This is a genomic window from Algoriphagus litoralis (assembly GCF_003259255.1).
In the GTDB taxonomy this organism is placed as follows: Bacteria; Bacteroidota; Bacteroidia; order Cytophagales; family Cyclobacteriaceae; genus Algoriphagus; species Algoriphagus litoralis.
On record NZ_QGOL01000015.1, the window covers coordinates 1 to 57,671 of the forward strand.

Sequence of the window (57,671 nt, forward strand, 5' to 3'; positions counted from 1 at the left end):
CCAAAAATCGGGGGCTAGTCTAGTATAGGGTATTTTTGGTGACAAACTCATTGGATATTCCTTCAATCCATATTCTTTTTGGCCACCGTCCAACCCTCATTTAAGGATAGTCCTGGTGTTTTTCCTTTAAATAGTTTTCCAGCCTCTTGGTCTCCTTGAAGCTGCCACTTGTACCACGCAGTAGCTACTCGGGCAAATTCCCCGCCATATGGCTGTCCATAGGTTCCTCCATGTCCGACATCCAGATTGCCTACGAAAATGGGCACATGATTTATCCGCTCATAATCATCCATTCCATTGCTATAGGCGATATCGGATTTGCCTCCGAGTAAGTACAATGTTGGAACTTTTATGTTATTTAACTGGGCCTTGGTTACTTGGGGCATTCCGGGCATCCCTCCGCCTGGATTTCCCAACACTCCGCTGTTGAAAACGCCAACAGTGGTGATGCGCGGATCACCAGCGACCTCCAGTGTTTGAAGTCCACCACAGGACATGCCACTGACGGCTATGTTTTTGATATCAATCTTTTGGAAATAGGGACTTTTTGGATCGGAATTTTGTGCGATGGCCCAGTCCATAGCATCCAGGAGTTTCTGGGATTTGGACCGAACATCAGTTTGCTTGGGCATTGTGCCGATGGCGATAACCAAAAAGCCATGAGAGGCAATTTCATTTAGAAAGTTGACATGCTCCCACGGTGAATCAAAACAGGCACCGTTTCCCCAGGCTATGATGGGCAACTTGCTGTTGGTGCCAAATTTTGACAAATCCTGAGGTTGAAAAAGGGTATGTCCAGGTAAGGATGCAGCACTGGTCATAGTAGCCGGATGAGCTCCTGTGCCTCCATTTTCGATGATTTGAGATTGAAAGACAAGGTTTTTCGTAAAAAATGGCAAAGCCTTCGTCTGAATTCGCTCCGCAATCCGATTGAGGTGGTCGCCTTCATAACTTTCATAAAAGTGATTGATTTGGTAAGAATCCAAAACCTCATGCAGATTTTTGGTAGCAGCACTGATTCCCTGATCCTGTAATCCAGCATCTATGCCGATGGCTTTGAGTTTTTTCAGATTCAAGATGTACTGGTCTACGAAATTGAGAGTACGGTTCGCAATGATTTTATTGATGACGTCCTGCTGAGGTTCGCCGTTCTTTGCCGGTAGATCCAGGTAAAGGGGAGGGTTTTTGGGGTTGGGAGCAAAAGCTGCCGAGGTAGCCAAGGCCGCAATTTCAAAAAAAGAGATTCCCTGAAGCTGATCTGGAGTTAAGGTTTCAAGTTTTTTCATCAATTCAGGATTGGTAGATGCTCCACCGTCCATGCAGCACGGACTGAGTGCATAGATGGAGGAATAGACCTCAGGATATTTCATCCCCAAGCGCAAGGTACCATAGCCACCCATGGAGTGTCCAGCCAGTCCACGACTTTCCTTTTTTGGCAAAGTTCTATACTTGGCGTCGATGTGGCTGACGAGTTCTTTGGCTACAAAGGTTTCCCAATCCCCGATGGTGGCAGAGCTTGCATACATGCTTCCCTTGAAGCGGTTGTAGGCATTGGGCATGACCACGATCATCTCTTGGGACAGGCCTTCAGCTAAAGATTGCTCGATTACATCCTGCAGGTTGATCCAGTGCTTTTCCCAACCAAACCACTGGGAATCGGTATCAGTGAATCCATGAAGCATGTAAAGTACGGGGTAGCGCTTTTCTGGACTGGACGCATAGGAGGGAGGGAGATATACCGTCACATCCCGATCAGCTGGATCTCCGATGAGATTCCCTTCGAGTGCTTTGCTATGCAGTTTGATTCGTTCTTTGGTGCCTTTTTGAGCGAAGGTGGAAAATGCTCCCAAGCAAATCAGCAGCATAATGAGGAAATTTCTTTTCATAGGTTTGTGGGTTTAGGTTGGTAGGCTTACGATTACTTGGACCTAGGTAATGGATTAATTTTCGAATTCGAGATAGAAATCGAAGAAGGGAAGCATTTGGTTGGGAATTCGGCCTTCTTCTGTATAAATGTTATCCACGTGAGTGCCGATATATTCTTCAGCAAAATGTGTAATACCTACATTTTCCAATCGCTGACTGAACATCTGGCACATGATGGTGAACCGGTCTCCAGCATTTCGCCCCCAATCCATTTTGATAGCTTTGAGCTTTTTTAGGTTTTCCAGATTTTCATCGATCATGTGAAGCGGGAGGTTTTCGTACCATTTTTCCAATACCGCGGGATCAGTGATCAAGTTGTTCCCCTCGAATCGGAAAGGGAGATCGCAATAGAAGGGCGCTTTGTTAGGGTTTGGAGACCAGGATCTTCCGAAGGCTACAATGACTTTTCCGAAATAGGTCTTATTCAATTCTTCTAAAGTAGTGATGCGGGAAAGTTCCCTATAAGTATCACTGTTGGGGCCATACTCTCGCACGATGGTGAGAGCACCGGGACTCAATGCATACACAGTGCTGAAAATGTCAGGATGGTGCATGGAGATTTTCAGAGCGCCATAGCCTCCCATACTATGTCCAGTGATGCCTCTGCTTTCCTTGTTCGCGATGGTCCGGTAGGTTTCATCGATATGCTTGACCAAGTCATATGCGGTAAAGTCCTCCCAATTGCCAAACAGGCCTGAATTGCTGTAAAAACTCCCGTCGTAGCTTGTTTTCTGATCAGGGATGACCAGAATAAAGGGTCTGATTTTGCGTGTTTGAATGCCAAAATCCAAGAGCCCGGCCATCCGATCCAGCATTCGATTGTCCCCCATAAACCCATGTAAGAAGTAAATCACCGGATACCGTTTGCTGCTGTTTTGGTAGCCTGGAGGCAGGTAAACCGAGATTGCACGGGTGGGATTTTCTCCCATCGAATTTTCGAGACTTTTGGAATACAGCGAGGTGGTGACTACCTCTCCATTTTCATTTTGGGCAAAAGCTGGCTTGTGGAATATTCCAAAACTACCTATCAAAATAAGTAGCGAAATAACTGGAAGTAGGCGTTTAGGTTTGGAAATCATTGGGTTTATCAAATGAAAATGTGCGGCACTTATTATTGTCTCAATTTGTGAAAATAGGATAATACAGGAATAAATCCAATCGCTTGCGCTCTGCTGCTGGGATTAAAGAATTTGTCTTCAGAGAGAGGAATGGATGAATTCTAGGGGGTGAATGTTTGATTTATCTATGAATCAGCCTTGGGGAACCTGATGGAAAACAGTTCCATTGCTGCCCGAATTTCAATTCGTCACCTACAACACAAACTTCATTTGCCATTCCCCCCCACCCAAAGTATCTTTGTACTTGAATCAAAAATGCTTTAACCGTGCCAAACAAAACCGTCAAAGTAGGTCTGGTCCAGCTCAGTTGCTCTGGGAACGTGACCGAAAATATGGAGAAAACCATCGCAGGTGTCCGCACCGCAGCCCAGAAAGGTGCTCAGGTAGTGGTCCTCCAGGAACTTTTTAGATCACTCTACTTCTGCGATGTGGAGGATTACGAAAACTTCAAACTCGCCGAAGCCATCCCTGGCCCTTCCACCGACTCACTCGGTGCTTTGGCAAAGGAACTTGGGGTGGTTATCGTGGCCTCTCTTTTTGAAAAGCGGGCAGAAGGGCTCTACCACAACACCACCGCAGTCTTGGATGCAGATGGTACTTACCTTGGTAAATACCGAAAAATGCATATTCCGGATGATCCGGGCTATTTTGAAAAGTTTTACTTTACCCCTGGAGACTTGGGATACAAGGTTTTCCCAACCAAATTTGGCAAGATTGGCGTCTTGATCTGTTGGGATCAGTGGTATCCGGAAGCTGCTCGAATCACTGCACTGAAAGGAGCAGATTTCTTGGTCTATCCGACAGCAATCGGCTGGGCCTTGCATCAGGATGAGCAAACCAATGACGACCAATACAATGCTTGGCAGACGATTCAACGCTCTCACTCAGTAGCCAACGGCATTCCGGTAGTTTCTGTGAACCGAACAGGAATTGAAGGTCCGATGCAGTTTTGGGGTGGATCTTTTGTGTCCAACGCTTTTGGTCGAGTAACCTACAAAGCTCCCCATTTGGAGGAAGAGGTTCACGTAGAGGAATTGGACCTGACGGGTTCGGATCGATACAGAACACACTGGCCTTTCTTGAGAGACAGACGCATCGACTCCTATGACCCGATCACCAAGCGATACCTAGACGAAGAATAAGCCATGCGTGATGTTTTTGAACTCGCCCGGTCTGGTGCGGCCACTCCGGCGGAACTGGGCTATTACTTTCCTGCAGAATTTGCACCCCAGGAATCCATGTGGCTAAGTTGGCCACACAAGGAAGAGAGCTGGCCCGGAAAAATTGAGACCATCTTTGCGCCCTATTCACAGTTTGTCACAGAGGTAGCCAAAGGCCAAAAAGTCAACATCAACGTGGCTGATGAAGCGTTAAAAGCATTTGCTTTGGCACATCTCGAAAAAGCAGGTGCAGATCTGAGCAAAATCACCTTCCACTTTTTTCCGACCAATGATGCCTGGTGCCGTGATCATGGTCCTGCATTTCTCATCAATCCCAAGGCAGAATACAAAAAAGCATTAGTGAAGTGGCAATACAATGCTTGGGGAGAAAAATATCCTCCTCACGATCTCGATAATCTGATTCCTCTGCACATAGCTGCGCATCTGGGTATCCCATGCTTCAAGCCGGGGATTGTGATGGAAGGCGGTTCGGTGGAATTCAACGGGAGAGGAACCTTGCTTACTTCCACTGCCTGTCTGCTAAATGAAAACCGAAATCCCCACCTGAACCAAGCACAGATCGAACAATACCTCTGTGACTATTATGGAGTAAAGCACATTCTCTGGGTGGAAGACGGAATCATCGGTGATGATACAGACGGCCATATTGATGATATCACCCGCTTTGTCAATGCTGATACCGTGGTGACTGTGGTGGAAGAAAATACCTCCGATGAAAATCACGCCATCTTGGAAGAAAACCTGAAGCTTCTCAAAAAGATGCGGCTGGAAAATGACAAACAGCTCAATATTATCGAGTTACCGATGCCATCACCGGTGGTCTATGAAGATCAACGGCTTCCCGCCTCCTATGCCAATTTCTACATTGGAAATGAGGTAGTAGTGGTACCAACCTTCCGGGACAAAAATGATCAGCGTGCTTTGGATATTTTGACTGGATGTTTTCCTGGAAGAAAAGTGATTGGAATCGACAGCACAGATATTATCTGGGGATTGGGTTCATTTCATTGCTTGAGTCAGCAGGAACCCGCAGTTTAGTAGGTAGTGCTCAGTCTCAGTAGGCAGAAAATCAAGTAAGAAATCTGAAAAAAGGTAATCCAGAATGATTGCCTTTTTTCATTTTTAAGGATCACAGGAAAATTAGCAACTTGGTGTATTTGTGACCAAAAATTTTATCGATTGGACTCGCTGATCCAGTGAAACTGTCGCTCAGCGAGCGGGAAATGCCGGTTCAGTTTTTTCAGGACAACATAGAGCGAATCTTCTGACTTTTTTCCCTGTAAGATCAGTTTTCCTTCTTCTGATAAGTCCATCTGGAAGTTTGCAATGGGAGATTCTCTAGTGGAAAGTTTCCAAGTCAAGGTTTTTCCCAAACTATCCGGTTCATAATTAAAATAAGCCCTACCATAGCGCATCCACATGGTTGAGTCATTTGCTGAGACGCTTCCGGCTCCATTGTAGTCAAAAATCACATCGCGCCAGCGGAGTGAGTCCACGAGACTTTCGGGAATGGTATCTCCATTTTTTACATACAGTTCGACATGATACATTCCAGGCTGTATAGGATCTAAGACCCGTAAATTAGTCTGGTGGTACTCTTTGTAGTAATTGTAATAGTTCATACCTGCAAAGCCAAAGCTGAACAGGATGAATGCTGATTTTACCAGAATCCGAGATATCTTTTCCCGCTTATTGATAAAAGTCTTTTCAAAAAGTGAGGAGGGGAGGGCGGTTTTGTTCTGGACGAAAAAAGCAAAAAGTCGTTCTCTTTCCTGCCAAGCCAAGAAAATACTGGCTGCCAATAAATTCATAGAAAAAATTTTTACGGGGATGTCATAGCTCAGATTAAGCATTACTACGTTTCCAAAAACGCCAATAGCGAGTAATGCTCCAAGAAGAGCAGTTTTTCGCCAGATTAGCAGCAAAGCCACCAATACTTCTGCTATTCCTGAGAAAATCTGGTAAGGTCCGCTGTATCCGATAAACATCCACGAAAAGCGCATCGGCAAATAGTCGCCTAATGGAGTGGCCAGTTGACTCATATTTGGGAAATGCATCTGCATCGCAAATACCTTCAAGATGCCATAGCTAAATGCAATACCAGCCAGAGAATACCGAATCAGGATGCAAAGCCAGTAATGAAGTCGTGGATATGCCACTTTTTTTCTGTCAAAGACAGACCAAATTATAGCACCTACAATCCCCAAAATCAAGATAGTGAACTGAAAGGCCCATCCGAAACTCGTATCTCCACTTCCTCCTCCCATCTCATTCAGCCGTGGACGGATAAAAAACAGATGATCATTTAAAAAATACGCAAGGGCATTCACCGGGATTTTGAGCAACATGCCGAGCGATTGAAAACCTGGTATGCCTGCGAGGATATCGAGGGGATTGAAAAAAATAAGGTAATAAATGAAGGCAAAACGAAATGAGAAAAGTCCAAAAAATGACCAGTTTGGTTGAGTTATTGGTTTCATAGAGGGCTGATTATTTAATCCTAAAATATCAAAAAATAGTGATCAATAGGAAAGGCTCCAAAATGTCAGCTTCGTATCCATTGCAGGAAGATTTCATTTTCACCCCTATCCCAAGGAAAATCTGCGGGATAGATGGCCCTCGCTCTAAAATATTCCTTAATTTCAAAGCAAATACCCAATCCTATGGAAGAACCAATTTTGGAGAAAAAGAAGAATAAGGATAAAACCGAACGGGAGCGACAGACTTTTTATCGGGTTACCTTCAAAAACAATTGTAATCTACTCCAAATCGCTGATAATAAAGCTAATATCATCATCAGTATTAATGCGTTGGTGATCTCATCGACCATAGCAATTTTGGGCTATGGATCAATGTCTCATTTGATTGAAATCAACTCTCCGCTCACTATTATCCCGATCATCCTGTTTTTAGCAGTCATCCTTACCTCGACCATGCTGGCCGTACAAGCAGCTAAACCTTCTATCATTGGCAAAGCAAAAAATGGACAAAGACCTCAAAAATCCAGCTTGATGTTCTTTGGCGAAAGCTCCAGATATACTATGGAGGACTATCTGGAAGAAACTCGTAAAATGCTAGTAGCAAAGGAATCGATCCAGGACCACATGTCTGTATCGTTGTATTACCAGGGCAAAGTCTTGGACAGGAAGTACAAATTGATCCGAAAAGCATATGAAGTTTTTGTGTTGGGTTTAGGAATAGGAATCGTATTGTTCATCGGAGTTTTACTTTTTTAGCTAAAACTATGAAAAATACCGCCTTTCTGGTTGAGCGGTAGGTTGATTGTAATCCCATAGGTGCATATTTATAGTCCGCCTACTGTAACCCACAATACACCCGTAGCATCATGTTAGCTTTAGTATTAAATCTTTTTTTCGTATTCCAATCCCAGCAGACTTTTCCCGATAGCATACAAAATTTAATCTCCAAATCAGACAATGATTCGCTCAAAGCTGTCCTTTTTTATGATTTGGGGAAGCACTACTATGGGATAGACCAAGATACTGCTATCTATTTTGCCCAAAATTCGATTCTCCTCGCGGAAAAGCTTGGATTAAAAAAATTGAAGGGGAATTCCTTAAATATCCAAGGTGTCGCTTATTTGATTAGATCCGACTATGAAGATGCCTTGGCTGCTCATCTGGAAGCGCTCAAGATTCGTGAAGATCTCCAAGATTCTACCGGAATGTTAGAATCCAATCTCAACATCGGGAATGTATACTACCGCAATGGAGAAATGGGAAAGGCTGCTGAAATGTATGAAAAAGCCCTTGTCTATGGAATAGCAACTAATAATCTCCGTGGGCAATCCCTGATTTTCAACAACCTCGGAAATTATCACAGTGACCGATATGCCCAAAATCAAAGTCAGCAGGATTATGACTTGGCCATGAGTTATTTGCAGCAATCGCTCAAATTGAAGGAAGAATTGCAGGATTTTAGAGGATCAGTAAAAACGCTTACCCAGCTGGCATCACTAAGCCAAAAGAGTGACAGAGCCAAAGCCGGTGGATACTTGGTTAGGGCCCTTTCTATTGCAGATTCAAATCAAGACATCGAAAATAAACTAGCTGTATTGAATGAGCTCTCCAACTACTATTTGGAGGTTGATGATTACGATCAGGTGGAAAAATACGGTCTACAGGCATATCGAATTGCCAAAGAAGCGGATTCCCCTTTTTATATTTCCATAGCAGCAGAATATCTGATCGAAGCGGCTCAAGGTAAAAATGATTTCAAAAAGGCGTTCGAATATTTGACCGCAAAAACAGAAGCCGATAAAGTCCTATTCAATGAAAATCGTCAAAAAGTACGTGAGGAACTCCTCATTCAATACGAATCTGAAAAGAAGGAGCTGGAAAACCAGCAGTTGATTCAAGCAAAACAATTGTCAGATCTTTCGCTTCGAAGAAGAAACGAACTACTCCTAGGATCGGGTATCCTACTTGTCTTTTTTGGTATTCTGGTCTGGGTTCAAAAAAGAAACCACCGCAAGCTAAAGCGGGCTCATGAGCAGCTTGAATCGGCTCATCTTCTTGCGCAAAATCAGACCTTGCAAATAAAAGCTCAGGCTGAAAGCCTCAATGAAACTAATCAAGCGCTGAGCAAAGCGAACCGATTTCGGGATAAGATTTTCTCAGTGATTTCACATGACCTGAGAGCTCCATTTTCCTCACTTCATAGCATCATCAATCTCTGGGATAAGAAAATGCTCAACGAAGAAGAACTTCAGGAAGTCATGCCCTTGATTGCAAGGGATACCCATTCACTTTCGCAGATGCTCCACAATTTGCTGATGTGGTCCAGGGAACAGATGGGAATGGAAGAACTTCAGCTCAGTGAATTTGAACTGGGGCAACTCGTCAATGAAACTGCTAGCTTGTTGAAGCCCCAGATAGCACATAAAAATCTGGAATTTATCCATGATGAAAGTAAAAAAATAACTGTCCTCTCTGATCGTGAGCGATTGAAGTTTATTGTGAGGAATATTTTGATGAATGCGATCAAATACACGCCAGAAGGTGGTAGTGTGGTGGTAGACTATCCTCAGGAAAATGAAATCAGAATTGCTGACAAAGGTTGTGGAATGACTTCAGAAATGATTTCAAAGCTGTTTTCGGATCGGGTTAATTCCAGGAAAGGAACAGAAGGTGAACCTGGAACTGGAATCGGTCTGATGCTCAGCCAGGAATTTGCCGAGAGTCTTGGGGCCAAAATCCTAGTAGAAAGTGAAGTGGGAGCGGGGACCACATTTCGAGTGGTATTGAAGGAAAAGAATTAATTTCCTCCATTCAAAATGGCGTTTCCACCAGCTGGCTTTACATCATAGATTACGTAGGCTCCTTTGTTATCGCTTTGGATTTCTAAGGATTGGCTTTCTTTTCCTTGTATGACTTGAGCGGAAGTCCAATCAGCGGGAATGTAGGTTTTCAACGTCAAAGGAACTGAATAGACCAGTGGATCAAGGTTTAAGTTCAAGCCAATGGTTATGCTGTCTTTTTTCACCTTTGAGGAGACTTCAGTGGCTTTTCGCTCTCGCAGGTATTTGGTGACATCCCGGAAGGTAGCGATCCACAAATCCTGCTCCTTAGCTTTCATATAAGAGAAATATTCCACGAGTTCAGGTCGTGTTTTTGGTTCCCAGCCCAAGTTTTCGATTCCATGAAATACCAGCACCAACCAATTATTATCATGTGTCATAACGGTGTCAACCCAAGCTTTCATCTGGTTGATATCAATTCGGGTCACTGGACCGCGCTGCCACTGAATATATTCTTTAGCTGACTCACCTGGGGTCATTTTACTGCCTCGGTTGATTTCTTCTAACCATTCCTCAGGCATTCGGTTGCGAAGTGATGGGTAGACTTTGTGCGCATATTCCATCACCCGTTCATTTTCGGTGCCATACGGGCCTTCGGCGCTGAATATGGATTCCGGACCTATGAACTTGAGCAAATCAGCCTTGCTTTGTTTTAATTCATAAAGCAAGTTGACCTCATCCAAAACTGCAAGTCTCGGATGTGTGACAGTATGGGATGCGATTTCATGGCCTTGAGCAGCATAGGATTTGTATTGGTCCCAAGTGGTGGTATCTTCTATATTGTTATGAAAAACCACATCGTCTGTATCCTTCATTGTCCCATTTCTGATTTTCTCGTATCCTTCATCGATTAGCGCGTAGGCTTCGGTCACTTTTCCCTGTTCAAAAAGCGATCCCGCGCGCGCATGATACTCCTCTGCTTCGCTTGTTCCTGTGAATGCAATTAAGGATGCCCGCTCAAAAAAGTTGGTGGAATCTGTTTTGATTTGAGCGGTCTCTTGAATGATTTCCCGAGGATCTCTTCCGATAAATTTCCCTTTGCCGGAACCTTCTACTTTGCCCGTGATTATATAGAAAGTTGCCGGCAACCCGAGGCTATCCATGATAGGTTTGGCAATGGTGAATTGGTTGACGATTCCGTCATCGTAGGTGACTGAGATAGCGCCCTTTTTATTTCCCTGAAACTTCGTGATCTCCGTTTGACCAAGGATTGGATCTGTTTGGGTGCAGGATACCTGGGTAAGTGAAATGAGAAGTAGGGCAATGATCGTTTTCATTTTGGGTAGGATGATATCGATCTAAGGTGTTGAAAAAGTGGCGAAATACTCAAACCGCTGGTCAAGTTTTAGATTTTGGTCCGCTTTAAAAAAACAAAAGCCCGGCGAATGGCCGAGCTTTTGTTTTACTTCATTCATCTTTTTTCAATACGTGTATTTCACATAAACCCGCTTGGTAAGCGTTTGGTCGTCAGTCTCGATTAACATATCCGAAGACTCGGCCATCGCTACTTTGGCATTCATGCCGTACATTGGTTGAGGTCTATAGTTTGGTTCCAAAGTTACGCTGAACACTCGGAGGCCACGAAGCGCAAGTGTGTTTCCGATCAACATTGCACGAGACTCTGCATCTTTCAAGGCATCAGTTAACAGCGCATCTTCCAGAGACTTTCGGGTAGCTTCAGAAATTCCGAAGTGTAAATTGTAACTCATATCTCCAGCTTCACCGATTGCATCTACAATTTTCTGCAGATCCTCATTTGTAGCGGATGTGACTATCCTTAGGTTTTGACGAGCCACATAGCCATTGTCACTGGACACACCATTTTGGTAGATTCTGTTGACATCCACTGAGTAATTATCAGCCACCAGTTTATAGTCTTTGATTCTGGCTTTTTTCAATGCATCCGCAAGAGTTTGGGTTTTCTTGTTGAGGACATTGACTGCATCATTGACTTTCATTGCCTTTTCTTCCAGATTTATGGAAAATATTGCCTCGTCTGCAGCGATTTTTCGCTCGGCATAGCCTTCTACTTCGATGATAGGAACTTGTTGGATTTGCTGCGCAAAAACAGGTGCTGCAAGCAAAATGGCGAAAATTGGAATAAGGATTCGTTTCATCTTTTTGTGAGTTGAGTTTCAAATTTTCAAATTCATATCGAGAAAAGCGCATTTTTCTAGTCGTTTTCGACAGGAATTCAGTCATACTAGTCAAAAGACGATCCAAAATTCAAATGGCGACAACCGGGGATCTATTTTGAATCCGAATTAGGAAAAATTAAGAATCTCAGTTGATCCAATCCAGGATATTGAAGTTTACCCAATGTATTTCTTGCCGAGTTCCTCTACCAGATTAAGGTACATTTCAGTTGCCTCTGCTTTGCTTTTACCTTTGAATGCCAGCCAGCTATTGTATTTGGCGGCAGCTTTAAAATCAAAACCGCCAGGTCTTTCGGTTTCATTGTCTCCTTGGGTGGCCTGTTTGTACAGTCCATAGAGTTTCAGCAACTCTTCATTGCTTGGTTTACTTGTGAATTTCTGTGTTAAGGCGAAAGCTTCTTCAAGCGTAGTTGGCTTCATTATTCGATAGTTTGGTTTTTCTATTGGCTTTCCTGCCAAAGGGCAGTCAGGTGAAATGCTTCAATCAATCATTCTTCAGGTTAGCAAGATGGATTCAATTTTGCTTTGGAAAGAAAACTGATTGACTTGATTGGAGTTTCCAAAAATGGTGCTAAAATTCCAAATCAAAATGTAGTTAAATAAAAAAAGCCATCTTAAGGATGGCTTTTTTTTAGAATCGATGGTTTTTCGATTTATCTTTTGTTCATGCTCACGTAGTCACGCTCGTTGGCGCCAACATAGACCTGTCTAGGTCTTCCGATTGGTTCGCCATTTTCTCGCATTTCTTTCCATTGAGCGATCCAGCCTGGAAGTCTTCCCAATGCAAACATCACCGTAAACATGTCAGTAGGAATACCTAAAGCTCTGTAGATGATTCCGGAGTAAAAATCCACATTTGGATATAATTTTCTATCGATAAAATACTGGTCATGAAGCGCTGCATATTCCAGTTCTTTCGCAATTTCCAAAATCGGGTCTTTTACACCCAGTTTTTCTAAAACGTCGTCAGCTGCTTTTTTAATGATTTTTGCTCTAGGATCGAAGTTTTTGTACACTCTGTGACCAAAACCCATTAAGCGGAAAGGATCATTTTTATCCTTTGCTTTATCGAGGTATTTCTTCGCATCTCCGCCGTCAGCTTTGATCGCTTCGAGCATTTCAATCACGGATTGGTTGGCACCGCCATGCAGTGGTCCCCATAGCGCATTGATACCTGCAGAAATTGACGCATAGATTGAGGCTTGGGAAGACCCAACGATTCTCACAGTGGATGTAGAGCAGTTTTGCTCATGGTCCGCATGAAGAATAAGGAGCTTGTCCAATGCGGATGAAACGATAGGATCTACTTCATATTTTTCTGCAGGAAGCGCAAACATCATCTTCAAGAAGTTGGAACAATAATCCAGTGTATTGTCTGGATAATTGACCGGATGTCCCATTTCGTTTTTATAGGCCCAAGCTGCAAACGTTGGCATCTTAGCCAAAAGTCTGATAATGCTCAAGTCCACCTCTTCTTTACTCCTGTTTGGATGCAGGGAGTCGGGATAGAAAGCGGTCAATGAACAGATCAAGGAAGAAAGTACTCCCATCGGATGCGCATTGGACGGAAAGCCTTCCAGTATTTTTTTGATGTCCTCGTGAACAAGCGTATGGTGGGTGATGTCTACATTGAATGCTTCATACTGAGTTTGTGTAGGAAGTTCACCGTAGATCAAAAGGTAGGCTACTTCCAGAAAAGTGGATTTTTCGGCAAGGTCTTCGATTCTGTAGCCCCGGTATCTTAAGATTCCTTCTTCACCATCCAAAAAAGTTATCGCACTTTTGGTAGCACCGGTGTTTTTGTAACCTGGATCAAGGGTGATTAATCCGGTTGTGTCGCGGAGCTTTCCAATTTCGATGGCATTTTCATTTTCAGAACCTGTAACCACAGGGAATTCAAATTCTTGACCTTTGTAGGACAATTTGGCGGAGTCAGACATATAGCGTTTTTTGGATTGCTTTTAGTATAATACATCAAAAGATGCCCTTAAGTTAATAAAATGGAATCTTTTTTAGGGATAATATTGTATGGGATGGCCAAATATTATTTCGAAAGCGATTTCGAAGATTTAGGCGATTAAGTTGACCCCGAAATCAATTAATAATCCTTTTGAAATTGAAAATTAGATTTTATAAAACCTGCATTTAGAAGGCCTGGAATTTAAAAAAAAAGCCCTTAAGGGCTTTTTTTAATCACAGAAATGTTCGAATACCTCCACCAAGTGGTCACCAATCATTTTAGCATTTCTGCCTTCGATATGGTGTCTTTCGATGAAGTGTACCAATTCGCCATCTTTAAACAAGGCCATGGCAGGAGAGGATGGAGGATAAGGTAATACCAGTTCTCTTAGTTTTGCAACCGCCTCACGGTCGTTGCCTGCGAAAACAGTGGCCAAAGTGCTGGGTTTTTTTTCAGCTTGCTCCACAGCATACCTTACACCAGGTCTTGCTGCACCCGCTGCACATCCACATACCGAATTCACGACGACAAGTGTGGTGCCTTTGTGGTTTGGACCCAAGTGTTCAGCTACTTGCTCTGCAGTTCTGAATTCTTGGAATCCTACATTTGAAAGTTCTGCCCTCATGGGAGCAATTAGCTCTTCAGGATACATAGTATTGTGTTTTTTTATTTGTTCGTTATTATAAGAAGCCCAATTCAAGCTTTGCAGCCTCAGACATCATATCTTGAGAATAGGGTGGGTCAAAGGTAACTTCTACTTCGACATTATTTACGCCTTGAATCTGCTGAATTTTATCTTTAACCTCAGAAGGAATAAACTCAGCTGAGGGGCAGTTTGGCGAGGTCAGCGTCATTTGGACATAGACATTATTCACAGGATATACGGTGATCTCATAGATCAACCCCAAATCATATACATCTACAGGAATCTCTGGATCATAGACTTGTTTGATTGCCATGACTACCTTATCTCTAAGGTTGGTGCTCTGTCCGCTATCGGTATTGGTTTGTGCTTCCATTTTATGCGTTTTGCTTGGTTTGGAATGCATATGCATATAATTTCATCTGCTTGATCATAGCCGACAGCCCGTTTGAGCGCTGGCTTCCGATGATACTTCCCATTCCGATTCGATCGATAAAATTCAAGTCTGCACTTAGAATCTCTTCTGGCCTGCGATTGTTTAAAACTCGAATCAAAAGTGAGATCAAACCCTTGGTAATATCGGTGTTGGAATCAGCTTGGTAGTGGATTTTGCCATTAACTTCATCAGCGATCAACCAAACTTTAGATTGACATCCTTTGATGATATTTTCTTCTTTTCGCTCATTCTCAGGAAATTCTTCCAGACTTCCCCCAAGCTCCATGATGTAAAAAATGGTAGATTCCTTATCATCTCCAAGAATTTCAAATTCGGATACGATTTCTTCTTGTATGTCTTTAATGCTACTCATTTATTCTTAAATCTTGCAATTTGGGCGACGCCTTCAGCGAGTTTGTCTAGCTCTGATTTGGTATTGTAAACTGCAAAAGAGGCTCTTACAGTTCCTTCTATTCCAAATCTTTTCATCAGAGGCTGGGTGCAATGGTGCCCAGTACGTACTGCGATCCCTTTTGCATCCAGCATTTGCCCTACATCAAAAGGATGCATTCCATTGATATTGAAGGATAAGACAGAAACTTTGTCTGAAGCAGTTCCAACTGGAATAAAGCCTTTGATGTCTTTCATCCTCTCGTTGGCATAAGCCAAAAGGGAATCCTCATGCGCTTTGATCGCTGGTTTTCCAAGTTCTTTTATGAAATCCAAAGCAGATTTGAACGCAATCACATCAGCAATATTCGGAGTTCCAGCCTCAAATTTGAAGGGAATATCATTGTAAGTGGTCTTTTCGAAAGTCACTTCTTTGATCATTTCACCACCACCGAGGAAGGGTGGCATGGACTCAAGAACTTCTCTTTTTCCATATAAAACTCCAAGGCCAGTCGGTCCATACAGCTTATGCGCTGAAAAAGCCATAAAGTCGCAATCCAACTCTTGAACATTGATTTCCAAATGAGAAGTGGACTGTGCGCCATCTAGTAGTACTTTAGCTCCGACAGCATGTGCAGCATCAATCACTTTTTTGACAGGATTGATGGTTCCCAAAGCGTTGGAAGCATGCACGATGCTGACCAATTTTGTTTTTGGGGAAAGTAATTTTTCAAACTCTTCGAAAAGAATTTCACCTGCCTCATTAATTGGAATGATTTTCAGGATCGCACCTTTTTCTTCACATAGCATCTGCCAGGGCACAATATTGGAATGATGCTCCATGGTGGAGATGATGATTTGGTCATTTTTTCCGATGAACTTCCTTCCAAAAGTTTGAGCTACCAGATTGATGCTTTCGGTTGTTCCTTTGGTGAAAATGATCTCTGCTGATTCCCTGGCATGGATAAATTCCCGTACCGAATCACGCGTATTTTCATAATATCGTGTTGCCCGATCTGCCAAAGCATGAGCACCGCGATGGATATTGGAATTGTCATTGCCATAGTAATTGGTCAATGCATCCAGTACCGCTTGAGGCTTTTGAGTTGTAGCTGCGTTATCAAAATAGATCAGAGGCTTCCCATGCACCTCTTGATGAAGTACCGGAAATAAGCCTCGGATCTGATCGATGTTTAAGCTCATGGCTTTAGAATTTGCTTCCTAATCGCTCCTGAACGAGCGTGTCGCAATAGTTGCGGAAGCTTTCTTCTTGTATTTTTTCCAATACTTCTCCTGCAAATGCATACAGCAAAAGTCCTTTTGCCTGCATTTTGTCAATCCCTCTAGCCTGAAGGTAGAAAAGTGCCTCCTCGTCGAGTTGGCCAACCGTACATCCATGGGAGCATTTGACATCATCTGCCCAAATCTCCAATTGTGGTTTGGTATTGATAATGGCATCTTCCGACAAGAGAATGTTATTATTCTGCTGGAAAGCATTGGTTTTCTGAGCATCCTGACGGACAAAGATTTTGCCGTTGAATACGCCTCTGCTTTGATCCGCTAAGATTCCTTTGTACAATTCATGCGATTCTGCATGTGGAATGGTGTGGTCAACATTGGTATGGTTGTCCACATGAGTTTTTCCATTTAAGAGAAAAATCCCAAACATATTCCCTTCAGAGTTACTGCCAAGAAGGTTAAGACTAAGATTATTTCTTACTAAATCGCCTGAAAGTGAAATATTCACTGAAGTGAACCTTGCGTCTTTTTGGATATCTGATTCTATACTGCTTACTTCAATGGCATTCTTACCTTCGTTTTGAAGTCTGTAATAGCTCAGCTGCGTATTAATACCACCTTTAAGTTCAACTACTTTGTTTACAAAATAGGCGGTGTCTCCGAGGCTAATGCTGTGGTCGATAAATGTCACTTCTGCAAAGTCACCTGCTTCGATCCAAACTCGAGGCTGAATCACTTGGCCTTCATTTGCTTGATTAAACGAAAGCAAAAGGATTGGCTTTGCTATTTGTGCTTTTTTTGGAACTGAGATGAAGATGCCATCCTCAAAAGATGCTTGATTCAAAGCTGCAAAAGCATCCTTTTCAGGCTTTGCAATGCTACCAAGAGCCAAATCAGTTTTCTCTGAGATTAAGGAAACTTCAACTCCTTCAATTTTGGAGGAAAGGTTTGGCTGGAATTTTCCATTGGAAAAAACCAAGACATCCCCTTCAAAACCTTCGAAAATTGAGGATTTTACCAATTCTCCAGCAACATCAAAAGTTTGAGCAGCTGTGAATTTGCTGATATTTTGCTCCAGCTTCTTTCCGATGTTGGTAAATTTATATTCTTCAGCTTTCGAAGCAGGAATTCCTTGGACCAAGTAGCTTTCTTTTGCCAATGCTCTGGCAGCTTCGAAGGTTTTGGGAGCTGATTCTAAAAGACTGCTAAATGTATCTTGTTTTGTCAAGGTACTCATGTGTGTTGGTTTTGAATTCAGACTGTAGCTGCAGAATCGACCTCTTCTTTGATCCAATCGTAGCCTTTTTCCTCGAGTTCCATGGCCAATTCTTTGGTCCCTGATTTTACGATGCGACCTTTGTAGAGCACATGCACGTAATCTGGCACGATGTAATCGAGAAGACGCTGATAATGCGTCACGACGATCGTTGCATTTTTGTCTGATTTAAGCTGATTCACGCCATTGGAGACAATTCTCAAGGCATCGATGTCAAGGCCAGAATCGGTTTCATCCAAGATAGAAAGACTAGGATCCAACATGGCCATTTGGAATATTTCATTTCGCTTCTTTTCTCCTCCGGAGAAACCTTCATTCAAAGATCTGCTAAGCAGTTTTTGGTCGATTTCTACGAGCTTCATTTTCTCTTTCATCAGAGTTAAAAACTTCACAGCGTCCAAAGCTTCCAATCCTCTGTACTCACGAACTTGATTAACAGCAGTTCTTAAGAAGTTGGTAGATGAGACGCCTGGGATTTCAACAGGATATTGGAAAGCCAAGAATACACCTTCTCTTGCGCGATCCTCAGGAGCAAGATCCAATAGATTTTTTCCTTTGAATATCACTTCACCCTCTGTCACTTCATATTCCTCACGTCCTGCCAATACAGAAGCCAAGGTTGACTTTCCTGAACCGTTTGGACCCATGATCGCATGAACTTCACCTGCTTTTACTTCCAGGTTGATTCCTCTCAGGATTTCTGTTCCTTCGATGGATGCGTGTAGATTTTTTATTGATAACATAATTTGATATTTGACATTTGAAATTTGAGATCGATCGGCGTTCTATTCAGTTTTGAATTTATTGCCACGAAACTCACTCTCTTTTAAATATTTAATAAATCCCGAAATTGATTTAGAAATTTCGACACTATTAGCTACCATTTCTAAAAGCTTTTCTTCATTAATGTATTGTCTATCAAAGGCTCTATAAAGCTGTGACCTTGTTTCTCCCGCGGAGCCTTTTGTAATGCTCAGGAAATTGATAAACTCTTTATTTTCTTCTCTTTCGAAACCTTCGGCAATATTATCAGGAACGGAACCTGAGGAAGCATTTATTTGATTTCTAAGGCTAAAATCTTTTTCAAAACCATTTATCAATGTCTATTCCCAGATTTCTTTAGAAAAGATTCTCGCCTTTTTCCAAATTTCTAAATCTTCAAATCGATTGATGGTTCCCATAATTTCAAATTTCGAACCCCAAATCTCATATTCATTTAGCCTACGGAACCTTCTAGGGTCAAAGCCAACAATTTCTGCGCTTCGACTGCAAATTCCATCGGCAGTTGATTGAGTACTTCTTTTGCATAGCCGTTTACGATCAAAGCAACGGCGTCTTCAGTTGCGATTCCTCGCTGGTTGCAATAGAAAATCTGGTCCTCGCCGATTTTGGAGGTCGTTGCCTCATGCTCCACTTTGGCGCTTGCATTATTGATGTCGATATATGGGAAGGTATGAGCCCCGCATCGGTCACCCATTAATAGAGAGTCGCACTGGGAGAAGTTTCGTGCATTGTCAGCACGCTTCATGACTTGAACTTGACCTCTGTAAGAGTTTTGGGATTTCCCAGCAGAGATACCTTTAGAGACGATTCTTGATTTGGTGTTTTTACCAATGTGAATCATTTTGGTTCCTGTATCTGCCTGCTGATAATTGTTAGTTACCGCGACTGAATAGAATTCTCCAATGGAGTGATCTCCTTTTAGTATGCAGGAAGGATATTTCCAAGTGACTGCTGAACCGGTTTCCACCTGTGTCCAAGATATTTTGGAAAAGTCTCCTGCGCAAATTCCTCGCTTCGTCACGAAATTATAAATCCCGCCTTTTCCGTTTTTGTCACCTGGAAACCAGTTTTGAACTGTTGAATACTTCACTTCAGCCTGTGCACCTGCATAGATTTCTACTACAGCAGCGTGAAGTTGATTTTCATCTCGCTGCGGAGCGGTACAACCTTCCAAATACGAAACGTAAGATTCGTCATCTGCTACGATGAGCGTTCGCTCAAACTGACCTGTGTTGGCGGCGTTGATTCTGAAATAGGTAGATAGTTCCATTGGACAGCGAACGCCTTTTGGAATGTAGCAGAAAGACCCGTCAGAGAAAACCGCCGAGTTTAAGGCTGCATAGTAATTATCAGTCATGGGTACAACTGAGCCTAGGTATTTTTTTACCAATTCCGGATGCTCCTTTACAGCCTCGCTGAATGAACAGAAAATGATTCCTAGTTTAGAAAGTGTTCCTCTAAAAGTGGTAGCCACAGAAACTGAATCCAAAACGGCATCCACTGCGATACCTTCCAATCTTTTTTGTTCGTTGAGTGAAATACCCAATCGTTCATATATAGCGATCAATTCTGGATCAACTTCATCCAGATTTTTTGCGCTTTTTTTCTGTTTAGGTGCGGAATAGTAGCGAAGGGCCTGCAGATCGATCTTCGGATAATGAACATTTGCCCATTCCGGTTCTTTCATGCTTTGCCATGTTTTGAACGCTTTTAATCTCCATTCCAAAAGCCACTGCGGCTCTTCTTTTTTAGCAGATATCCACTGAATAATTCCCTCGTTTAGCCCAAGGGGGGCCTCATCAGCCTCATAATTGACTGACCAGCCGTGTTCATATTCTTTGGAGGTTAACTCTTCTAAAATCGTGTTGTCTTTGCTCATGGTCTGAGTTATTTAGACTAATTACATTTTAACTGCGAAGGTATAACATAATATCAAAATACAATGTTCGCTTCCATTCGAAATATCTATGAGCGATATAATTATTTCTCAAAAAATGGCCAAAACAAGCTCATTTCGTAGTATTTGGAAAATAAAAAATAAAATCCGACCCAAGGCCGGATTTGATCTATCTGGACAGAAATACTGGATTTTATTTATTTAGATTTAATCCAAATAGAGTTATTTCTCTTTATCGAAAAACTGGATTGGTCTATTGATGCTTTCTTCCAATACAATCAATGTCTCGGTTCTATCAATTCCTTCTACTTTTTGGATGCTATCCAAAACCAATCTTAGGTGATTGGTATCTCTGCAGATGATTTTTGCAAAAATGGAATAATTACCTGTAGTATAGTATCCGCTCACTACTTCAGGAATTTCTTTCAACTTTTCGATGACATTGTCATACAAGGAGCTTTTTTCAAGGTAAATGCCCAAAAACGCCGAGATGTCATAGCCAAGCTTTGAAAAGTCAATGTTCAGTGTTGCACTTTTTACTATCCCCATGTCCTCCAGTTTCTTCATTCGCACATGGACAGTTCCGGAAGAAACGAACACCTTTTTGGCAATTTCGGTGTAGGGGGTTTTTGCATCCTCGTTTAAAAGGGAGATTATTTTCAGGTCTATGTTGTCGATATCTAAAATTTTGTCCATTTTTTAGAAGAGGATTTAGATGATTTTTAATAAATGACGCTGTAAATTAGAGATTGTTCAAAATAATGCAAAATTATTTTTTCAATTTGTAATTAAAGATGAAATCAATTTACTTTGGGCTATTCATTTTAATTCGATTAAAAATTCGGCATTAGTAAAAAATAGAATAGATTAAATCTAGAAATAGAAGAAAAACCGAATTTTTGTCTTTATTCGCGAAAACTTTTAATCTCTAAAGTTATATTTGGGTTTATATTCTGAAAAGAGTCTTGTCTTTGGCAAGACTTTTTTGTTTCCCCTCATTTCATTTAAAATACAAAAAATTGCATTTGAAATTTTTAAAAATGCGTTTTTGCATTTACTTTTGTTTTTATGCAAAACGGGAAACTTTTCAAACAAATTATTGCAATAGCTTTTTGGGGGCTTGCCATGACTTTTCCAAATGGAATTGGTGACGCTCTAGCTCAGCAAAAGCCAGAACCTTCCGAAAATCTCTCCAATCTGGTTCAATTTGAACGGTTAACCCTTCAAAAGTTGACTTCAATTTCAGAATTGGGGGATTTTTCTAAACCAGAAGAGCTGGAGCTAGCGCCGCTTTCAGAGATCGAAGAAAAGAATGCGAAGAACCTCAATTCGCATTGGGCCTGGCCGGAATACACGCTGGAAATGATTGACAGCTATTCACCTTTCATTTTTAGATCAAAGAAAAGCCAATCGCTTGATGAAGTGAAAATCCTACTTGATGTCAATTCCAAAGGTAAAGTTTCCGGTTTTGAGGTATTGGGTACTGTAGACAAAGGTCTAAGAGAACGATTGGACCACATGATTCGCAAACTTCCTGAATGTAAGCCAGTCCCCGGCTTTTCCAATTACAGTCCCGAGCGATTTGAATTAACACTAAAAAAATAAGCAGACCGGTTTCGCCGGTCTTTTTTTTGAGCGGTTGGTCCAGCTTTGTTGGGCTTTCTTATTTTAGGCATATAATCCACCGCCTTATATGAAAAAAACCGCCCTAATTTCCTTTGCTTGTCTTATTTCAGGCCTTGTTTCGGCTCAGGTCAGAAGTTTTGAGAATGAAAAGCCGTTTCCTGAGAGGAATCAAAAGCTGAAATTTCATACCGTTTCGGGAGAGCGTCATGGCCCTTCCTTTTTTAAGAAGTTTGAATTCCCAGAAGTAGAATATACCCCTGGAGATAAACTCACTTTTGACAAATACCATACCGTAGATGTCATGTATGCTTGGTATGAAAAATGGGCTTCCCAGCATCCTGATATTGTCGACTTATATATAATAGGAGAATCATTTGAAGGTAGGCCAATATACCAGATGACTTTGACCAATAAAAAAACGGGAAAAGACACCGATAAACCGGCGGCTTATTTTGAGGGAGGACGTCATTCCGGTGAGATCACCGCCAGTGAGTCAATACTTTGGCTCACACAGCACTTGATAGAAAACTACGGGAAAGATCCTGAAATCACTGCACTTATAGATACCAAAGCAATCTACCTACGTCCGCAGAATAACCCGGACGGATCAAATCTATACCTCTTCACTGAGCAGCGAAATCGAAGTACCGTCCGCCCTTATGATAATGATCGAGATGGCTTGCTCGATGAGGATCCGGAAGAGGATCTGGATGGAGATGGAATCATTTATCAATTGAGAAAAAAGGCTGAAACTCCTGAAGAAAAGGAGAAGGCTAACTTTATGATTGACCCGAAAGATCCCAAGGGCCGGTTGATGAAGCGTACTTTTCCTGGCAAAGGGGAGTATCTGGTTTATACTGAAGGAATCGACAATGATGGAGATGGAAGCTACAATGAAGATGGAATAGGAGGATTGGACCTTCATCGAAACTATCCCGAAAACTGGCGACCTAACTCAGGAGGCGACCTTACAGGCAGGGGATATACTCAAGGTGGAGCGGGTGAATTTCCTCTCAGCGAAGTAGAAACCCGGTCAACAGCGCTTTGGATGCTGAGCCATCCGAATATTTCAGTGGTGAATTCTATGGATACTCGAGTGCCCATGCATCTGAGACCACCCTCTACCTCCAAATCCGAAGAACGCATGTACCCGCAAGATTTGGAAATCTATAAAGAGATGGATAAGCTGGGACTTTCATTTACTGCTTATCCATGGGCTGGTGATGTTTATGAGACGTACTCCACTCGTTACAAAGTCAACTCCATGACAGGCGATCCGCTCAAGCCGGAGCCTTTGTTCGGACACGGACCCGACTTTGGATATTTCTATTATGGAAGCATTTGGTATGGAGACGAACTCTGGAACAATGGGGCCATGAAGGATTACGATGGGGACGGCATTTACGATGACTACGATGGTCTGATGTGGGATGATGAAGCCAATGGCAGCAAAGGCTTCAAAGTTTGGACATCGATGACTCATCCTCAATTAGGTGAAGTAGAAATAGGAGGATTTCATCCAAAATTCTTTGGCCAAAATGGACCGCCTTGGCAGCTTGAAGATTGGGCTAAAAAGCAGGCACTTTTCAATCTGGCCATGGCAAAAAGACTCCCTCAGCTGACCATTTCAGAAATGAAAGTAAACAAGTTGGGAGCTGGAGAATATGAGATCACGCTGGAATGGACCAATTCTGGACAATTACCTGTAGCATTGGAACAAGCCAAACTGGTGAAGATTGTCCAAGAAGATCGGGTTTCGCTGGATTTTGACAAGGAGCTGACCAAAGGCTATGAAAATGCTAAAGTGAAAATCACTTCACCAACCTTATATGATAAGACCATCTATTCAGGCTATACCGGAGTAGGTGAAAGGAAAACGGCCACCTTCAAAGTAAAAGTAGAAGGAACTGAAGCTGTCAAAGGCAAAATAAAGCTTTCCTCTACGCGTGGAGGCCTTCTCGAAAGAGAATTTACACTAAACCAATAATCGATTATTATGAATAAGTTGCACAGCTTTTGGCTGTTTATACTACTGATTTCCGCTTCGCAACTTGCTGTTGCGCAGCAAAAAAGATCCCTCACCCATGCCGACTATGATGGTTGGGAGAGTCTCTCGTCCGAGAAAATCACTAAAAATGGCCAATTTGTTGGCTACCAGATCAGTCCTCAGGATGGAGATGCAAGGGTGGAGATTTTCCCGTTTAAATCCCCAAATAGCAAAACGATAATTCCACGCGGAATGGGATTCAGCTTTTCAGCGGATGATGCATTCGCTGTGGGAAAAATTGCTCCTCAAAAGGATTCTGTAAGAGTTCTCAAGCTGAAAAAGAAAAAGGCAGATGACATGCCCAAGGATAGTTTGTTTATCCTTCAACTTTCTTCAGGAAAAATAGAGAAAATCGCTCGAGTGAAGTCATTTGCCATTCCAAGTGAAAAAGGAAGCTGGATTGCGGTTCACTTCGAAAAGGAAATCCTGAAAAAAGCTGATCCTGCGGATTCCACAAAATCTGACTCTACAAAAAAGGCCGAAAAACCCAAGAAAACTGAAGGCACCAAACTATTGGTCAGATCTTTGGATGGAGCAAAATCTTGGGAGTTTGAGCGGGTGAAGAATTATAGCTTTGCTAAAAATGGAGATTTCTTGCAATATTCATTGGCTGAGGAGGATACCTTGGATAATGCTGCCGTCTATTTGTTAAACCTGACAAATGGAGAAAGCAACCTGGTGCATGAATCCATGACTACTTATTCCAATCTGTCCTTTTCCCCCCAATCCAACTATTTGTCCTTTATAGCAACGGATGATTCGCTAAAGTCTAAAAAACCACTTCACACCTTGTATATCTATGATGTGAAAAAATCCAATCTGGCGAATAAGGTTGAGAAATCTGCGCTGAAAATGGACAATGGCAGGATCAGTCCGGATGGTAGTGTGCGGTTTTCGGAGGATGAGGGTAGACTCTTCTTCGGTGTCGCCAAGGACTACGTGGACTATGCCTATGCCAATGATACGACCATTTTGGATGAGGATCGGGTGAGCCTCGACATTTGGGGCTGGCAGGATGCAGAGATCCAACCCATGCAGCTGCAGAACAAATCCCGCGACGAGAAAAATACTTTTTTGGCTGTTTTGGATTTGAATTCAATGGCCGTAACGCAACTTGGTACTCCTGAAGTGGACAATGTGACTTTGGAAAACAAAATCACAAAGGATGTAGCATTAGCATGGACAGATGACCCCTACCGCAGAGCCTACAGCTGGGATATTCAGATCGGGAGAGATTTGTATTGGGTAGATCTTAAAACAGGCGAAAAAACACTGATCGAGAAAAATGCCTCAGGGTTTGCGAGACTTTCACCCGAGGCAAAATATGCCTATTGGTATGACGGAAGGGATAGCGCTTGGGTGGCCTATGATCTTGCTTCCAAATCAAAAATAAATTTAACCAAGGCACTTCCGGTTCCATTTTACGAAGAATTGCACGATTCTCCATCGCTTCCCGGAAACTATGGTACCGAGGGATGGCTAGCTGATGATGCCGCAATACTGATTAATGACCGGTACGATATTTGGAAAATTGACCCAAAAAATCCGTCAGCTGCAGTCAACCTGACGCTGGGCGAGGGTAGAAAAAATCAAATAGTCTACCGAAGAGAGCGGCTGAACTATGATGAGACATCCATTGATCCAAAAGAAGAACTTTTGCTTTCGGCTTTCAATGAGGTGAATAAAGATGCAGGATTTTTTTCCTCATCCTATGAGGGAAGATCTGCTCCCAAGAGGCTTCTGATGACTCCTCATCGGTATACTGCCCTGACCAAAAGCAAAGAGTCGAATCAAATTCTAGTCAGAAGAAGCACCTATCAGGACAATCCTGATGTGTATTTGGGAGATTTGAGTTTCAAAAGCTTAACCAAGGCTTCCAATCTGAATCCACAGCAAGCCAACGTGAAGTGGGGATCTGTAGAATTGATTTCTTACCTCGCAAATGACGGGACTCCGCTTCAGGGACTGCTTTTCAAGCCAGAAGGATTTGATCCCAATAAAAAGTATCCGTTGATGACGTATTTCTACGAGCGTAACAGTGATACCTATCATGCCTACCGTGCTCCGGCTCCTAGCCGATCTACTGTCAACATTCCGTTTTTTGTAAGCAACGACTACATGGTTTTCGTTCCGGACATCAAATATGATCTAGGTTTACCGGGACCAAGTGCTTACAACTGCATTATTCCCGGAGTACAGGCAGTCATAGCAAAAGGTGGGGTGGATGTGGACAATATGGCAATCCAAGGTCAAAGTTGGGGAGGATATCAGGTGGCTTATCTGATCACCCGTACCAACATGTTCAAAGCAGCTGGTGCAGGTGCCCCGGTCGTCAATATGACTTCCGCCTATGGAGGAATCCGCTGGGGAACAGGCATGAGCCGGATGTTCCAATACGAGCAGACACAATCCCGAATCGGAGGAACGCTTTGGGAAAAGCCACTATATTATCTCGAGAATTCCCCACTCTTCACGATGGATCGGGTAGAGACTCCTGTGCTGATCATGCACAATGACGCTGATGGTTCTGTGCCTTGGTATCAGGGAATTGAAATGTTCATGGCACTAAAGCGATTAGACAAGCCTGCTTGGCTGCTGCAGTACAATGGAGAAGACCACAACCTTACCCAGCGTAAAAATGCAAAAGACCTTTCGATCCGCCTAAGTCAGTTCTTTGACCATTACCTCAAAGGTGCTCCCGCACCACTTTGGATGACCGAGGGACTTCCCGCAGTCGAAAAAGGAAAAACGCTCAAATATGAATTGAGTAACTAAGTAAAAGCCCTGAATTTTAGAAATTCAGGGCTTTTTTATGATTTAGTTGGTTCTTTCTTCGTCCCATCAATCACTCAAGAAAAATCTTGTATCCCTTTAATTTTTTCAGTTCCAAACTGAAAAATTGATTTCCCCTGAAGTCTGAGTTCCTGTCCTTTTTTCAATCCGTTGGGAAAGTCCATTGCTAAGATTGCCCAGTATTCGATCTGGACTTCCGTTTCATTTTCCCTGTGAATAAAAGATAGGGGGACTTGCTTTCGCTGAAAAAAATAGGAAAGAGCCGTTTTCGCCTGAGACTCGAAAGCAGACTTTCCTTGAATTTCATGTGTTTTTTCTGCTCCTGAGTAGTTTTCAAAAAAAATGCTTTCCTCCAAAATTCCCATCATTGCAGGTACATCCATTTGATTGTAGCTTTCCAGGTAAGCCTGGATTAGCTTTTCTCTTTCTGTTGTTTCCATAACATATAAAAAAGGGCTAGAAAATTAATTCCAGACCCAATTTCAAATTTTAAACCTCAAATCAAAAATCAATCATACCGCTACTGCCGCCTTGATATGAGGATGTGGGTCATAGCCTACCAACTCAAAATCCTCGTATTTGAATTCAAAGATATCTTTCACGTTTGGATTGATTTTCATGGTAGGAAGCGGTCGGATTTCTCGGCTGAGCTGAAGTTCGGTTTGCTCGAGGTGATTGGAATATAAGTGTGCATCACCGAAAGTGTGCACAAAATCACCCGGCTCTAGGTCACAAACCTGGGCAACCATCATCGTGAATAGCGCATAGGATGCAATATTGAACGGGACACCCAAAAACACATCTGCACTTCGCTGGTACAATTGACAGGAAAGTTTGCCGTCTGCTACATAAAACTGAAAAATAGTGTGACATGGAGGTAGAGCCATATGATCCACATCGGCAACATTCCATGCACTAACTATGTGTCGTCTGCTGTCTGGTTTGGTTTTGATCTGATGGATCAGGTTTTTGATTTGATCGATTTCACCTCCTTTGCCATCTGGCCAGTGTCTCCACTGATAGCCATAAACCGGTCCCAAATCACCGTTTTCATCAGCCCACTCGTCCCAAATAGACACACCGTTTTCTTTCAGCCAAGTGATATTGCTATCGCCTCTCAGAAACCAAAGCAACTCGACAATAATGGATCGGAGATGAAGTTTTTTTGTAGTGACTACCGGAAAACCATCAGCTAAATTAAAGCGCATTTGATGGCCAAATACACTGAGCGTGCCTGTTCCGGTTCGGTCTGTTTTTTTGACTCCTTCAGTGAGGATTCGCTTCATCAAATCATGGTATTGCTGCATCGTTCTTCTTGGAAATTCTTTGTTGGCAAGTTAGCGAATCGAATAATTTAAAAACAATTTGAAGGCTTTGCTTTTATAAAAAGTAAATTCGCATCCTAATCCACCTCAATTTTCCAAAGTCGAATGTTCAGAAAACCAGCTGCTTTTGCTCTTCTAGGATTTGGGGTAGTTTTGAGTGCGTTGATTTTGATTTTCCCGCCAATTCCTTCGTTTGACTATGATTTTGAGCAGTTTTTTCCGCAGGATGATTCAGATTTAGCCTTTTATCAATCCTATGAAAAAGAATATGGAAGTGACAATGACTACTTGCTGATAGCACTCCAGAATCCCAATGGAGCTGTTTTTTCTCCGGATTTTTTGCAACAGCAAAATGAGATCAAAGCTGAACTGGCGCAGCTCGATGGAGTCGATACTTTGATCTCGATTTTCGATTTGGAATTGCCAATCATAGGTCTTTTTGGAGTCACTTATTCCAAGGTTCTCAATTTGAACAACTCTGAGCAACTTGAGCAGTCCAAAGCCAAAATGGAGCAATTTAAAGGTTCATTGATCTCCTCAGACGGTGAAAGTTTGCTTTTTCTAATCAAAAACGATCCTAACCTTAGTAAAAATGAAGGGGACACACTCTATCGGGAAATCCGCGACATTTTTCAAAAAAACAGCATCACTCCACGGGCAATCGCCGGTAAGATTCAAACCCAGGGAGATTTTGTCACATTGATGCAGGCGGAGTTTGGTCTTTTTCTTGGTGCTTCGTTGGTTTTGATTTTGTTGGCTTTGATATTGATTTTCAGGACTTGGTGGGGAGTCATCGTTCCGGTTTTGGTTTTAAGCTTGGGGATTCTCTGGGCTTTTGCGTTGATTCTGTATACGGGAAAAGCACTGGATATCATGTCTGTGATGCAGCCTACGATTTTTTTGATTGTTGGATTGAGTGCACTGGTTCACTATTTCACCCAATTGAAAAAGAAACTCAGGACAGGTAAGAGTAAAGAAATTGCGGTTTATGAGACCTTTCAAGAACTTACATTTGCGGTTGGCCTGACCATTTTCACCACAGCTGTCGGGTTTTTATCGCTATATTTTACCTCTATCCCAGCATTAAAAGCTTTTGGGCTGTGGACAGGGATTGGGATTATAGTGCTATTTTTTTCCTTGATTATTCTCACGCCTGGGTTGCTTTATCTTTTTCCTATCGGGGGTAAAAAAGAGAATCAAAAACAAAATCAATCTGCACTACAGGGATTGCTTTTCTGGATTCTGAAGAAAAGGAAAATCGTTTTATTGTCCTTTGTAGGGGTCACAGGAGTGGCTGTGATTTTGGGTTCACAGCTCAAAGTCAATGGCTATTTATTGGATAATTTACCTTTGGATCACCCCATTCAAGAGGATTTTGCCTATTTCGATCAGTACTATGGAGGTTCTAACCCCTTGGAAATCTACCTGGAAGTCGGAGACAGCGCCGCCTCAATCTTGGATCTTGAAGTGTTGAAGGAAATCGAAAAATTGGAAGTAAAGCTGCTTGAGAGTTTTGGGGAGCGGCAATTAATTTCTCCGCTAAGCCTCGTGAAAAGTCTAAATCAAGCTCAAAATCAAGGGAGTCTGGCTGCATTTACTTTTCCTTCTCAAGGACAATACCTTAGAATGCGGAGGTATTTTGATCAAGTGATTAAGGTAGAAGGTCCCAAAGTTTTTCTGGATGACCAAAAGTCAGGGAGAATCAGTTCGAGGGTTGCAGACCTTGGGAGTCTGGAAATGGGGAAAAAGCGGGCTGCCCTGCTCGATTTTGTCCATGAAGAAATCAATCCCCAATTGCTTAAAGTTCGCTGGACAGGTACTGCTTATTTGATTGACCGTGGGCATGAATCGGTGACACGACAAATGTTTCAAGGCTTACTCGTCGCATTTGGTGTGGTGGGCTTAATCGCAGGGTTTTTATTTAGATCATGGAGGCTCTCTTTTATTTTGTTGATTCCAAATATTATCCCATTGGTGTGGATGCTAGGATTGATGTATTTGCTCGGGATTGAATTCAAGCTGACGACGTCGATACTTTTTACAGTAGCTTTTGGGATAGCTGTGGACGATTCGATCCACTTCATGGCCAAACTGAAGACAGAATTGGAAGGAGGAAAGAATCTGTTCTACGCGATCAAACGGACTTTTCTCGAAGCAGGAAGGGCAATTATCCTTACTACAGTGATTTTGGTATCAGGATTTGCACTATTAAGCTTCAGCCAATTTGGGGTGACCCATTTCACCGGGCTATTAATCAGTTTCACGTTGGTTTTTGCACTTTTAGCGGACTTATTTCTCTTGCCACTCCTTCTTTTGCCCTTGAAAAAAGTCTGGGATAAGAAGGCCGCTATACGAGCTACTCCCTAAAACCCTCCCAAGTGAAGGTGGCAGTCACAGGATAATGATCTGAATAATCGACCTCCCGGTGCGTATTGAAATGAAGCGGAACCAGATCAGGATCAGCAAAAATATGATCGATCCGCAGAAAAAACAGGACTCGATTGTAAGTGAACTCAAATCCTCTACCTGCTTTCTCAAAGGCATTGACCAGCTTCTGACTCAACAGGAAATAGGCATGGGAATAGGGGATTTCATTCATGTCTCCCATTAAAATCACCGGGTGAGGACTGTTGCTCAAGTGCTCATACAGTATGGAAAGTTGCTGGGCTCTGGCTAGGCTTCCGCGATGAAGTTTTCCCAGTGTTTGTCGATAGACTAATTTGGCCTGTTCATAGTTGTCTAGGGATTCGGCTTCGATTGCCATGGACTCCAAGTGGGTGTTGTATATCCGAACCGTATCGCTACCGACCTGAATGTCGGCAAAAATGGTCCCATTGCTCTTGCTGTTATCGAAGACGACACCTTCATTTACTATTGGATATTTGGAAAAGATCACCATTCCATAGGAACGTTTCTTCTCATTCCCTTCCACTATATGATAGAAGTGTTCATATTCTCCGTTTTTACCAATGATTTTAATAGCATTACGACTGGCAGAAGTATAGTCCTGATAGAATTCCTGAACGACCTTAACATCAGCAGGATGATCTGCCAGCCAATTGAAAACGTTTGGTTCACCTTCGGGAGGTGTATCTTTTTTATAGAAAAAACCATGGGCATTGTAGGTCAGTACTTTTAACCCCACTGCTTCTTCATTTCTGGGATGAAATTGAAATGAGATCAGCAAAAATTTGTATCCAATGACTAATGTTAAAAGAGGAACAAACGCCAGCCTTCTCCAAGCCAGAGTCAATATTGCCAAAAAGAAGAAATTTGCAAGCAGAATGATTGGAATGAAAAAAGGTAACAATCCAACATAAGGAAAAACCTCCGGAGAAATGAAAACACTGGAAAACAGAAGTAAGGAAATGAAAAAAAGTAATCCGGCTATAAACTTCATTTAGGCTAGGTTGAGAGCAATCAGAAAGATTGGAATTCAAAATTGACAATTTTTGAACCAAAACCGATTACTATAAACATAATTGATCTTAAATCTTGCCAACTGGTCTTTTTGCAATTTTTGACACTTTCTGCTGAAAATTTAAATTCGGAAAGTTGTCTTGGATTTGGATTCAGATGATTTGAGTTAATTTTACGTAATTACCCGTTAAATAACTGTACTACCCTATGAAAAAGCTATCACACTTCTGGTCACTTAGCCTGATTTGCGTTTCAATTTTTGCATGCTCTCCAAAAACATCGGAAACGTCCGAGGAGTCTACAATGGAGGAAACCACAGGAACGGAATCTGAATCTGAAGAGCAGCGGCCAAGTCCTCTGGAAATAAAAGAGGGTCAAATCTCCGGAAAAAACATCTCGGTGCATTATGGTTCCCCATCAGTCAAAGGTCGAACAATCTGGGGAGATCTGGTGCCTTACAATGTAGTCTGGAGAACCGGTGCCAATGAAGCAACCTACATTGATATTCCGCAAGACATTCAAGTGGAAGGGAAAACACTGGCTGCTGGAAAGTATTCACTTTTTACCATCCCAAAGGAAAATGGACCTTGGACAGTCATTTTCAATTCGGATTGGGACCTGGAGCATGGTCATTTTCAATATGATGAAAAAAATGATGTCCTCAGAGTGGAGGTAACTCCATCATGGGAAACAACTTCCTCTGAAAAACTTTCCATAGAAATCGAATCTCCCGGTTTGGTGATTCGCTGGGAAAAACTGAAGCTCCCAATCACAATTCAATAAGTACAATCAAATAGATCCCTGGTTCACCAACCGGGGATTTTTCATATATTTTCCGACCCAATTCGCTTACCAGTTGAACGATTACGTTTTCAACTGCTCAATTTGTCAGCCACCAAGTCTAGTTTTTGATGAAGTATTTTGCATTCCTACTGATGTTGGCCATCTGTGTTTCATTGGCCGTACTAGTTTCCAAGCCGATCGGCCAGATTCCTCCGATTGCTCCTCTTTTAGATCCCAATCATGGGTTTTGGCAAAATACCCTGAGCGAAGACCAATTGGCGACCGAAGAGATCGACTTGGATAATCTTTCCGCTCCAGTAGAAGTGGTCTACGACAAAAATCTGATTCCCCACATCTTTGCTGAAAACGAATTGGATCTTTATCGGGCACAAGGCTATGTGACAGCGCAGCATCGGCTTTGGCAGATGGAATTCCAGACTATGGCTGCCGCAGGAAGGATAGCTGAAATCGTAGGTCCTGTGGCACTCGAGTTGGATCGAATGACCCGGAGAAAAGGATTGGCCTATGGTGCTGAGGCAGGATTGAAATTTGTTCAGGAAAATGACCCTGAGACCTTCAAATTGGTAGAAGCTTATGCAGATGGAGTCAATCAATACATTTCCCAGCTTAGTGATGCCAGGCTTCCAGTCGAATACAAAATATTAAATTACCGGCCTGAGCCTTGGTCTGCTTATAAGTCTTTGCTACTGTTGAAATACATGTCAGACATGTTGGTTGGCGACCGGGACTTGGAATTCACCAACCTCCGCAATATCATCGGTGAGGCTGGATTGGCTAAGCTTTTTCCAGAATTCCCTACAGAAAATGACCCAGTCATTGAAGCAGAGAAAATCTGGGATTTTACCCCAATTCCAGTTTCAAAGCCGGATTCGGTCAATTATCCTGATGATCCTCAAGGTCTCAAGCCCTTGACACAACCAATTGAGGGAACCGGATCAAACAATTGGGCAGTGGCAGGAAAAAAGACCAAAAACGGAAATCCGATTTTGGCAAATGACCCTCACCTCAGTCTGAACCTGCCCTCCCTGTGGTATGCAATGCAACTCAGTACCCCAACTCATAGTGTCAAAGGTGCTACTTTGCCTGGAGCGCTTGGTGTAATCTCAGGCTTTAATCAGGATATTGCTTGGGGAGTGACCAATGCAACCAAAGATGCTAGGGATTGGTACAAAATCACTTTTCAGGATGAAAGCAGAAAAGCCTATCAGTATGGTAATGAGTGGAAGCCGACTGAAATCCGAGTGGAAGAAATAAAAATAAAAGGCCAGGAGGCGTTTTTAGATACCGTGATTTACACCCATCATGGACCCGTGGTTTATGACAGGACATTTAGAGAGGATAGAGTTGATGTGAACTATGCCCTTAAATGGACCGTGCATATGGGGTCCAATGAGCAGAAAACTTTTATCCTACTGAATAAGGCAGAAAATTTTGCCGACTACAATACAGCTCTGGATAATTATACCTCCCCGGCTCAGAATTTCGTATTTGCCTCTCAATCTGGAGATATTGGAATGCGAATTCAAGGGAAATTTCCGCTGAAGTGGAGAGAGCAGGGAAAATTTTTCATGGATGGGGCTGATCCACGAATGGAATGGCAAGGGTACATTCCCAATGAACATAATCCGGCTACACTCAATCCTGAGCGAGGGTTTGTTTCCTCAGCCAATCAACATCCCGTGGATCCTTCATATCCCTATTATGTTTTTGATAATTCCTATGAGCATTATAGAAATAGACGGCTAAACCGAAGACTTCGGGAATTGAATCAAATTACAGTCGAGGACATGAAAGCCCTCCAATTTGATGATTACAACCTACAGGCAGCAGAAGCTGTACCGGCGATGATGAATTTATTGGGAGATTATAAAACGGCTTCTCCGGAAGTTGAAAAATACCTGAAAGAGCTTGGTTCTTGGGATTTCTATGCAGATCCAAATCAAAAAGCCCAAACTCTCTATTCGATTTGGTCAGCAGAAGTTTTTGAAAGTATCTGGAGGGAATTTACAGATCAGACCGTTTCTATCGTCCGTCCTAATTCATATCAGACTATAGAATTGCTGGTAAAAAATCCAAATGATCTTGTCTTTGATCTCAAATCAACAGAATCCGTAGAGCATGCCGACTATCATGTGAAGGCTGGATTCGATTCCATGTTGGTAGCGCTTCAAAAATGGGAGGAAACAGAAGGAGATTACTCTTGGGCGAATTATAAAAAAACTACAATCCAGCATTTGGTACCCAATTTCAAGTCTTTCTCTGTGGCCAATATCTATACCGGGGGTGGAGCAGGAATATTAAATGCTACCGGAAGCAGACACGGTGCTAGCTGGAGAATGGTAGTGGAGTTGGGACCTGAAATCCAAGCCTTCGGGGTATATCCAGGTGGACAATCTGGAAATCCAGGAAGTAAATTCTACTCCAATTTCATTCCGATATGGGCAAATGGCGAGTATCTCAACTTTAATCTGAGAACGGCGGAAGACCAGGATGAAATTTTATTCAAAACCACATTCAACTGATATGAGATTTATATTTCTAACCATACTTAGCGCTATTGTAGTTGTTTTTCTGAATCCAGTTGTCCCATTTTGGGTAGTAATGATTAGCATTGCTACACTGAGTGCAATCATTTACCCAAATGGAATCGGGGGATTTCTGGGTGGTGGACTTGGAATGGGATTGACTTGGCTTGGACAATGCATCTACCTCGGAATCACAACTGGCAGTTCCTTACCCGATCGAATGGGAGATTTGATGGGGCTTGGATCCGGAATGACACTGATTTTTATCACTGGGATCATCGGGTTTATTTTAGGTGCATTTAGTGGATGGACAGGAGTTTTATTCAGGAAAATGGTTCAAAAGACACCCCAGAATGTCTATAAAGGCTAGAGGTTGATTTTGGGGTATTTACCCATTTTAACAGATGAAATAGTCATATTTATTTTTTCAGTTAAACTGAATGAGTACCTTTGTTACTCATTATTTAACTGATTTTTTATGCTTGAATCCCTGATTACATCAAAGACCCGATTGCGTCTGTTGATCAAATTTTTTGTCAATTCTCAAAACCATAGTCACTTACGAGGCTTAGCTGATGAATTTGGAGAATCCACCAATGCCATCCGAAAGGAACTTAACAATCTCACTGGAGCTGGAATTCTGATCAAGCATTCAGACAAGAACAAAATTGAATATCAAGCGAATATTAAACACCCATTCTATACCAATATCCGGGACATCATTAGGAAGTATCTGGGCTTAGATATGCTCCTGGAGCAGATTTTGGAACGAATGGGCGAAGTGGAGCAAGTGGTGCTCACGGGAGATATAGCTAGAGGTAGCGATACCGGAACCATCGACGTACTGGTAACTGGTGCCAAACTGAATGATGACTACATCAATCACCTTACGCTACGCTTGGAAGAATTAATCGACCGCAAAGTAGTTTTCACTTTGGCTTCAGGAAGAATATCTACCGGAGGATTTATTCTCTTCGACCGAGAAGCCGGAGTATAATTTTTTTAACTAAAATATAATGCTGTAAGCTAGGCACAGAATGTGACCGAACGGGCGAAGCTGTATTCGATGCAAGGAATTCAAGGAAAAAATGCAACTTAGGATCGCAAAAATGAGAATCCACAATTTTCAAGGTTATAAAGTGAAAGACAACCCTACTCATTCTCTATATCGAGTACTGTTTATAGCTTTTCTCTTCTTTTTGTTCCACAGTGTACTGAATGCCCAAAGCCTCAGTGACCTTAGGAATCTAAAAGTAGATAATCTGTCGGATGCGCAGATTGAGCAACTGATCAAACGAGCAGAAGCCAGCGGGATGACTACAGTTCAGCTGGAGACGATGGCAAGGGAGCAAGGCCTGTCACCTATCGAAGCAAATAAGCTACGTCAGCGAATCATGGACTTGCAGAATCCATCCAACACTCAAAATACCTTGGAAAGCGCTCAAATGGGTAGAGGATCCGGTATTCAAACTCAGGAGGATATGTTTGATTCTTTAAGGCGATCAGACCCATACTACGATTTGACTCCCTTTCAAAAGAAGATTTTTGGATTTAAGTTATTCCACAATAGAGACTTGGATTTTAGTCCAAGCTTGAACATCCCAACTCCCCAAGGATATATTGTAGGTTCAGGTGATCAGCTCCTCATCGATGTATACGGAGCCTCACAACAGTCATTTGATGTAACAGTTTCTCCCGAGGGTAGAATTTTGGTACCCAATGTTGGACCAATCCAAGTAGGCGGGTCCTCTATAGAAGCCGCCAGTTCGAGATTGAAAACTTCCCTTGGAAGAATATATTCAGGCCTTTTAGGATCCAATCCAAATACATTTCTCCAAGTGAGACTGGGGAATATTCGATCTATTAAAGTATCCATGGTTGGGGAGCTTTCCAGACCCGGAACGTATACTTTGCCTTCATTTGCATCTGTTTTCAATGGGCTTTTTGCCGCAGGCGGTCCCAATGAAAACGGTTCCTTCAGGAACATTCAAGTGTACCGAGATAGCCGGCTGGTAGCAACGGTGGATATCTATGAATTTATTTCCAAAGGAAATTCCCAAAACAACATCACGCTTCAAGACAATGATGTGGTCATTGTTCCACCAATTCAAGCCAGAGTTGAAATAATCGGACCGGTACGAAGGGAAGGATTATTTGAGGTGAAACCAGAGGAGACATTGAGCGATTTGTACATCTATACCGGAGGGTTTACCAGTGAGGCATATCGGGATAGGTTGACCGTCAGGAGAATAGAGAATAATGAGCGAAAAGTAATTGATGTTCCTCAGACTGATTTTGATTCATTCAACCCTAAAGACGGTGATGAAATTCTCATCGGAGAGGCTTTGGATCGATTTGTCAACCGGGTCCAGATTACAGGTGCTGTTCAGCGTCCGGGAGAATATGCCTTGGAAAATGGTTCTTCGGTGAAAAATCTCATAGAAAAAGCACAGGGATTGAAACCAGAAGCTTTTACGAACAGGGCCACGCTTTACCGAACCAGTGAAGATTTGACTTTGGCTGCCACTACTCTCGATCTCAATGGAATAATGGACGGGACTCAGGAAGATGTAAAATTGAAAAATGAAGATCTGCTTTTCATACCCAGCAGATACGATATTCAAGAAGAGACCTATGTAAAAATTTCAGGTGAGGTAAACATCCCTGGGACATTTCCTTATGCCTCTTCCATGACTGTCGGAGACTTAATCCTCCAGGCCGGCGGACTACTCCAGTCTGCTTCCAATTCCTATATTGAGATAGCACGAAGAGTTCGGGATGCAAGTTCTGGCAAGATGGCCGAACTGTTTACTTTGAGCATTGATCCTCAATTGAATCTTTCTGAAGAGGAAAGAAATCAACCATTGATGCCTTTTGATCATGTCTTTATCAGGAAAAGTCCAGGATTTGAGCGAGAGCAATTGATCAAGATTGAAGGGGAGGTTAATTACCCTGGAGAATTTGCGATTGCCTCTGCAAATGAGAGAATTTCCGATGTCATCAGGCGAGCAGGTGGGCTGAATCAGTTTGCCTATCCTAAGGGGGCAAGTTTGGTTCGGCGGACAATTTATTATCAGGAGGTTTCAGATCAGGAGATAAAGGAGACCAACTTAAAGGCAATCAGAGAAAAAGTTGATCCAGAGCGAAAGCCGCAATTAAATCAGGCTGAGCTACTTCTTTTTGAACGATTGGATGGTAAGATTAATGAAATTGAGGAAAAGAAGCTGATCGAAGAGCAGAAGAAAGTGTTGGAAAGTTTTAATCAAGTTTCTAACCTCGATTCACTATCCCAAGACTCTGTATTCAATATGGTCAGGTTTAAAAAGCAAGATGTGATTGGGATTAATCTTGAAGAGATTCTTAGAAATCCCGGCACTGGAGAGGATTTGATCCTGCAGGAAGGGGATATTTTAAGGGTACCAAAGGAGCTCCAGACCATCCGGATGGTAGGAGAAGTTTTGATGCCGACGACCACTCGCTACGTTGGTAATAATAACTTGAAAAAATACATCTCTCAAGCAGGAGGATTTACAGAAGATGCCAGAAAAAGCAAGTCTTATGTCATCTATGCTAATGGGGACGCAAGAAGTACTCAGTCTTTTTTAGGAATTAAATTTTATCCGAAAATAGAACCCGGTGCAGAAATCGTAGTGCCAAAGAAACCACAACGTGAGCGAATAACTCCAGCTACCTGGATAGGAATCGCATCAAGCTTAGCTACTTTGGGAATCTTAATCGAACGTTTGGTTCAGTAATATTTTAAATATCAATAATTTATGAAAATTGCAGTTGTAGGTACAGGTTACGTTGGCTTAGTGTCAGGAGCATGTTTTGCAGATGTGGGAATTGATGTCACTTGCGTGGACATTGATCAGAAAAAGATCGAAAAGCTTAAGAATGGCATTATGCCGATTTATGAGCCTGGTTTGGAAGAATTGGTCGTCCGAAATTATAAAAGTGGCCGACTTCATTTCAGTACCGATTTGGGAGAAGCGATTCAAGGGGCCGAAGTTGCTTTTATCGCTGTTGGAACCCCTCCTGGTGAGGATGGATCAGCAGATTTGAAATATGTCCTGGCTGTCGCAGATGAGATAGGACAGAAAATGTCCGACTACATTGTCGTCGCTACAAAAAGTACGGTACCAGTTACCACTGGGGAGAAGGTAAGAGCGGCGATTAAAGCGGCATTGGACAAGCGGCAGTCTGACCTTCCTTTTGCGGTAGCATCCAATCCTGAATTCCTAAAAGAAGGTGCTGCAGTTGAGGATTTTTTGAGACCTGATCGAATCGTGATCGGAGTAGATGATGAACGCGCTGAAAAAATCATGCAGCGTTTGTATAAACCATTCCAGTTGAGTGGGGAGCGGATTATTTACATGGATATTCCATCTGCTGAAATGACTAAGTATGCTGCTAATGCGATGTTGGCAACCAAAATTTCCTTTATGAATGACATCGCCAACCTTTGTGAAAAGGTAGGTGCAGATGCAAACATGGTCAGAAAAGGTATCGGGTCAGATCCCCGAATCGGAAATAAATTCATTTATCCTGGGGTAGGATACGGAGGTTCCTGTTTTCCAAAAGATGTGAAAGCCATCATCAAAACAGCACGACAGTACGGCTATGAGCTGAAGGTACTTCAGGCTGTAGAAGACGTCAACGATGCCCAAAAGCATGTGTTGGCTAATAAAGTTAAAGCTTACTTCGGTGAGGATCTCAGCGGAATGACCTTTGCTATGTGGGGACTAAGCTTCAAACCCAATACTGATGACATGCGGGAGGCACCTGCCTCCGTCATTATCGATGAGCTGAGAGAAGCTGGTGCTACTGTCAAGGCCTATGATCCTGTGGCGATGGAAGAAGCTAAAGCGCACTACATATTTGATAAGGTCACGTATTGCAAAGATTCCTATGAAGCTTTGGTAGATGCCGATGCGCTGCTTTTGGTAACAGAGTGGTCTGAGTTCCGAATTCCAAGCTGGGATGTAGTAGGTAAACTGCTGAAAAATAAGGTAGTTTTTGATGGGCGAAATATCTACGACAAAAAGTACCTTGAATCCTTAGGCTTTGCACATTTTGGCATAGGATCAAAATAAACATTCTCTTAATATCTAAATCGGATGCTTATTGCAGGAGCAGGAGGGCATGCTTTAGAAATAAAAGAAGAACTGGAAAAACTCCATCGAACGATGGAGTTCCAGTTTTTTGATGATGCTGGATATCAGCTCAATTCACCATTGAGGTCTTATCCTCTTTATCAGGATTTGAATTTAACCAAAACAAAGTTTGCACTTGAACCTCAATTTGCCTTAGGAATTGGCAATCCCGATTATAGAGAGAAATTTACGATGTCATTTGAGGATATTGGCGGACACTACTTTCCTGTTCATTCCTGCACTGCCGAGGTAAGTGTTTCTGCCCAAGGCTTGTTTGATGCGATGGCGTTTTCATTTGTTGGACCGAAAACAAAGTTTGGCAAAGCTGTCCTTGTCAACTCAAGAGCAAATGTTCATCATGAAGCTCAGATTGGTGATTTTACTGAAATTGGGCCAGGCGCCCTAATTTTGGGTCAAGTAAAAATCGGCAGGAAATGTAGAATCGGTGCCGGAGCGGTATTGCTACCAGGTGTGCAACTTGGTGATCAGGTCATTGTAGGTGCAGGTGCAGTGGTGACTAAGAATATTGGTTCAGATCAGGTGGTTGTTGGTGTTCCGGCAAAACCATTTGCACATTGATTTTTTGGAATTCCCTGCCTCGAACTCAAATTTTTAGCAAAAAAAATATTTTAGTGATTCCATTCAATAAACCTTTTACAACTGGAAATGAGCTTATTTACATCGCAGATGCGGTCGCTTTAGGCAAACTTTCAGGGAATGGGAAGTATACCAAACTAGCCCAAGATTTTTTCGAAGAAAGTATTGGAATAAAAAAAGCCCTATTAACTACATCATGCACGGATGCTCTTGAAATGTGTGCTCTGTTACTGGATATCCAGCCTGGAGATGAGGTGATCATGCCAAGTTTCACTTTTGTATCCACAGCCAATGCATTTATTCTAAGGGGAGCAAAAATTGTTTTCGTGGATAGCCGATCTGATCATCCTGGAATGGATGAAAGTGGAATAGAATCTCTCATTACGCAGAAAACAAAAGCCATCGTGGTTGTCCATTATGGAGGGATTGCATGTGATATGGAAAAAATCCTTTCAATGGCTTCTCAGCATGAGCTGGCTGTCGTGGAGGATGCTGCGCATTCAATTGGATCCACCTATTCTTTTTCAAATGGTAAGCGAAAACACTTAGGGACCATCGGGCACTTGTGTACATATTCTTTTCATGAGACAAAAAACATTTCCTCAGGCGAAGGTGGTTTATTGGGAATTAATGATGAAAGGTTTTCCAATAGAGCCGAAATAATCTGGGAAAAAGGGACAAATCGAACTTCATTTTTCAGAGGCGAAGTGGATAAATATGGTTGGGTAGATATAGGCTCCTCATTCCTGCCTTCAGAAGTGACTGCTGCATTTCTGTGGGCACAACTAGAACAACTAGATAAAATCCAAAAAAAGAGGATTCAGATTTGGGAGCGCTATTGGGAGAACCTTTTCGGAAAAGTCGAAGAGTATGGAATTAAACTTCCTTTCATTCCTGGATTTGCCACAAAAAATGGAAACATGTTTTATCTGGTAGCAAAAAGTACGGCACAACGGGATTATTTACTTGCTGAATTAAATGCAGCTGGTGTGCTTGCTGTTTTTCATTACCAGAGTCTTCATCAAAGTGCATATTTTCAAATGAAGCATGATGGGCGAGTTTTGCCGAATGCTGATCACTATTCGGATTTGCTCTTTAGGCTTCCACTTTATTTTGATTTAGACCTTGATCAGGTAGATGATATCTGTGAGATACTGATTGATCGAGTAAAGGAATTTTCTAAAACCTAGACTTTTCAAATCAATTCTTTGGCAAAGCTTAAGTTCTCTTCGGTAGTTTATTTTTGGAATATAAGGGAAAAGCATTTCCATTTTTGTGTGGGAAGCTATCAAAAAACTGGAGGTTGATCATTATAACTTTTTGTTTGCAAAAGAAAAACAGTTCATCGGCTTGAGTCTAAAAAAGAGCACATACACCGGACTGTTTTGGAGTCTTTTTCAACTTTTTGGAATTCAGGGTTTAAATTTTATTCTTTCCATTGTCCTTGCTAGGATTCTCAGTCCAGAAGATTATGGGTTGTTGGGAATGTTGGCAGTTTTTATGGGAATAGGCCAGACTTTGATCAACAGTGGAATGACGTCAAGCCTGATCAGAACAGTGGATGCTAAGGAGGAAGACTTTTCTACAGTTTTTTGGCTCAATCTAGGGATTAGCTGTCTTATTTATATCGTTTTGGCTATTTCAGCCCCCTACATCTCAGCCTTTTTTGGTCAAGAGATTTTGACACTTGTCATTAGGGTCTATTGTTTGACTCTCATTTTTTCGGCACTGTCGATGGTTCAAAAGGCCCGATTGACCAAAAAAATGGATTTCAAAACCCAAATGTTAGTCTCTGTTCCGTCCTTGATTATCGCAGGTGGAGTAGGAGTAGGATTAGCTTTTTGGGATTATGGGGTTTGGGCCTTGGTTTGGATGAATATGGTTCAAATTGTTTTGAATTCAGCATTTTTCTGGATCCATTCTGGGTGGAGACCAAAATTCATGATCAAGCTAGACCGCTTAAAATATCATTACAGTTTTGGCTACAAACTGACCCTTGCTTCCCTTTCGGAATCAATATTCAGAAATAGTTATCAATTGGTCATTGGGAAATTTTTTCCAATAGCAGAATTGGGTTTTTACACCAAAGCAGATAACCTAAAGCAACTTCCAGTTCAAAACATTTCATCGGCTATCGATTCGGTGACTTTTCCTTTATTCTCACAAATACAGGATGAAAATGAAAAGTTGAAAAATGTTTATAGAGTGGTGATGCAGCAAGTATTATTTTGGCTTGCCCCTACATTGACTTTTGCAGGAATTTTAGCGAAGCCTATTTTTGTGTTTTTATTGACAGAAAAGTGGTTGCCGGCTGCTCCTTATTTTCAGATTTTATGCATTATCGGAATACTCTATCCTTTACACTCCTACAATATTAATATTTTGAAAGTAAAAGGAAGGTCAGATCTTATCCTTTATTTGGAGTTTTTCAAGAAAGTACCCCTGATCATTGGACTCTATTTTGCAATTTCTCAGGATATTGAGTTCTTGCTTTACCTCCAAGTAGCTTTAAATTTTTTTTATTATTTTCTGAATTCTGCCTATTCAGGAAGAATGATAGGGTATTCGATGCAGGAACAATTAAAAGATCTAATGCCAATTTTTTTTATGGTCGGAATTTCGGGATTAGGGGTATATTTTCTATCTGAATTGCTTTCAGATTGGGGGGATTTTTCTCTGATTTGTTTTTGTTTTTCTTCAGGTTTTCTTTTCTACTTGGGATCTTCGTATGTAGTCAAGCTAAAACCCATAGTATTTATTCAAAAAGAATTTATTAAAAAATGATTCCTGTTACAAAACCCTTTATGCCACCCATCCAAGAGTACCAAAAGCTACTTAAGGGTATTTGGAATAGAAATTGGCTGACGAATAATGGTCCATTGGTCAATGAGCTAGAAATGAATCTTAAGGATTACCTTAAGGTTTCCAATGTTTTTTTTGTATCCAACGGAACTATCGCAATACAAATTGCGATAAAAGCTCTTGACCTAAAAGGGGAGGTCATCACGACGCCTTTTTCGTATGTTGCGACTACGAGTAGCTTGGTTTGGGAAGGTTGTGTTCCGGTCTATGTCGATATCGATCCGGAGACTCTAAATATAGACCCAAACAAAATTGAAAGTGCGATTACCAAAAACACGAGTGCGATTCTTGCGACTCATTGTTTTGGCAATCCATGCGACATTGATGCCATCCAAAAAATAGCCAGCAAGCATGGTTTAAAAGTGATTTATGATGCTGCACATTGCTTTGGGACAGAGTATAAAGGGAAGTCGGTATTTGAGTATGGGGATATTAGTACGGCAAGCTTTCATGCTACCAAGCTTTTTCATACGGTGGAAGGTGGAGCTGTATTTGTAAGAGATAAGAAATTGGCAGACCAAGTCATCTACTTGAGAAATTTCGGACATAATGGGCCAGAAAAATTTAGTGGTGTTGGTATAAATGGTAAAAATTCAGAATTACATGCTGCAATGGGTCTTTTGAATTTGAGATTTATGCCTCAGATTATAGAGAAAAGAAAACAACAGGCAGAATATTACCAAAAAATCCTACAGGGCTTAAATCTGAAATACATTAAACTGCAAGAAAAGTCCGGCTATAATTATGCCTATTTTCCTGTAATTTTTGAATCTGAAGAATGTGCCCTTTACAGTAAAAAAACCTTGGAGGATAATCAGATCTTTCCTAGGAGATATTTTTACCCTAGCCTTTCTACTTTATCCTACGTGACTGGTAATACACCAATTTCAGATGACATTTCTTCCCGAATCCTTTGTCTGCCGATATACCATGAACTGACGAAAGAAGAGCAGGATTTAGTTTCTAGATTTTTGTATAAATCTCAAATAGCTAATTAATTGGTTGTAGCAGGAGCAGGAGGACATGCCCTAGAAGTGCTTGATCTATTTCTGGGGATTGGGAAGTTCGCTTCACTTTATTTTTTTGATGAGATTAATGCCCAAGTGCCAGATATCTACGGTAAGTATCGGGTTATCCACCATACTGAAGAGTTACAGCGAATTTTTTCTTTAGATCCTGAATTTTCTTTGGGGGTGGGGTCTCCATTTGTAAGAGAAAGACTTTTCGGTATCTTCTGCGCCTATGGAGGCAAATATTTTCCGCTACGATCCTTATCAAGTAATGTTCATTGCACTGTTCAGGGTGATTTTGATGCACTTTCCTATTCAAATGTTGGCCGTGAATCGAAGATAGGGTTAGGGGCATTGATTAATGTCAGAGCGGTTCTTCATGATCATTGTATTTTGGGTGAATTCGTAGAAGTTGGACCTGGAGCTATTCTTATGGAAAATGTTCAAGTAGGCGAATACTCAAGGATAGGTGCTGGAGCAGTGATTCTTCCGGGAATCCATCTGGGACGACAAGTAACAATAGGCGCGGGAGCGGTAGTCACTAAAAATGTATCCGATAAGTGTACCGTAAAGGGTATCCCTGCCAAAAATTAGAATATGAAAAAAGTGCTCCATGTCTCGAGAGACAATAAGTTTTTGGATTTTGCCATTAATTGTTTTGAACAAGTGAACCATGGGCAAAACTATTACATGGTAATCGATAAGGATAGGAATAAGGAGTCCGTTTCGTATGTCAAATACGAATCCATTCATCCTGAATCGCTTTCTAATGCGGTTGAATTGATCGGTACCCAAAGCTTCATTTCTCAGTTTAAAGCTGTCATTTTCCATGGAATATCTCCAGTAGAAAAACAGGTTCTGGATGCGATTCAGACCGATATCAAAGTGATTTGGTTTGGATATGGATTTGATTATTATCCTTTGATTGATTTTTTCATGCTTCGGTATCTGGACAAGAAAACCAAAAAATACTGGTATCAAGAAAAAAATGGATTGGCCAAAATTGGTTTGCGAATCAATGAATTAATCCCGTTTTGGACATTTTTCAAATCCAGAAATGAGCTAAAATCTGTAGATCGAGTTGATTATTTTGCTCCAGTACTCAAGCAAGAATATTATGAGATCAAAGCGAAACATCCTGGATTCAGAGCAGAGTATATTGATTGGAATTACGAATTAGGGAAAGAGATTTTTGACAGCATCGGCCAAGAATTTGCCACAGGAAAAAATTTCTTAGTTGGTAACAGTGCTTCCATCACCAATAACCATCTTGATTGTTTTTCTTTATTGACCCCGCAGATAATTGGTTCCAATAAAGTTCTAGTTCCTTTGAGTTATGGATTTCCTAAAAGGTTCAAAAACATAATTAAATCAGAAGCTAAATCTAGATTCAAAGAGAAATTCGAACCTTTAGAGGAGTTTATTCCATTTCATGACTATTTATCCAGATTGAAATCTTGCGGATATGCTCTTTTTGGAAGTATAAGACAGCAAGCACTGGGAAACATTTATATGTGTCTTGCTTTGGGGATTAAAGTATACTTGCATCCCGATAATCCAATACTGGATGAATTAAGGAATCAAGGTTTTCATCTTTTTGATTTCAATCAACTGAAAAATGAAAGTCCTGCTGAAAGACCCCTGCCTGAGACCCAGAAAAAAGAAAACAGAGAGCTGATGCGACAGATGTCTTTAAAGGAAAATTACCTGCAAAAGACGAAAAATCTTATTAGTCTAATCGATTCGTTTGAATAAGATCAAAAAAACGCAACTAATTAATAGAATCCATCGCGAATAAATTGTCCCAAAATCCTGTTAATCGGTAATTCTAAAATTACAATTCTTGGGACTATTCATGTCTCTGAGTTTTTAGACGTTCAGATTGATTTTGCTTCGAGGAAAAGAATCGAATAAAACCAGAAGTGATAGTACAGATTCATGATAAATAAAATTCTCGTTTCCATCATAATTCCCACATTTCGAGAATGGGACTTACTTAGATCTTGCTTAGAGGCTTTGGCCAAGCAGTCTTTTCCCATGGAGAAAGTTGAAATTATTGTAGTCAATAATGATCCAAACAATCCTAAACCTGAAGATTTAATTCTTGAACCGAATGTGACACTATTGACCCAGCCAAGGCCTGGATCCTATGCGGCCAGAAATATGGGTCTTGACCATTCTCAAGGTCAGTATCTTGCCTTCACTGATTCTGATTGTATACCCAATACCGATTGGCTGAGCCAAGGAATTCGTCTCTTGGAAGGAAGATTTGATCTTGTTGGGGGAAAAATGGAGTTCTTTAAGCCCGAAGGCGGTGATCATCAGGCTTTTTTGTTCGAAAGTCGATTTTCGTTTCGGCAGGACAGAAATGTCCTTCAAAACAAGCAAAGTATCACAGCGAACCTATTTGTTAAAAAAACGGTGTTTCAGGATGTAGGACCTTTTGATGAAAGCTTGATGTCTGGTGGGGATTACGAATGGACAAGGCGGGCTACCGATGCTGGGTATACCATTGCCTATGGAGACAAGGCAATAGTGAGACATCCCTCCAGAAAAAATTTTCAGGCACTGATCAATAAGAAAAAGCGGACTTCAGGTGGGATGTATTTCAGTTTTTTCAGGAGTTATTCTCCGATCAGGAAATTGAGTTTCACACTCTGGATTCTCCGTCCACCCATTACGATTTTTGGATTTAATAATTTGAGTTTAAAAGAAAAAATCATCCTCTTTCAAGCCCGCTGGTATTTGGAGTGGGTGGGGGTAAAAGAAATGGCGGATTTACATTTTAGCAAAAAAAGCGCTAGGAGGGAATAGATGTTTAGTATTATCTGTCCAGTTCATAACAAGGAAAATGAGTTGAAGGAGACCATTGATTCAGTTTTTGATCAAGAGGTTCAGGATTTTCAATTGATCTTAGTGGAAAATGCCTCGACTGACAATTCAATGGAGGTCATTCAATCTTACTCTGATGAACGAATTCATGTAATCAGAGCTGGGAAGATCGGCCCAGGTGCCGCCAGAAATCTTGGGGCTGACCATGCGATTTTTCCGTGGATCGTATTTTTAGATGCTGATGATGTATGGAAAAGAAATCATTTGTCAAACTTCAAAAGAGCCATAACCTCCCATCCTGACCGTTTCTTTTTTTCCACCTCTTGGGAAATTTGGACAAAAGCATCCAGTCTTCCCACCCCAATCTCGAATGTATTCCCTAAGGATGAGGAATTTTTAAAATTACCCGAGGTTCTCGCTCTAAGTATAAAAAACTTACCTCCATTCTGGACCTCTGCAATTGCAGTTTCGAAAGAAGCGTTTTTGACAGTAGGAGGCTTTCCAGCAGCTCTGCCTGCCCATGGCGAGGATGTGGCGCTGTGGGTGAAATTACTTCATAGCCAGCAGGGAATTCACTTTATTAATAATGCCAGTGCCAAGTATAGGATTGACGGAACCAACATGACTTCCAATAGCTTTTTTCAGGGGCAGATTTACCAGGTGAGTTTTCCAGGACACATTTATCAGGCCATAGAAAAGGTGCTAACCGAAACAATTGATCCCAACTTGGCTCGGTTATGGAAAAAGTTTGGCAACAAATATCAGTACTCAGCCCTTTCGAAAGCATTGATCTCAGGTACATTCAAATCAGAATATTTGAATTATCTTTTTCCAGAGACTGATTTAAAACCCACTTTGGTGAAATTTCTCTTCAGGAATAGTTCACTTAGGAATATTTTCAAATCATATTTACTGAAAAACGATAGATTCCATGGCTAATGAACCGATTGACATAGGGGATTTGATTCAGTATTTCGGAAAGGAAAAAAGGAAAATTTTTCGCTTCCTGATCATGTTTGTTGTACTGGGCATTGTTGTGATTCTTTTCACCCGAAATCACTTCACGTCTACCTTGAAATTTATTGCTCAGACCAATTCAGGATCAGGTAATCTCATGAGTCAGCTGGGTGGATTGTCAGGCTTAAATCTTGGATCAATAAATTCCGGTGATCAATCTAGTCTCTCACCACAATTGTATCAAGAAATCGTCTACAGCTATCCATTCCTTTGGAAACTAAGTAGGCAAGAAGTAGAATTAGGTGGCAAGAAAATTAGATTGGGTGAATACGTGGAAGAAAATAGAAGACCTTCGATGACTTCACTTGTGAAAAAATACACGATTGGCCTGCCTAGTCTATTTTCACAAAACCAAGCGGCACCAATCGATTTAGAAACTGAAATTCCGGATTCTCTCATTTTCTCCAGACGAGAATTGGTTCCTTTGTTCAATGAGTACAGGAAGATTATTTCTTTGGAAAATGATCCCAAAACAGGTGTAATTACTTTACAAACAGAAACTCTTTCACCTGAAATCTCTGCGCAAGTTGCAGTATATGTATATAATATACTTTCTGAATATGTAATTGAATTCAAAACCGAAAAGGCTAAACACAATGTTGAGTTTATAGAAAGTCAATTTCAGAAGGCACAAAATAAATTTGTAGAAACTCAGAATAAGTTGTCTTCTTTCAGAGACCGCAACCAAAATTTGAATTTCTCTACGGCTAGAGCTCAGGAGGAGCGATTGCAGGCCGAGTTTACACTGGCAAGTAATCTATATACCAATCTGGCAGTGCAACTGGATCAGGCAAGGATTAAATATCAAGAAGATATTCCCCAACTAACAATCATTAATCCGCCTGTTGTTTCTTATCAAACCTCAAAGCCAAATATTCCTTTGATTATGGCAGTATCCATTTTTATGGGAATTTTACTTGGGGCTACTTGGGTTTTGATTCTATATCTCAAAATGTATTTACTAAAAGGTGAATAAATCGGCTAGACTTGACCCACTTTTTGAAATACTAAAGTGGGTTTTGTTTTTCATGACCTTCAGCTATCTGAGCGTGGATTGTGTCAATGGAGTGCTGATGAGGATGGGAGTAGGAATCAGTATTTCTCAACTTTTCAAAATGGGAATGCTGGCAGGAATGCTCCTATTCCTACTTTGGAAGAATCTGAATTACTTTTTGATTGCGATGGGAATGATTCTTTTTTTTCTGCTTCCTCTTTTGGTCAAATCGATGCTTACTGGGGATACATCCACGGTAGTAGGGAATTTTGGATACAATTTGAAACTATTATTTTTCCCAATTTCTTTTCTGTTCTTTTCAAGTGTGGGGATTTTGGACAGTAAAAAGGACACGATTATTTCAGCATTTGCTTGGATTAATTTTTCGTTGATAGCGATAAATATCTTCTTGGGAGTACTAGGAATAGGCTACAGTCAATATGATGGGCCAGAAGGTCAGGGTATTGGAGGACGGGGTTTTTTCTTCGCTGGTAATGAAGTGGCAGGGATCTTTGTCCTTTTTGCCGGTGTCTGTTGGCATTTAAGTAAAAGCTGGAACGGCTTATTGCGTTTAGTCTTTTTTTTATTTTTAGTGATTTTAGGAGTTTTGAATACCTCAAAAACCGCGATCCTAGGAATTCTGATTGTAACTTTCTTTTTAGAACTTCCTAAGTTTTTCAACAAAAGGCTTTCATTTGGCAGATTTTTAGGATTGATTTTCCTCCCAGTTTTTGGGTTTTTGATAACTGTTGGCGTCTATTGGGGAATCCAGGCTACAGGGCTAATAGATCGTATCGCCTTTTTTTATCAAAGGATGGATTTGCTCACTTTTATTCTTTCGGGAAGAAACGAAATGGTATCCTCAGCGCTATCTTTTTATGGGGTAGCCTATGGTTTTTGGGAGTATCTAATCGGAGTAGGTAACCTTGAATTTTTGGAGCTAATGCGGCAATACCATGGCGAAGCACACACCATAGAAATTGATTTTTTTGATCTCTTATTTATGAACGGTTGGATGGGAATGGGATTGATAATGAGTTTTTACTTATTTGTTTTTCTCCGGGGTTTCGTTGAACCCTCACATTTGAAAACGACACCCATGATTCCCATCAATTTTACTCTGTTGTTGATCTCATTAATGGCGGGTCACATATTTAACTCAGCGATGCTTGGAATAAGCTTGGGATTTTTTAATGGACTCAAAGCCTACAAGGTTCAATGATTCGGATTTACCTGATTTCTAACATGTACCCAACTGAAGCGTTTCCTTCTTTTGGTGTGTTTGTGAAAAATTTTGCGGAGTCCATTCAGGATGACCAATTCAGGATTTCCTCTCGCACGCTGATCAAAGGGAAAAAATCAAAGTTGAGCTTGGTCTGGAGTTATCTTCGCTTTTCAATAGATGTTTTCTTCAAGGCCAATTTTTCTTCCTATGACATCATTTATGTCCACTATGTTCAGCATAGTTTGGTTCCATTGAATTTTTGGTTTAGAAGAAAAGGAAAACTTATTCTCAATGCACATGGGTCCGATTTGACCTTTGATGGTCTTTTTTACCGTTTGATGCGGAAGTTGAATAGTAAGTTTTTCATAGAATCTGATCTGATGGTTATACCATCTTCTTTTTTCAAAGAAAAAGTAATTAGCCTTGGCGTCAAGGAAGAAAAAATTTACGTTTATCCTTCAGGTGGGATAGACTTGGAATTATTTCAACCAAAAGTCAAAAAAGAAGAATTTCTGTATCGAATTGGATACTTAGGACGTTTGGATAAAGGAAAAGGAATTGAGGCCTTGATTCAAGCATTCGCCAAGCTTAAGAATAGTCAAGTGTATCATTTGGAATTGGTGGGAGCGGGGCAAGAGGAACAAAGTCTGAGAGCACTTGCCGATAGGGTAGGGATCTCTGAAAGGTGTACCTTTGCAGGAGTAAAAAAGCAGGAAGAATTGCCAATAATTTTCTCAACTTGGGATGTCATGGTTTTTCCTTCTGAATTGGAAGAAAGCTTAGGTTTGGTTGGTCTTGAAGCCATGGCTTGTGGGCTTCCTGTCATCGGTTCTGCTAATGGAGGAATAGGGACCTATTTACGTGATGGAATAAATGGATTTTCATTTGCTCCGGGAAATGTGGAGGATTTGAAAAATAAAGTCGATAAATTCTTTGGGTTGAATCTTGAAGATTTAAAAAAATTAAAAGAAAATGCAATTAGCACAGCAGCAAGATATAGTAGAAAAACCGTCAATAAAGAATTTAAAAATAGAATCAAAGAACTCCTTCAATCCTAAGGTTGCAATAGTCAATGGGATCAAGATTTATGGATTTCCAGATAAACTGACGCTGATCAACTATGCTACAGGCATGAACAAATTGCTAGTAGCTGTCAATGCTGAAAAAATCTATAATGCTGACCAAGAGCTTAAAGAAGTAATCAATCAAAATATTGGATATCCTGATGGGGTGGGAGCTGTATGGGCTCTCAAACAAAAAGGAATAAACGATGTAACAAAAATCCCTGGAGTCGAATTATGGCTGGAAATCGTCAGACAACATCATATCGATAAAAAATTCTATTTCATAGGGGCTAAGGAAGAGGTGATTCAGGGCGCTGTTTCCAAATTAAAAAGAGAATTTCCCGGTGTACAAGTAGTAGGATTCCGGAATGGTTACCTGAAAGATGGGGACCAAGAGATTTTGATTCAAAATATTGAGGCTACGAGACCGGATTATGTTTTTGTAGCGATGGGAAGCCCCACACAAGAACGTCTGATGATAGCCATGTCCCAGCGATTTCCAGCAGTTTATTTAGGACTGGGAGGGAGCTTTGACATCTATTCTGGTAAAACAAAAAGAGCACCTGAGATCTTTATCCGCTATAAACTAGAATGGCTCTATCGATTATTAGCAGAACCTAAACGAGCCGCAAGACAGATCAAATTGGTTGATTTTGCTTGGAAAATGATCAACAAAAAGTATTAAAATTCATCAATTCCAGTTTTGGATTTGTGCTGAATCAGATTGTTTTTTCCTCTTTTTTCAACCTGTTCTATTTGGTTTACAGAGAAATCATAAAACCCATAAAGTTGTGTTTTAGTAGCTTGGGTGTCAGTGCATTCATTTTCCTTGAAAGTAGTGTTGGATACAAATTCCTTCAAAGCGAATGCGCCTCTTGTTGAGAGGGTTACACCCCGCTGATTGCCATTGACAGCTTTGTTATTCACAACCTCCGAGTTAGACATTTGACGGAATAAAAACCCGTGCAATCCACTCTCAACGGCAATGTTTTTTGAAAAAAACAGTTGATTGGATACTTCTGGAAATGGATGGCTTGCAGTTTCAATCCCAAATCCAATTCCACAACCTAAGGCTTTATTGTTTATGAGTTGAGTTTCTGATTGAGGGACATGAATTCGAAAACCATAATTGCTGCAATTTTCTGCAATCGAATTTTCAATAAGTGCTCCCTTTTTGTAAGCAATAGCAAACCCAGAACCAAACCCTTTCTCAGGTGAAGGCCCGCCTTTTGCAGAACAGTTTAAAACTGTGAGGTCATTGACAATAAGGTAGTATCCGTTATCCTCAAACCAATTTTCGGCATGATTCCCAATAAAAGTTATGTTGTTTCCGTCAGCAAAAAATCCAGTACCTGCTCCGATACTTTTGGAACCGATGACTTTAGATCCATTGTCCATAGTCAATATGCCTCTTGGTCTTCCTGAGTTATTTTTGGACGTGAACGCATGAGCGTTTTGACTTACTACTCCGGAAATGGTGTTTTGAGAATTTTCTCCTTTGAAATCATAAAATGCAACACCATGCCATGTGTTAGTTGTAGAGACATTCCTTATACTGCTGTTGGTGCAGTTTCTTAAACAAATGCCTCCTTTAGCACCTGTCGCGTTTTTCGCAAATCTCCCATCTACGCCAATGTTTTCTAGTGTGATATTCTTATTGATAGTAGAGGGAACCGTAGTAATTAAAGCTTGGTTTTTGGTGTTTGCCCAATTACCTTCATTCTCTTGCCTGAAAAAGATGCTTTTGTCCATATTTTCACCTTTGAGGTGGATATTTGATTTTAGAATAATCGCATCATGAAGGAGATATTTTCCTTCGGGAACGACAAGTACTCCACCTCCAACAGCATAAAGGCTGTCGATCAGTTTGTTTATTATCGTAGAATTATCAGAAGAGCCTGAAGGATCCGCTCCTGAATGCAAAATATTGACTTCCTGACCCTGCAAGGTGCATATTAGAGATAGATTGAATGTCAAAAGCAAAAGTATTTTGAAAAGGAATTTCATTTCTCCGGAAAGGTTGATTCGTTCGCTTAAGATAATTAATCAATTGAGGTTTATCCGGAAAAACTGGCGACTTTATTGTCAAGTCATTGTGGGAGTAGGCTTATTTACCATTGGAACGGCAAGTGGGCAAACGTTGTCGGCCGGTTTTCCAGTAATAGAAGAAGCTGTGAGGAGAAATCAGTTATTGGGAGATTCTACATTCCAAGGATCATTTTCTTTGAGGCCTTTGGGGGTTTCCCAGCGAGGAGATATTCCTATTTTTAAAAAGCTATTTGGTAATGGGAAATCCGATTTAACCGGTACGACCTCCAGAAATTATTTTCGCGCTATACCGTTTAGGCAAACGCTAGCTTTTAACTCCAAAAGACCCTATGGATGGGGAAATGGCCCAATGGTTCCAAATGTTGGATTTCAAACGTATACCCAGCTTGGTTTTGCGACTAAACTCTCGATACTCAACATTCAATTTGCACCGGAATTTGTGTGGTCGCAGAATAAACCCTACCAAGGCTTTGAATCTTCAATTCCCTCAGTCATAAATGCAAAATACAGGTACTGGAGTTTTGGCGATTACCCAGAACGGTTTGGATCTGGTCCCACAACATTGTTTTGGTGGGGACAATCCAAAGCTACACTTCAAGTTGGATTTTTGGAGACCGGTATCTCTACCGAAAATATCTGGTGGGGTCCTGGACAGTTTAGTGCATTGACATTTTCTAACAACTCCAGGAGTTTCCCTCACTTAACTTTAAGGAGCCGCCGTCCGGCAAACACTTTCTTGGGAATTTTTGAAGGAGAATTGATCATGGGACGGTTAGAAGATTCAGGTATTCCACCTTCGCAGATTACGCAGTTAAACGAGGATTATTTTTTTAAATTCTCTGGTGATTATAAATACTTAAATGCATTAACCATCACCTATCAGCCAAAATGGCTTTCTGGTCTATCCTTCGGATTTACCCGAACCCACCAGCAGTACTCAGAGCAAATGGGCAATACTTTTTCTGATTATTTACCTGTATTTGAGCCCTTTCAAAAAAAAGTATACGGTTTTGACAGAGATGCCGAAGGAAGAGATCAACAGTTTACTTTTTTTGGTAGATGGGCTATACCCAAAGGTAAATCTGAGGTTTATTTTGAATACGGCAGAAGAGATCATGCTTTTGATTGGAGGGAAGCTTTTTTAAACCCCGAGCATGCCCGAGCATATCTGTTTGGGTTTCAAAAATTATGGGCTACAGCTACTCCTGGAAGGAATGTTCAGGTCAGAGCAGAAATGCTTCACCAGCAGGAATCAATCAACCGAATAATCCGATATGCAGGATTGGGTGGGGGATATACTTGGAATACCCATGGACAGGCTAGGGGATTTACCAATTTCGGAGAAGCTTTGGGCACTGGTCCTGGGGTAGGCTCCAATGTTCAAACTATTGAAATCTCACTGGTAGATGGGCTTAACAAGAAAGGACTGGTGTTGGAAAGGCTTGAAAATCATCAAGATGCTTATTATAGAGCCTTTGGAAACTTCAATTCAGGCGTTGATCCTTGGGTTGATTTGAGTATGGGGATTTTATGGGATCACCAGGTTGGTGATTTGGTAGTGAGTACTCGAAGTCAATTTATTTATGCTTTAAATTATCAATGGCAAACTTCTCCTACCTTAACTAAAGATTTTAATTCGGGTAAGAATCTCTTGGCATTTTTCGGTCAGGTTCATTTGATTTACCATTTTGGAAAATAGCTCGAATTCTCTGTCCAAAATATTTAGGAATGTTGTGATCTCAATCCTTAGTGAGTAATTTTGGTACTCATTATAGAGTTAGGTCTTTGATTTTTTAAGTCTTCCTAGGATAAAAAATCAATTTCAAACGATTAAGAGGAGCTAAGTCCCCCTGTGACTGAAGGGGCGAAGCTGTTTAGGATATTCTCATTTTTATTACCCATTCAAAATAAATAGTCATGTTGACACCAATTCAGGATTGTAAAATTGCCATCATCGGATTAGGCTATGTTGGACTACCCTTGGCGGTAGAATTTGCCAAGAAGTTTCCGGTTGTGGGATTCGATATAGACCAGAAGAGAATTGCTGACCTTTACCTTGGCAAAGATTTTACTCTGGAAGTAGATGATGAGTTACTGGGCTCTGTCATCACAACTGAACCTCTCCAACCCGGCGCAACTGGCCTTTACCCGACTTTTGATTCGGAGGCATTGCTAGACTGCCAAGTATATATCGTTACCGTACCTACCCCTACAGATAAATACAACAGGCCAGTCCTCACGCCCATGCTCAAGGCTTCTGAGAATATCGGGAAGTACCTGAAAAAAGGCGATGTCGTCATCTATGAGTCGACTGTCTATCCTGGAGTGACTGAAGATGAATGCGTCCCCGTACTTGAAAAAGTCTCTGGTCTGAAGTTCAACAAAGATTTCTTCGCTGGCTACTCTCCAGAACGCATCAATCCAGGCGATAAAGAGCATACCGTATCCAAAATCCTCAAAGTAACCTCAGGTAGCACTCCCGAAGTTGCAGAATACGTGGATCAACTCTACAGACAGGTGATCATAGCCGGTACGCATAAAGCCTCCAGCATTAAAGTAGCAGAAGCTGCTAAAGTCATCGAAAATTCTCAACGGGATATCAATATTGCCTTTGTCAATGAGCTTTCGAAGATTTTCAATCTACTAGGGATAGACACGCATGAGGTATTGGAAGCTGCTGGGACGAAATGGAATTTCCTCAAATTCAAGCCCGGACTGGTGGGCGGACATTGCATCGGTGTGGATCCATTTTACCTTGCCCAAAAGGCACAGGAAGTAGGCTATCACCCTGAGATTATTCTTGCAGGACGGCGTTTAAATGACAGCATGGGCAAGCATGTGGCCACTGAGGTCATCAAACTAATGATGCGAAAAGATCTCAAGGTCATTGATTCCAAAGTTCTGATCCTTGGCTTTACCTTCAAAGAGGATTGCCCCGATGTCAGGAATACCCGGGTAATCGACATTTACAAGGAATTGAAATCCTTTGATATGGACGTAGATGTGTACGATCCATGGGCAAATGCGGCGGAAGTCAAACACGAATATGGGATAGATATCATTACTGGAGAAAAAGCCCCATCTTTGACCAACTATTCCGCTGTGATCCTGGCAGTAGCCCATAAGCAATTTTCAGGTATGGAAATTCAAAAGTCAGCCTCACAGGTAGTATTTGATGTAAAAGGATTTTTAGAAAAAAATAGGGTAGATGCAAGGTTATAATTTAAATTTTAACTTGCCGAAAAATTAAAAAACCACCAAAATGAAATTTGATTTGAAAAGTGTTCTGGTCTGTCTAGGCTTCGTTTTTTTGATATCCTCCTGTGTATCCAACAAGAAGTTGATCTACATGCAAGAATTGGAAGACTCCATGGGTCCTCTGGTAGAATCCAGTAAAAAATATCCGTATGTCAGTGAAGAATACCTACTGCAAGTCAATGATATCGTAGAGATCAACATAAAAACCACAGATGAGAAATTGAATCTTGTTTTTGGTGCAGTATCCAACGACTCTCAAAATCAGGCAGCGATGGCTGGTGGACAGGGAGCCGGGGATGCGTTTTTTATGAACGGCTACACCATTGATGACGAGGGAATGGTAGAAATACCTTTACTGGGTAAAATCAAAATCTCCGGGATTACCACAGAGGAGACCAAGCAATTGGTGGAAAAGGAAGTCCTGAAATACATCAATCAAAATGAATTTTTCGTCCGAGTTCGGTTGGGAGGAATTCGGTTCAGTGCTTTGGGGGAATTCAATAAATCCGGAAAATATACCATCCTTCAGAATCGGGTTACCATATATGAAGCCATAGCCTTTGCGGGAGATCTGAGTAAAGTGGCCAAGCGTGACGAGATTCTGTTGGTCAGACAATATCCCGATGGATCCCAAATCCATAAAATCAACCTTCTGGACCGCGATTTATTGGGTTCTGAGTATTTCTTTCTCAAACCAAATGACATGATTTATGCTGAACCCATGAAGGTCAGAGAAATCGGA

Annotated in this window: 49 protein-coding genes (1 of these 49 running past the window's edge); 29 read left to right on the forward strand and 20 right to left on the reverse strand. The window is 41.4% G+C overall.

What is annotated here, in order from left to right:
- Positions 1–62 precede the first annotated feature (62 nt).
- Both DK188_RS17240 and DK188_RS17245 read right to left on the reverse strand, forming a co-directional pair.
- Entirely contained in the window at positions 63–1,886 is a 1,824-nt protein-coding gene (locus DK188_RS17240; protein WP_111672094.1) for an alpha/beta hydrolase-fold protein, read from the reverse strand.
- A gap of 54 nt (positions 1,887–1,940) precedes the next feature.
- Positions 1,941–3,005 carry an alpha/beta hydrolase gene (locus tag DK188_RS17245; protein WP_198673040.1) on the reverse strand — a complete coding sequence of 355 codons (1,065 nt, stop codon included), beginning with the start codon at positions 3,003–3,005 and terminating at the stop codon, positions 1,941–1,943.
- 305 nt (positions 3,006–3,310) lie between these two features.
- Between DK188_RS17245 and DK188_RS17250 the strand changes: the two genes are divergently transcribed.
- Both DK188_RS17250 and DK188_RS17255 read left to right on the forward strand, forming a co-directional pair.
- Positions 3,311–4,186, forward strand: coding sequence for a carbon-nitrogen hydrolase (locus DK188_RS17250; protein ID WP_111672095.1), 876 nt, complete (start codon positions 3,311–3,313; stop codon positions 4,184–4,186).
- Between the two features lie 3 nt (positions 4,187–4,189).
- Positions 4,190–5,263, forward strand: coding sequence for an agmatine deiminase family protein (locus DK188_RS17255; protein WP_111672096.1), 1,074 nt, complete (start codon positions 4,190–4,192; stop codon positions 5,261–5,263).
- A gap of 134 nt (positions 5,264–5,397) precedes the next feature.
- Here the strand turns inward: DK188_RS17255 and DK188_RS17260 are convergent, their stop codons facing one another.
- A complete protein-coding gene (locus DK188_RS17260) occupies positions 5,398–6,705 on the reverse strand; it encodes a hypothetical protein (RefSeq protein ID WP_111672097.1) in 1,308 nt (435 codons plus the stop codon).
- A gap of 183 nt (positions 6,706–6,888) precedes the next feature.
- Here DK188_RS17260 and DK188_RS17265 point away from each other — a divergent pair, with 183 nt between their 5' ends.
- Together DK188_RS17265 and DK188_RS17270 are read left to right on the forward strand one after the other, a co-directional pair.
- Positions 6,889–7,461 carry a Pycsar system effector family protein gene (locus tag DK188_RS17265; protein WP_111672206.1) on the forward strand — a complete coding sequence of 191 codons (573 nt, stop codon included), beginning with the start codon at positions 6,889–6,891 and terminating at the stop codon, positions 7,459–7,461.
- Positions 7,462–7,571: 110 nt separating this feature from the next.
- A complete protein-coding gene (locus DK188_RS17270; RefSeq protein ID WP_111672098.1) occupies positions 7,572–9,506 on the forward strand; it encodes a tetratricopeptide repeat-containing sensor histidine kinase in 1,935 nt (644 codons plus the stop codon).
- On the opposite strand, the gene DK188_RS17275 is transcribed toward DK188_RS17270, so the two are convergent.
- The 13 genes from DK188_RS17275 to DK188_RS17335 all read right to left on the reverse strand — a co-directional run bounded on the left by DK188_RS17275 (position 9,503) and on the right by DK188_RS17335 (position 21,021).
- Positions 9,503–10,822 (reverse strand): polysaccharide deacetylase family protein, encoded by a 1,320-nt coding sequence (locus DK188_RS17275; RefSeq protein ID WP_111672099.1) that lies wholly within the window; start codon positions 10,820–10,822, stop codon positions 9,503–9,505. The genes DK188_RS17270 and DK188_RS17275 overlap by 4 nt on opposite strands.
- 144 nt (positions 10,823–10,966) lie before the next feature.
- Positions 10,967–11,662, reverse strand: coding sequence for an SIMPL domain-containing protein (locus DK188_RS17280; protein WP_111672100.1), 696 nt, complete (start codon positions 11,660–11,662; stop codon positions 10,967–10,969).
- A gap of 195 nt (positions 11,663–11,857) precedes the next feature.
- Entirely contained in the window at positions 11,858–12,121 is a 264-nt protein-coding gene (locus DK188_RS17285) for an acyl-CoA-binding protein (RefSeq protein ID WP_111672207.1), read from the reverse strand.
- A gap of 233 nt (positions 12,122–12,354) precedes the next feature.
- Positions 12,355–13,641, reverse strand: a complete 1,287-nt coding sequence (locus DK188_RS17290) for a citrate synthase (protein WP_111672101.1) — start codon at positions 13,639–13,641, stop codon at positions 12,355–12,357.
- A gap of 249 nt (positions 13,642–13,890) precedes the next feature.
- A complete protein-coding gene (locus DK188_RS17295; protein ID WP_111672102.1) occupies positions 13,891–14,313 on the reverse strand; it encodes a BrxA/BrxB family bacilliredoxin in 423 nt (140 codons plus the stop codon).
- Between the two features lie 28 nt (positions 14,314–14,341).
- Positions 14,342–14,680: a DUF59 domain-containing protein gene (locus tag DK188_RS17300; protein ID WP_111672103.1), complete on the reverse strand. Its 339-nt coding sequence runs from the start codon at positions 14,678–14,680 to the stop codon at positions 14,342–14,344.
- Between the two features lies 1 nt (position 14,681).
- Positions 14,682–15,113, reverse strand: coding sequence for a SufE family protein (locus tag DK188_RS17305; protein WP_111672104.1), 432 nt, complete (start codon positions 15,111–15,113; stop codon positions 14,682–14,684).
- Entirely contained in the window at positions 15,110–16,333 is a 1,224-nt protein-coding gene (locus tag DK188_RS17310) for a cysteine desulfurase (protein ID WP_111672105.1), read from the reverse strand. The genes DK188_RS17305 and DK188_RS17310 overlap by 4 nt, the downstream gene beginning before the upstream one ends.
- 4 nt (positions 16,334–16,337) lie before the next feature.
- Positions 16,338–17,606, reverse strand: a complete 1,269-nt coding sequence (gene sufD, locus DK188_RS17315; RefSeq protein WP_111672106.1) for a Fe-S cluster assembly protein SufD — start codon at positions 17,604–17,606, stop codon at positions 16,338–16,340.
- 17 nt (positions 17,607–17,623) lie between these two features.
- The gene (sufC, locus tag DK188_RS17320) at positions 17,624–18,388 is read right to left on the reverse strand and encodes a Fe-S cluster assembly ATPase SufC (protein WP_111672107.1); all 765 of its coding nucleotides are present in this window, start codon (positions 18,386–18,388) and stop codon (positions 17,624–17,626) included.
- A 42-nt stretch (positions 18,389–18,430) separates the two neighbouring features.
- Positions 18,431–18,745, reverse strand: a complete 315-nt coding sequence (locus tag DK188_RS17325) for a four helix bundle protein (protein ID WP_198673041.1) — start codon at positions 18,743–18,745, stop codon at positions 18,431–18,433.
- Positions 18,746–18,861: 116 nt separating this feature from the next.
- Positions 18,862–20,307: a Fe-S cluster assembly protein SufB gene (gene sufB, locus DK188_RS17330; protein ID WP_111672108.1), complete on the reverse strand. Its 1,446-nt coding sequence runs from the start codon at positions 20,305–20,307 to the stop codon at positions 18,862–18,864.
- A gap of 240 nt (positions 20,308–20,547) precedes the next feature.
- Positions 20,548–21,021: an Lrp/AsnC ligand binding domain-containing protein gene (locus tag DK188_RS17335; RefSeq protein WP_111672109.1), complete on the reverse strand. Its 474-nt coding sequence runs from the start codon at positions 21,019–21,021 to the stop codon at positions 20,548–20,550.
- Between the two features lie 372 nt (positions 21,022–21,393).
- Between DK188_RS17335 and DK188_RS17340 the strand changes: the two genes are divergently transcribed.
- From DK188_RS17340 to DK188_RS17350, 3 genes are all read left to right on the forward strand, one after another.
- Positions 21,394–21,930 (forward strand): hypothetical protein, encoded by a 537-nt coding sequence (locus DK188_RS17340; RefSeq protein WP_111672110.1) that lies wholly within the window; start codon positions 21,394–21,396, stop codon positions 21,928–21,930.
- Between the two features lie 88 nt (positions 21,931–22,018).
- Positions 22,019–23,938 carry a M14 family metallopeptidase gene (locus DK188_RS17345; protein ID WP_111672111.1) on the forward strand — a complete coding sequence of 640 codons (1,920 nt, stop codon included), beginning with the start codon at positions 22,019–22,021 and terminating at the stop codon, positions 23,936–23,938.
- Between the two features lie 9 nt (positions 23,939–23,947).
- Positions 23,948–26,773: an alpha/beta hydrolase family protein gene (locus DK188_RS17350; RefSeq protein WP_111672112.1), complete on the forward strand. Its 2,826-nt coding sequence runs from the start codon at positions 23,948–23,950 to the stop codon at positions 26,771–26,773.
- Between the two features lie 74 nt (positions 26,774–26,847).
- Here DK188_RS17350 and DK188_RS17355 read toward each other — a convergent pair whose 3' ends face one another.
- Both DK188_RS17355 and DK188_RS17360 read right to left on the reverse strand, forming a co-directional pair.
- The gene (locus DK188_RS17355; RefSeq protein ID WP_111672113.1) at positions 26,848–27,231 is read right to left on the reverse strand and encodes a nuclear transport factor 2-like protein; all 384 of its coding nucleotides are present in this window, start codon (positions 27,229–27,231) and stop codon (positions 26,848–26,850) included.
- Between the two features lie 72 nt (positions 27,232–27,303).
- On the reverse strand, positions 27,304–28,098 hold the full coding sequence (locus tag DK188_RS17360; RefSeq protein WP_111672114.1) for a thymidylate synthase: 795 nt from the start codon (positions 28,096–28,098) through the stop codon (positions 27,304–27,306).
- Between the two features lie 123 nt (positions 28,099–28,221).
- On the opposite strand from DK188_RS17360, the gene DK188_RS17365 reads away from it, so the two are divergent.
- The gene (locus DK188_RS17365; protein WP_111672115.1) at positions 28,222–30,483 is read left to right on the forward strand and encodes an efflux RND transporter permease subunit; all 2,262 of its coding nucleotides are present in this window, start codon (positions 28,222–28,224) and stop codon (positions 30,481–30,483) included.
- Here the strand turns inward: DK188_RS17365 and DK188_RS17370 are convergent.
- Complete coding sequence (locus DK188_RS17370; RefSeq protein WP_111672116.1) at positions 30,473–31,516, reverse strand: endonuclease/exonuclease/phosphatase family protein; 1,044 nt, start codon at positions 31,514–31,516, stop codon at positions 30,473–30,475. The two genes, DK188_RS17365 and DK188_RS17370, sit on opposite strands and share 11 nt — an antisense overlap.
- A gap of 227 nt (positions 31,517–31,743) precedes the next feature.
- On the opposite strand from DK188_RS17370, the gene DK188_RS17375 reads away from it, so the two are divergent.
- The 18 genes from DK188_RS17375 (at position 31,744) to DK188_RS17460 (ending at position 52,307) form a co-directional block, all read left to right on the forward strand.
- Entirely contained in the window at positions 31,744–32,319 is a 576-nt protein-coding gene (locus DK188_RS17375) for a DUF2911 domain-containing protein (RefSeq protein WP_111672117.1), read from the forward strand.
- Between the two features lie 128 nt (positions 32,320–32,447).
- Positions 32,448–34,862 carry a penicillin acylase family protein gene (locus DK188_RS17380; protein ID WP_111672118.1) on the forward strand — a complete coding sequence of 805 codons (2,415 nt, stop codon included), beginning with the start codon at positions 32,448–32,450 and terminating at the stop codon, positions 34,860–34,862.
- Position 34,863: 1 nt separating this feature from the next.
- Complete coding sequence (locus tag DK188_RS17385; protein ID WP_111672119.1) at positions 34,864–35,235, forward strand: hypothetical protein; 372 nt, start codon at positions 34,864–34,866, stop codon at positions 35,233–35,235.
- 108 nt (positions 35,236–35,343) lie between these two features.
- Complete coding sequence (locus DK188_RS17390) at positions 35,344–35,862, forward strand: DeoR family transcriptional regulator (protein WP_111672120.1); 519 nt, start codon at positions 35,344–35,346, stop codon at positions 35,860–35,862.
- Between the two features lie 112 nt (positions 35,863–35,974).
- Complete coding sequence (locus tag DK188_RS17395; RefSeq protein WP_111672208.1) at positions 35,975–38,620, forward strand: SLBB domain-containing protein; 2,646 nt, start codon at positions 35,975–35,977, stop codon at positions 38,618–38,620.
- 21 nt (positions 38,621–38,641) lie between these two features.
- Positions 38,642–39,961: a UDP-glucose dehydrogenase family protein gene (locus tag DK188_RS17400; protein ID WP_111672121.1), complete on the forward strand. Its 1,320-nt coding sequence runs from the start codon at positions 38,642–38,644 to the stop codon at positions 39,959–39,961.
- 24 nt (positions 39,962–39,985) lie between these two features.
- Positions 39,986–40,600 carry an acetyltransferase gene (locus DK188_RS17405; protein WP_111672122.1) on the forward strand — a complete coding sequence of 205 codons (615 nt, stop codon included), beginning with the start codon at positions 39,986–39,988 and terminating at the stop codon, positions 40,598–40,600.
- A 53-nt stretch (positions 40,601–40,653) separates the two neighbouring features.
- Positions 40,654–41,808 carry a dTDP-4-amino-4,6-dideoxygalactose transaminase gene (gene rffA, locus DK188_RS17410; protein WP_111672209.1) on the forward strand — a complete coding sequence of 385 codons (1,155 nt, stop codon included), beginning with the start codon at positions 40,654–40,656 and terminating at the stop codon, positions 41,806–41,808.
- A 160-nt stretch (positions 41,809–41,968) separates the two neighbouring features.
- Positions 41,969–43,402 carry a lipopolysaccharide biosynthesis protein gene (locus DK188_RS17415; protein WP_157963269.1) on the forward strand — a complete coding sequence of 478 codons (1,434 nt, stop codon included), beginning with the start codon at positions 41,969–41,971 and terminating at the stop codon, positions 43,400–43,402.
- Positions 43,403–43,422: 20 nt separating this feature from the next.
- Positions 43,423–44,478: a DegT/DnrJ/EryC1/StrS family aminotransferase gene (locus DK188_RS17420; RefSeq protein ID WP_317046880.1), complete on the forward strand. Its 1,056-nt coding sequence runs from the start codon at positions 43,423–43,425 to the stop codon at positions 44,476–44,478.
- Entirely contained in the window at positions 44,479–45,084 is a 606-nt protein-coding gene (locus DK188_RS17425; RefSeq protein WP_111672125.1) for a PglD-related sugar-binding protein, read from the forward strand.
- A 3-nt stretch (positions 45,085–45,087) separates the two neighbouring features.
- Positions 45,088–46,245 carry a TDP-N-acetylfucosamine:lipid II N-acetylfucosaminyltransferase gene (locus tag DK188_RS17430; RefSeq protein ID WP_111672126.1) on the forward strand — a complete coding sequence of 386 codons (1,158 nt, stop codon included), beginning with the start codon at positions 45,088–45,090 and terminating at the stop codon, positions 46,243–46,245.
- A gap of 183 nt (positions 46,246–46,428) precedes the next feature.
- Positions 46,429–47,304 (forward strand): glycosyltransferase, encoded by an 876-nt coding sequence (locus DK188_RS17435; protein ID WP_111672127.1) that lies wholly within the window; start codon positions 46,429–46,431, stop codon positions 47,302–47,304.
- Positions 47,305–48,261, forward strand: coding sequence for a glycosyltransferase family 2 protein (locus DK188_RS17440; protein WP_111672128.1), 957 nt, complete (start codon positions 47,305–47,307; stop codon positions 48,259–48,261).
- 193 nt (positions 48,262–48,454) lie between these two features.
- Positions 48,455–49,315, forward strand: a complete 861-nt coding sequence (locus DK188_RS17445; protein WP_157963270.1) for a GNVR domain-containing protein — start codon at positions 48,455–48,457, stop codon at positions 49,313–49,315.
- A gap of 52 nt (positions 49,316–49,367) precedes the next feature.
- Complete coding sequence (locus DK188_RS17450) at positions 49,368–50,555, forward strand: O-antigen ligase family protein (protein WP_111672130.1); 1,188 nt, start codon at positions 49,368–49,370, stop codon at positions 50,553–50,555.
- Positions 50,552–51,616, forward strand: a complete 1,065-nt coding sequence (locus DK188_RS17455) for a glycosyltransferase family 4 protein (protein ID WP_111672131.1) — start codon at positions 50,552–50,554, stop codon at positions 51,614–51,616. The genes DK188_RS17450 and DK188_RS17455 overlap by 4 nt, the downstream gene beginning before the upstream one ends.
- A gap of 73 nt (positions 51,617–51,689) precedes the next feature.
- On the forward strand, positions 51,690–52,307 hold the full coding sequence (locus DK188_RS17460) for a WecB/TagA/CpsF family glycosyltransferase (protein ID WP_198673042.1): 618 nt from the start codon (positions 51,690–51,692) through the stop codon (positions 52,305–52,307).
- Here the strand turns inward: DK188_RS17460 and DK188_RS17465 are convergent.
- A complete protein-coding gene (locus DK188_RS17465) occupies positions 52,304–53,629 on the reverse strand; it encodes a glycosyl hydrolase family 28-related protein (RefSeq protein ID WP_111672133.1) in 1,326 nt (441 codons plus the stop codon). The genes DK188_RS17460 and DK188_RS17465 overlap by 4 nt on opposite strands.
- On the opposite strand from DK188_RS17465, the gene DK188_RS17470 reads away from it, so the two are divergent.
- From DK188_RS17470 to DK188_RS17480, 3 genes are all read left to right on the forward strand, one after another.
- Entirely contained in the window at positions 53,613–55,370 is a 1,758-nt protein-coding gene (locus DK188_RS17470; protein WP_157963271.1) for a capsule assembly Wzi family protein, read from the forward strand. The genes DK188_RS17465 and DK188_RS17470 overlap by 17 nt on opposite strands.
- A 218-nt stretch (positions 55,371–55,588) precedes the next feature.
- A complete protein-coding gene (locus DK188_RS17475) occupies positions 55,589–56,893 on the forward strand; it encodes a nucleotide sugar dehydrogenase (RefSeq protein WP_111672135.1) in 1,305 nt (434 codons plus the stop codon).
- A gap of 40 nt (positions 56,894–56,933) precedes the next feature.
- Positions 56,934–57,671: the 5' portion of a polysaccharide biosynthesis/export family protein gene (locus tag DK188_RS17480; protein WP_232825761.1), read on the forward strand. The gene runs 93 nt beyond the window's last position; 738 of the gene's 831 nt are visible here — the first part of the coding sequence; the start codon lies at positions 56,934–56,936; the stop codon falls past the right edge of the window.

Bases quoted from the DNA above. Each gene is read 5' to 3' on its own strand.
- DK188_RS17240 (WP_111672094.1), bottom strand. From the start codon at position 1,886: ATGAAAAGAAATTTCCTCATTATGCTGCTGATTTGCTTGGGAGCATTT.
- DK188_RS17245 (WP_198673040.1), bottom strand. From the start codon at position 3,005: ATGATTTCCAAACCTAAACGCCTACTTCCAGTTATTTCGCTACTTATT.
- DK188_RS17255 (WP_111672096.1), top strand. From the start codon at position 4,190: ATGCGTGATGTTTTTGAACTCGCCCGGTCTGGTGCGGCCACTCCGGCG.
- DK188_RS17260 (WP_111672097.1), bottom strand. From the start codon at position 6,705: ATGAAACCAATAACTCAACCAAACTGGTCATTTTTTGGACTTTTCTCA.
- DK188_RS17265 (WP_111672206.1), top strand. From the start codon at position 6,889: ATGGAAGAACCAATTTTGGAGAAAAAGAAGAATAAGGATAAAACCGAA.
- DK188_RS17270 (WP_111672098.1), top strand. From the start codon at position 7,572: ATGTTAGCTTTAGTATTAAATCTTTTTTTCGTATTCCAATCCCAGCAG.
- DK188_RS17275 (WP_111672099.1), bottom strand. From the start codon at position 10,822: ATGAAAACGATCATTGCCCTACTTCTCATTTCACTTACCCAGGTATCC.
- DK188_RS17280 (WP_111672100.1), bottom strand. From the start codon at position 11,662: ATGAAACGAATCCTTATTCCAATTTTCGCCATTTTGCTTGCAGCACCT.
- DK188_RS17285 (WP_111672207.1), bottom strand. From the start codon at position 12,121: ATGAAGCCAACTACGCTTGAAGAAGCTTTCGCCTTAACACAGAAATTC.
- DK188_RS17290 (WP_111672101.1), bottom strand. From the start codon at position 13,641: ATGTCTGACTCCGCCAAATTGTCCTACAAAGGTCAAGAATTTGAATTC.
- DK188_RS17295 (WP_111672102.1), bottom strand. From the start codon at position 14,313: ATGTATCCTGAAGAGCTAATTGCTCCCATGAGGGCAGAACTTTCAAAT.
- DK188_RS17300 (WP_111672103.1), bottom strand. From the start codon at position 14,680: ATGGAAGCACAAACCAATACCGATAGCGGACAGAGCACCAACCTTAGA.
- DK188_RS17305 (WP_111672104.1), bottom strand. From the start codon at position 15,113: ATGAGTAGCATTAAAGACATACAAGAAGAAATCGTATCCGAATTTGAA.
- DK188_RS17310 (WP_111672105.1), bottom strand. From the start codon at position 16,333: ATGAGCTTAAACATCGATCAGATCCGAGGCTTATTTCCGGTACTTCAT.
- sufD (WP_111672106.1), bottom strand. From the start codon at position 17,606: ATGAGTACCTTGACAAAACAAGATACATTTAGCAGTCTTTTAGAATCA.
- sufC (WP_111672107.1), bottom strand. From the start codon at position 18,388: ATGTTATCAATAAAAAATCTACACGCATCCATCGAAGGAACAGAAATC.
- sufB (WP_111672108.1), bottom strand. From the start codon at position 20,307: ATGAGCAAAGACAACACGATTTTAGAAGAGTTAACCTCCAAAGAATAT.
- DK188_RS17335 (WP_111672109.1), bottom strand. From the start codon at position 21,021: ATGGACAAAATTTTAGATATCGACAACATAGACCTGAAAATAATCTCC.
- DK188_RS17340 (WP_111672110.1), top strand. From the start codon at position 21,394: ATGCAAAACGGGAAACTTTTCAAACAAATTATTGCAATAGCTTTTTGG.
- DK188_RS17345 (WP_111672111.1), top strand. From the start codon at position 22,019: ATGAAAAAAACCGCCCTAATTTCCTTTGCTTGTCTTATTTCAGGCCTT.
- DK188_RS17350 (WP_111672112.1), top strand. From the start codon at position 23,948: ATGAATAAGTTGCACAGCTTTTGGCTGTTTATACTACTGATTTCCGCT.
- DK188_RS17355 (WP_111672113.1), bottom strand. From the start codon at position 27,231: ATGGAAACAACAGAAAGAGAAAAGCTAATCCAGGCTTACCTGGAAAGC.
- DK188_RS17360 (WP_111672114.1), bottom strand. From the start codon at position 28,098: ATGCAGCAATACCATGATTTGATGAAGCGAATCCTCACTGAAGGAGTC.
- DK188_RS17365 (WP_111672115.1), top strand. From the start codon at position 28,222: ATGTTCAGAAAACCAGCTGCTTTTGCTCTTCTAGGATTTGGGGTAGTT.
- DK188_RS17370 (WP_111672116.1), bottom strand. From the start codon at position 31,516: ATGAAGTTTATAGCCGGATTACTTTTTTTCATTTCCTTACTTCTGTTT.
- DK188_RS17375 (WP_111672117.1), top strand. From the start codon at position 31,744: ATGAAAAAGCTATCACACTTCTGGTCACTTAGCCTGATTTGCGTTTCA.
- DK188_RS17380 (WP_111672118.1), top strand. From the start codon at position 32,448: ATGAAGTATTTTGCATTCCTACTGATGTTGGCCATCTGTGTTTCATTG.
- DK188_RS17385 (WP_111672119.1), top strand. From the start codon at position 34,864: ATGAGATTTATATTTCTAACCATACTTAGCGCTATTGTAGTTGTTTTT.
- DK188_RS17390 (WP_111672120.1), top strand. From the start codon at position 35,344: ATGCTTGAATCCCTGATTACATCAAAGACCCGATTGCGTCTGTTGATC.
- DK188_RS17395 (WP_111672208.1), top strand. From the start codon at position 35,975: ATGAGAATCCACAATTTTCAAGGTTATAAAGTGAAAGACAACCCTACT.
- DK188_RS17400 (WP_111672121.1), top strand. From the start codon at position 38,642: ATGAAAATTGCAGTTGTAGGTACAGGTTACGTTGGCTTAGTGTCAGGA.
- DK188_RS17405 (WP_111672122.1), top strand. From the start codon at position 39,986: ATGCTTATTGCAGGAGCAGGAGGGCATGCTTTAGAAATAAAAGAAGAA.
- DK188_RS17420 (WP_317046880.1), top strand. From the start codon at position 43,423: ATGCCACCCATCCAAGAGTACCAAAAGCTACTTAAGGGTATTTGGAAT.
- DK188_RS17430 (WP_111672126.1), top strand. From the start codon at position 45,088: ATGAAAAAAGTGCTCCATGTCTCGAGAGACAATAAGTTTTTGGATTTT.
- DK188_RS17435 (WP_111672127.1), top strand. From the start codon at position 46,429: ATGATAAATAAAATTCTCGTTTCCATCATAATTCCCACATTTCGAGAA.
- DK188_RS17440 (WP_111672128.1), top strand. From the start codon at position 47,305: ATGTTTAGTATTATCTGTCCAGTTCATAACAAGGAAAATGAGTTGAAG.
- DK188_RS17450 (WP_111672130.1), top strand. From the start codon at position 49,368: ATGACCTTCAGCTATCTGAGCGTGGATTGTGTCAATGGAGTGCTGATG.
- DK188_RS17455 (WP_111672131.1), top strand. From the start codon at position 50,552: ATGATTCGGATTTACCTGATTTCTAACATGTACCCAACTGAAGCGTTT.
- DK188_RS17460 (WP_198673042.1), top strand. From the start codon at position 51,690: ATGAACAAATTGCTAGTAGCTGTCAATGCTGAAAAAATCTATAATGCT.
- DK188_RS17465 (WP_111672133.1), bottom strand. From the start codon at position 53,629: ATGAAATTCCTTTTCAAAATACTTTTGCTTTTGACATTCAATCTATCT.
- DK188_RS17475 (WP_111672135.1), top strand. From the start codon at position 55,589: ATGTTGACACCAATTCAGGATTGTAAAATTGCCATCATCGGATTAGGC.